Below are 57671 nucleotides of genomic sequence, written 5' to 3' on the forward strand. Positions count from 1 at the left end.
GTGATCCTGTCAAGTGCCCTGAAGAGAGAAGGACTCGACGAGATCGAAGAAGTGCTTCAGGGCAGGACAACTGTGGTTGCCGGCCCATCCGGCGTGGGAAAATCTTCTCTTACAAATTCCCTTCAGGAAGAAGTGGAGATGGAAACCGGTGAGATCAGCCGTAAGCTGAAACGGGGAAAACATACCACGCGCCATGCACAGATCATACCGGTGGCACAGAATACATTCCTTGTGGATACGCCGGGATTTTCCTCCTTATATATTGAAAATATGGAGGAGCAGGAACTGAAGGATTACTTTCCGGAGTTCCGAAGATATGAAGGACAGTGCCGCTTTCAGGGGTGCCGTCACATACATGAACCGGGCTGCGCTGTTAAGGAAGCCCTTGAGAACAATGAGATCAGCAGACTCCGATATGAAGATTATCTGGAGCTGCACCAGGAATTAAAAGAGAAAAGGAGATACTGAGTCATGGAATACCGATTGTGCCCGTCGATCTTATCAGCAGATTTTAACAGACTGGGAGAACAGATCAAAATTCTGGAAAAGGAAGGCGTTGAATATCTGCATATTGATGTTATGGATGGAGATTTTGTTCCCAGCATTTCTTTTGGAATGCCGGTGATCAAATCGATCCGGAAAGAATCCAACATGTTTTTCGACGTACATTTGATGGTAACAGAACCGGAAAGATATATCCGCGATTTTGTAGAATGTGGAGCAGATTCCATTACTGTACATGCGGAGGCATGTGAGGATCTGGAGCGTACACTGGAGCAGATCAGGGCAGCAGGGGTAAAGGCGGCAGTTTCGATCAAGCCATCCACACCGGTAAATGACATCAGCCATCTTCTTGAAGATGTGGATATGGTGCTGATAATGACTGTTCAGCCAGGATTTGGCGGACAGAAATACATGGACGAATGCACGGAGAAGATCCAGGAGCTTCGTGAGCTTATTGATGAAGAAGAGCTGGATGTTGATATCCAGGTAGATGGTGGTATCAATGATGATACACTGGAGACGGTTATGCGTGCCGGTGCAAACCTCATGGTCGCAGGTTCCTGGGTATTTAAGGGCGATGTGGCAGCCAATGTAAGACACATTACAGAAAAAATCCACAATATCAAAAAAGAGCTGGACTGAAAATGATCGATACAATAATAATCAGCGGGGGCAATATCCAGAATGGTTTTGCCCTCGATTTTTTAAAAAAAAGAATAGAAGAAAGCCGGGGAGAGAAAATCACTCTTGTTGCTGCAGATAAGGGGATGGAATGGTTTATGAAAAACCGGGAATTTATTCCGGATCTTGCAATTGGGGATTTTGACAGTCTTTCCGAAGAAGGCCAAAAATATATGGAAAGCCTGAAGGGACCGGAGATCATCAGGCTGAAGCCAGAGAAGGATGATTCGGATACACAGTCTGCGGTAAACCAGATGATCCGCAAGGGTGCAAAGGATATCCTGATCCTGGGAGCTACCGGCACAAGGCTGGATCATGTGCTGGCGAATCTGGGACTGCTTTCCATGGGTAAGGAACAGGGCGTTCGTATTGCGATCGCAGATCAGTGGAATTATATCACACTTGCAGAAAGCGGAACCATACTGCACAGAGAGGAGCAGTTTGGAAAATATGTTTCATTCTTTACTGTGGGAGGTGATGTGACAGGCCTCACTCTGAGGGGATTTAAGTATCCGCTGAACGGATATCATCTGACAGTAGAAGACAGTGGCCTGACCGCCAGCAATGAGATTTCGGAAGAAACCGCAGAGATCCTGTATGAAAGCGGGCAGCTTCTGATGATCATGTCCAGGGACTGACAGTAACAATAAATGCCTCACAGTTGCGATTTCAGGCTGTGTATGGTAATATGGGACAGGAATGGCCTGAAAAACGGAAAGGCCTGTTTAAAGAGTATCTGAAAAATACTGTAAATAAATATATCGAAAGGAAGTATATAGAGAGATGAAATTAGGAATCGTAGGTCTTCCTAACGTAGGAAAAAGTACATTATTCAATTCACTGACAAAAGCCGGAGCAGAATCCGCAAACTATCCGTTCTGTACTATCGACCCCAATGTGGGTGTTGTAACCGTTCCGGATGAGAGACTGAATCTTCTCGGAGATTTTTATAAATCAAAAAAAGTAACACCGGCAGTGATCGAATTCGTCGATATTGCAGGTCTTGTAAAAGGCGCATCTAAGGGAGAGGGACTTGGAAACCAGTTCCTTGCAAATATCCGTGAGGTAGATGCTATCGTTCACGTGGTACGTTGCTTTGAGGATTCCAATGTTGTTCATGTAGATGGAAGCATTGATCCGCTCCGCGATATCGAGACTATTAATCTGGAGCTTGTTTTCTCTGATCTTGAGATCCTCGAGAGAAGAATTGCCAAGGTTACCAAGACTGCACGTATGGATAAGGAAGCTGCCAAAGAGCTTACATTCCTTGAAAAAGTAAAGGCGCATCTGGAAGAGGGACAGCTTGCCATTACTCTGGAAACAGAGAACGAAGATGAGGATGCATGGCTTGCAACCTATAATCTTCTTACTGCAAAACCGGTGATCTATGCGGCTAACGTTGCAGAGGATGATATCGCAGATGATGGGGCGAACAATCAGTATGTACAGGCAGTACGTGAATACGCTGCCAAACAGAACAGCGAGGTATTTGTGATCTGTGCGCAGATCGAGGAGGAGATCTCCGAGCTGGATGAGGATGAGAGAAAGATGTTCCTTGAGGATCTGGGACTGACAGAATCCGGCCTTGAGAAGCTGGTGCGCGCAAGCTATCACCTTCTTGGACTTATGAGTTTCCTGACAGCAGGAGAGGATGAGACAAGAGCATGGACCATCAAGATCGGAACCAAGGCACCGCAGGCAGCAGGTAAGATCCACACAGACTTTGAACGTGGATTTATCAAAGCAGAGGTTGTGAATTATCAGGATCTTCTGGATTGCGGTTCCTATGCAGGTGCCAGAGAGAAGGGCCTTGTACGTATGGAAGGAAAAGAGTACGTTGTACAGGACGGAGATGTGATCTTATTCAGATTTAACGTGTGATCACCAACGTCTGTGAAATACCGGCTGTAAGCTAAAAAATTATAACAGGTGATTTTATGGATATGTCAATTCGGTTTCCCGGATTAAATCTGGTTTTGGATCATGTGCCGAGATCCTTTGAGATCTTTGGCTTTGAGATCACGATCTATGGCGTCCTGATCGCGATAGGAATGCTTCTGGGAATCTTTTTTGTGGTACTGGAAGCCAGAAGAAATCATGAAGATCCGGATGCATATCTGGATCTGGCCATCATAACGCTGCTTTCCGGTGTGGCAGGGGCAAGGCTGCTTTATGCGGCTTTTTCCTGGAGCCTTTATAAAAATGATCCGGGACAGCTTCTGAATATACGGTCCGGAGGACTTATGTTTTATGGCGGACTTCTGGGCGGTGTGCTGGGTGGTGCGGTCTACTGCAGGATCCGAAAGAAATCCTTCTGGCAGATGGCAGATCTTGCCTGCATGGGACTTCTGATCGGGCAGATAATAGGAAAGTGGGGAAGCTTTTTTAACAGAGAATCTTTCGGGGAATATGCAGACAACATTTTTTCCATGCAGCTGCCGCTGACTGCGGTACGGGCAGGAGAGGTCACCACGGCTATGCGTGAAAAGCTTCAAACTGTGGACGGTGGTACCTGGATTTTGGTACAGCCCTTGTTTTTCTACGAAAGTCTCTGGTGTCTGCTTGTGCTTTTGGTGCTTATGATGCTGCTTCGCAAAAAAGTATTTCAGGGAGAGATCTTTCTGAGATATCTGGCAGGCTATGGTCTTGGAAGAGCAGTGATCCAGTGGTTCCGCACAGATAAAATACTGTTTCCGGGAACCGGCGTGGATGTTTCACTGGTGATCTCGGTAATACTTTTTGTTCTTTGTACCGTGGTAGTTGCAGTGAAACGCGTGATGTCCAGAAAGCGGGCAAAAGTACGGATGAGAAGGATCGAGAAAGATCAGCAGGCAGAGAAAGAAGCGGAACAGCAACGGGAAAATGTAGCAGAGAATCTGGAAACAGAGACTGTACAGGGAGAAAAAAATGGATCAGAACGAGATACAGAAGAAAGAGGAAGCTCTTCGGAAAGCGTCACTTTTGCAGCAGCTGCAGGAGGAACGGAAGAAGCTGGACAGCCAGATCAGGAGCAGGAGCGATCTTCTGAAGAATCTGGAGGCCAGCCAAAGAGTTGACCGTATTCTGGAATTATATTACGGAAACTGAGATCAAACAGATATAGGATACAGATGCTTTTGTCTGATGGGTCAGAATATAGGACAGGATACCGGCATTTGGCTGATAAGAGCAGCAGAAAACTGCCCTGCAGGAAAACGTCTTCTACGACGTTTCCGGCAGGGCAGTTTTTGTGCTGTGCAGTAGGAATATATCAGTACATCTTTCGGAAATCCAGAGGAGTTGTGCCTGTGACTTTACGGAACATGGCGATAAAGTGGCTGGCATCGGAAAATCCGGAAGCGCCGGCAACATCCTGGATCTTCATATCCGGTCTGGAAAGCAGAAGCTCCCGGGCGCGGCTGATGCGGTACATGGTAACGTACTCGTAAACCGAGCAGCCCATAAAACGGCGGAACAGACGGGAAAGATACTGCGGAGAGACAAAAACGCTCCGGCTCAGCTGCACTGCAGTGATATCCTGCTGATAACCGGTTTCGATTTCTTTTATTACCGGGATCACATATCTCTGATAGAGAGGATTATCCTGTATCTTCGGAGAAGCTGCACAGTCTGTAAAATTCATAAGAAAATTATAGCAGTCGGAAGAAAGAGATTTCATATCCGGTGTGGGATGATGATATTTACGCAAGGTAGAAGAAATCATTTTCCGGATACTGGCCCCCTGTTCCTTTTCGATAAGGATCACTTCCTGGTTGTCTGTCATGGAAGGAATGCTGCCTGCCAGTGCTCCTGTGAAGGTGGCAAACATCGTGGTCCAGGAAGTAGACTCCCTGTGATAGGAATGAGGGACCCCGGGGGCAATGAGGATGCCTTCGTTGGCTCCGAGAGTATAAAATTTTCCACGGACTTCAATGCGTCCGGTACCCTTTTCAGTCTGGAGGTAATGATAATACGGATATCCGTCCGGACGGAAGATATTAACCTGATTCCAGTGGTTCCCAAGAGATTCAAACATGAAGGGAGCACTGACCGGAGTGTTTCTGAAATAGATCGACATGATATTCACCTGTTTCTAAATGTTATATATTTTGGCGAAACATATTATACCATAATCCGGTGGATTATACTATAATGATCATAGCATAAAAACGAAGGATCCGGCAGAAAAAACAGAATCTGCCGGTCAGGAGGAAAAAATGAAAAAATTTGATCATTCTCTGTTAAAAGATCCCCGGTATTTCAGCGACGGAAGAATGGATGCCCACTCAGATCATACATATTATCGCTGTGAGGAAGAGAGAGAAGATGGGAAAACTTCTTTCCGTCACAGTCTGAATGGTCTCTGGAAGTTCCATTATGCACGGAATTATGCATCTGCTATCCCAGGCTTTGAGGAAGAAGCATATTCCTGTAAGGACTGGGCGGACATTTATGTGCCGGCACATATCCAGATGGAAGGATATGATGCACCGCAGTATGCCAATGTCCAGTATCCGTGGGAAGGCCATGAAGAACTTCATCCGGGACAGATCCCGGAACGTTTTAACCCGGTGGCAAGCTATGTGAGATATTTCCATGTGCCGGAGAGCATGAAAGGAAAAAGAGTATTTGTTTCATTCCAGGGAGCAGAGAGCGGCCTGGCTCTGTGGCTCAATGGAAAATTTGTGGGATACAGTGAAGATTCTTTTACTCCGTCAGAATTCGAGCTTACGGAATATCTGAAGGACGGCGAGAACAAGCTGGCGGCACAGGTGTTTAAATGGACAGCCAGCAGCTGGTGCGAGGATCAGGATTTTTACCGTTTTTCCGGAATTTACAGAGATGTTTATCTGTTTACGGTACCGGATGTCCATGTATATGATCTCAGGATCCGTGCCATTCCGGATGAAACGCTCAAAAAAGCCGAGCTTGAGATCGTGACCAGTACCTGGGGAAAAGGAAAAATGAAGCTTACACTTTCCGGAAAGGGAGAGATCCTTTTGCAGGAGGAAAAATCTCTGAACGGAGAGGATACCTGTACCTGGGAGATTCAGGATCCCCTTCTCTGGAGTGCAGAAGAGCCGAATCTCTATGATCTGGAGCTGGAGATCAGTGATGAAAGCGGAAAGCTCCAGGAGATCATCCCGGAGAAAGTCGGTTTCCGCCGTTTTGAAATGAAGGATGGTATCATGACCCTTAACGGAAAACGTATCGTATTCAAGGGTGTGAACCGCCATGAGTTCAGCTCTGTCACAGGAAGACATGTATCCCGGGAGGAACTGCTCAAAGACATCGTGATCATGAAACAGAACAACATCAATGCGATCCGTACCTGTCATTATCCGGATGCATCTCCGATCTACCGTCTCTGTGATGAATATGGTATTTACATGATCGCAGAAAACAATCTGGAGTCTCACGGAACCTGGGATATAGCAGAATTTACCGGAGATCACACGGATATCGTTCCGCACAACAAACCGGAATGGCTGGGCATGATGCTGGACCGTGTAAATTCCATGTATCAGCGTGACAAGAACCACCCGGCGATCCTGATCTGGTCCTGTGGAAATGAATCCTTTGGTGGAAAAGATATCTTTGAGATGTCTGAGTTCTACCACAAGAATGATCCTACAAGACTGGTACATTATGAGGGGGTTTTCCATGACCGCAGCTACAATGCCACCAGTGACATGGAAAGCCAGATGTATCCTTCCGTAGAAGCGATCCGGGAGTTCCTTGCAAAGGATGACAGCAAGCCGTTTATTTGCTGTGAGTATACCCATGCAATGGGAAATTCCTGCGGTGCAATGCATAAATATACAGATCTTACAGATACAGAACCGAAATATCAGGGTGGCTTTATCTGGGATTACATTGATCAGTCTATTTACAAAAAAGACCGTTACGGTAAAGAATTCCAGGCATACGGAGGAGACTTCGGTGAACGTCCTACAGATTACAATTTCAGTGGAAACGGTATCGCATACGGCGGAGACAGAGATGCTTCACCAAAGATGCAGGAGGTAAAATTCAACTACCAGAATATCACTGCGCAGGTAAGTGAGGATTCTGTTAAGATCATCAACAAAAATCTTTTTGTAAATACGGACACATTCCGATGTGAAGTGACTCTTGCAAAGAACGGTCATGTTCTCCGCACAGAGACACTGGATACAGCGGTGGAGCCTTTAAGCCAGCAGACCTACAGACTTCCATTTGGAAAACAGCAGCGCCCGGGCGAATATACGGTAACCGTAGCCTTCCTTCTCAGAGAAAAAACACTTTGGGCAGAGGCAGGACATGAGGTTGCTTTCGGCCAGTATGTTTATCAGGTGGAAGGAACACCGGAAGCTCCTGCGTGTGGCGTGGAGCTTGTGAGAAGCCTTCATAACATCGGTGTCCGCGGGGAAAATTTTGAAGTGCTGTTTTCCGTTCTCAATGGTGGTCTGGTTTCGTATAAATATGCAGGAAGAGAAATGATCGAAGCGATTCCGAAGCCCAACTTCTGGAGAGCACCTACAGATAATGATTGCGGAAGTCTGATGCAGATGCGCTATGCACAGTGGAAGATCGCCAGCATGTACGCAAGTCATAAGGATTACCGAAAAGGCATGTATGGTCCGGCCAATGCTCCGGAGACAACGGTTCACGAAAACAGCGTGGAGGTTGCTTTTACCTACATCCTGCCAACTACACCTGCCAGTGAATGCCGTCTTGCCTATGAGGTAACCGGAAATGGAAGAGTAAAGACAACGCTGACCTATGATCCTGTAAAAGAGCTGGGCGATATGCCGGAGTTCGGAGTACTCTTTAAATTCAATGCGGATTATGATCATGTTCAGTGGTACGGCCTGGGACCGGCAGAGACTTATGCAGACCGGAAGCATGGCGCAAAGCTAGGCATTTATGAGAATCTCGTGACAGACAATATGGCACGCTATCTTGTGCCGCAGGAATGCGGAAACAAAGAGGAAGTACGCTGGGCAAAGATCACAGACAGAAAGGGCAGAGGAATGCTCTTTGAGATGGATAAAGAAAACGGCCCGATGATGTTCTCGGCACTTCCATATACTCCTCATGAAATGGAAAATGCCATGCATCCCTATGAGCTTCCGGCAATCCATTATACCGTTGTCCGTGCCGCAAAGGCGCAGATGGGTGTTGGAGGAGATGACAGCTGGGGTGCCCGCCCCCATCCGGAATACCTTCTGGATACCAATGGAAAGATGAAATTTTCCTTTGCGTTCAAAGGTCTTTAAAATGTCATAAAATAACAGAACATAAAGTCAGAAAAAAGCTTCCGGCGACTGTCCGGAAGCTTTTTCATTTCATAATAATGCACAGAAAATAAACAGGTTGAAAAAAAACCTGTGGATATTTCATGAAATGAAAAAAAACTTGGATATGCACTTGTTTTTTCATGGTAAATAGTTTAGAATGATTACATAAGTGGTAGAAAGTGGTGAATAGTGGTAGCGAATGGGGATGAGTGGCAGAACACACCATTTGCACCCTGGAAGCACGAAGGGGAGAATCGTGTTTCACGAGAGTAGGTGGGTTTCATGTTCATGGGCGAGTATAATCATACGATCGACGCGAAGGGGCGTCTGATCATCCCTTCCAGGTTCAGGGAACTCTTAGGGGAAGAGTTCGTACTGACAAGAGGGTTGGATGGTTGCCTTTCTATTTATCCGATGGATGAATGGGTTGCTTTTGAAGAGAAACTCCGAGCATTACCACTTACAAATAAAGACGCAAGAACCTTTTCACGTTTCTTTGTAGCCGGAGCTACAACATGTCAGCTGGATAAGCAGGGAAGAATCCTGGTGCCGCAGACGCTGCGCCAGTTCGCTGGTCTGGATAAGGATGTGGTGCTTACGGGTAATCTGAACCGGATCGAGGTTTGGAGCAAAGAGAAGTGGAGCGAGAACTGCAATTATGATGATATGGACAGCATTGCGGAAAGCATGCAGAACATAGGAATCGTCATTTGAGCATAACGCAGGTAGAAATCCCACAGGAGACGGATATGGAATTTAAGCATAAATCTGTATTACTCAATGAGACCATTGACGGCTTAAGGGTAAAGCCGGATGGAATCTATGTGGATGGCACTTTAGGAGGAGCGGGACACGCCACAGAGGTGTGTAAGAAACTTTCTGCCAAGGGGAGATTTATTGGCATAGATCAAGACCAGGATGCGATAATTGCTGCGAGTGAACGGCTGTCAGCCTTTAATCAGGTGACAATCATTCGCAGCAATTATTGTTACATGGCAGATGAGCTGAGATCCCGTGGCATTGAGAAGGTGGACGGGATCCTGCTGGATTTGGGAGTGTCATCTTATCAGCTGGATAATGAAGAGAGAGGTTTTTCCTATCGGTACGATTCTCCTCTGGACATGCGAATGGACAGAAGACAGAGCCGTACAGCCGGTGATATAGTCAACGGTTATGAGGAACGGGAGCTGTATCGGATTATCCGCGATTACGGCGAAGATAAATTTGCAAAAAATATAGCGAAACACATTGTGGCTGCCAGAGAGCAGGCACCGATCCGGACAACCGGAGAACTGACAGAGATCATACGGGGGGCGATCCCCATGAAAATACAGGCTACAGGAGGACATCCGGCCAAGAGGACTTTTCAGGCAATACGTATTGAGCTCAACCGGGAGCTTGACGTGCTCCGGGATTCCCTGGACGGCATGATCGATCTCCTGGATGACGGAGGAAGGATCTGTATCATTACATTCCATTCTCTGGAAGACAGGATCGTTAAGACCATTTTCCGAAAAAATGAAAATCCCTGTACCTGCCCGCCGGATTTTCCGGTCTGCGTATGCGGAAAGAAATCCAAGGGTAAGGTGATCACAAGGAAACCGATCTTACCGGGAAAAGAGGAAATGGAAGAGAATCCGAGATCCAAAAGTGCGAAGCTTCGTATTTTTGAACGGAAAATGTAGTTGAGAGATGGAAGGTAGGCAAATGGCGAAGACAGGAAGAGGGACTACAGCCAGAAGAAATCGAAATACCGTCAGGAACAGCAGAGAAATGTATGTTCAGGGAAATGCGGTAAAACGGCTGCAGGAGGTTCCTCAGAGGACTGATCTGCCCGAGATACAGGAAAGGCGACGGCTGGCTCAGAAAAGAAAACAGAAATCCGCAGTACCTATGACACCGGCAAAACAGGTGGTAAGCAGACAGGCACAGCGGAACCGGGAAAAGGCAATGGCCATGAACAAGGGGTTCGTTCTGTTTCTTACGGCAGTTTCCATCGCGGTACTTTTTACCTGTATCAATTATCTTCAGGTAAAATCCAAAATCACGGCGAGTATGAAAAATGTTGCAAATCTGGAATCTGAGCTTGCACAGCTGAAAGAAGATAACGATGCATATTACAGTCAGGTCACTTCTGCAGTGGATATCAGCGAGATCAAGAAAAAAGCTATCGGCGAGCTTGGAATGAAATATCCTTCGGAGGATCAGATACAGACCTATACCACGGAAGGAAACAGTTATGTGAGACAGTATCAGGATGTGGACACACACAAGTAACAGAAGTACAGTTTTTAAGCAGGTGATCGATTGAGTACAAGAAGGCGCAGGCCGGTAAAAAAAATAAATTACAGTATGAAGAAAAAGCTGGCAGTACTATTTTCCTTAGTGTTGCTGGCTTTAGTCGGTTTGGTGGCAAGAATTACCTATATCAATGCCACCAGCGGAAGCAAATATCGAAAGCAGGTGCTGAGTCAGGCTCAGCAGAAATATGAAAATCAGACACTTCCGGCAAAAAGAGGAGATATCTATGACCGGAACGGGAATATCCTGGCAACCAGCAACAAGGTCTATAATGTGATCCTTGACTGTCTGGAGGTCAATAAGGATCAGGATTTCGTGGAGCCTACCATAAAGGCTCTTGTGGAAGTCCTGGGATTGGATGAAGATGAGATGCGGAAGCTTCTCACCGACAGCAGTACAAAAAAAAGTCAGTATCAGATCGTAAAGAAACAGATCTCCATGGACGACAAAAAAGCTTTCGAAAAATACGAAGATCCGGGAGACGACAGTGAACTGACTGCCACGCAGCTGAAAGAACGTTCCAGGATCACAGGTGTATGGTTTGAGGAAGATTATCTCAGATCTTATCCGTTCAATGAGACTGCCTGTGATACCATTGGATTTACACTTTCCAGAGATGTGGCGGATGCCGGACTGGAAGGATATTACAATGCGACACTTACCGGTGTGGATGGAAGACAGTACGGATACATCAACAACAATTCCGACGTAGAACAGACGATCATCGAACCGACGGATGGCAAAAGCATTGAAACCTCGCTGGATCTGGGACTTCAGCAGATCGTGGAAAAATACGTAAATACCTTTGAAGAAAAGATGGGAGCCAAAAATGTAGGCGTGATCATCGAGGATCCGAAAACAGGAGAGATCCTGGCAATGGACGGCGGTGACCGTTATGACCTGAATAACCCGAGAGATCTTTCAAATGTGTATTCCCAGAGTGAGATCGCTGCCATGAACGATGAGGAAACCGTGAAAGCGCTGAACGGAATGTGGAGTAATTTCTGCGTGACAGATGCCTACGAGCCTGGATCGGTTGTAAAGCCTATCGTTATGGGCTCCGCACTTGAAATGGGAGCGATTTCCGAGAGCGATAATTTTGTCTGTGACGGCGGACAGTCTTTTGGAGCGGAAGGTGCGACTACTTTTATCAAATGTGCGGTATGGCCGGATGCTCACGGGACAGAAGCTCTTTCCGATGTCATTGCCAATTCCTGCAACGATGGTATGATGCAGATCGCAGCAAAGATGGGAAAAGATAATTTTCTTAAGACACAGAGCGTTTTCAATTTCGGAACAAGAACCGGTATCGATCTTCCCAATGAGGGAAGCGGTGTGATCCATACCAGCGATACCATGGGAGAAACGGAGCTTGCATGCTCTGCTTTCGGACAGGGCTATACACTGACCATGATACAGGAGATCAATGCAATGTGTTCTGTGATCAATGGAGGATACTACTATCAGCCTTATCTGGTGACGAAGATCAAGGACAGCAGCGGCGGAATCGTAAAAACGATCTCTCCGACACTGATGAAGCAGACGATTTCCGAGAAGATATCTGCAGATATCCGCTCCTACATGGCTGCCAGCGTAGACCATGGTACCAGCCGTACCTCCAAGGTGCAGGGCTACAGCTCCGGTGGTAAAACCGGTACTGCCGAGAAGCTTCCGCGAGGCAATGGCAAGTATCTGGTATCCTTTATCGGATTTGCACCGGTAGATGATCCGGCGCTTGTGATCTATGTAGTTGTGGATGAGCCTAAGGTAGATGATCAGGCAAGCAGTACGTACGCACAGTACATTGCACAGGGAATCCTTTCCGAAGCACTTCCGTATCTGAATGTACAGCCGGATGAGGCAGAGGATGGAGAAGTTCCGACTACAGAGCTGTGGGAACTTTTTAATGGAATCAGCGATTCTGCAACAGGAACCGGCGCGGACGGGCAGAAGGAGGCAATTTCCGATGAGAATGTACCAAGTCCGCCGGAAGATGAGTCGGAGGACAGTGATACCGAAGATAATAACGATATGCAGAGCGAAGGTCTTACCAACGAGGAGGCCGGTCTGGAATAGATAAAAAGAATACCCTCTCAGAGGAACGTCATATATTACAGTGACGACCTCTGAGAGGGATTTTTTTATGATCCGGACCATGGTTTATCACAGGAAAAAAATATGGATGGTGTTTCTGATCTGCATAATGCTTCTTCTGGGACTTGTGGGAAGACTCTGGTATCTTATGAACGTTCGGGCAGAATATTATTCAAAAAAGGCGGAGGATCTTCATGAGAGGGAACGTGACATAAAAGCAGCCAGGGGAAAGATCCTGGACATCAGGGGAAATATTCTGGCAGATAACCGGACAGTCTGCACAGTATCGGTGATACACAGCCAGATCAAAGATCCTGAAAAAGTGATCCGTGTACTGTCCGGAGCATTGTCTGTAAAAGAAGAGGAAATCCGAAAAAAAGTTGAAAAAATTTCTTCTATTGAAAGAATACAGACAAACGTGGAAAAAAGCATTGGAGACAGGATCCGGGAATATGACCTTGAGGGAGTGAAGGTAGATGAGGATTATCGGAGATATTATCCTTATGGATCTCTCGCTTCAAAAGTACTGGGATTTACCGGAGGCGATAATCAGGGGATCATTGGTCTTGAAGTGAAATACGATGAGATCCTGAAAGGAGAGCCCGGAAAGATCCTCACAGTTACAGATGCACGTGGTGTGGAGATCGATGGAACCGGAGAACGGAGGAAGGAACCGGTGTCAGGAAATACTCTGCGTACCAGTCTGGATGTTAATATCCAGGAATATGTGCAGCAGGCAGCCGGTAAAGTCATGGAAGAAAAACAGGCGGAGAGAGTTTCCATACTGCTTATGAACCCTCAGAACGGAGAAATCTATGCCTGTGTCAATGTACCTGAATTTGATCTGAACGATCCGTTTACTCTGAATACAGAAGAAACAGCAGCAGAGGGAGAAAAGAAGCAGGATCTTCTGAACCGGATGTGGAGAAACCCCTGCCTGAATGATACCTATGAACCTGGCTCGACTTTTAAGATCATCACTATGGCAGCAGGGCTGGAGGAAGGAGTGGTGTCAACAGAGGATCGTTTTTTCTGTCCGGGCTATAAGATGGTGGAGGACCGGCGGATCCACTGTGCAAAGAGAACAGGACATGGTGCGCAGAGCTTTGTAGAAGGTGCCCAGAACTCCTGCAACCCGGTATTTATTGAAGTGGGGCTGAGGCTTGGAGCAGACCGTTATTACAAATATTTTAAACAGTTCGGACTTTTGAAAAAAACAGGAATAGATCTTCCGGGAGAGGCAGGAACGATCATGCATAACCCCAAAAATATGGGAGAGGTGGAGCTTGCCACGGTATCCTTTGGCCAGTCGTTTCAGATTACACCGATCCAGCTTGCAACAACCGTCAGTGGGATCATCAATGGCGGAAACCGGATCACACCTCATTTTGGGATCAGCGTGGAAAGTGCGGACGGAACAAAGGTGCGGACACTGGAATATCCGGTGGAAAGCGGGATCGTGTCCGGTGAGACTTCCCGGACAGTACGTACGATCCTGGAAACTGTAGTTTCAGAAGGCTCCGGAAAAAATGCCGGGATCCAGGGGGTTTCCATTGGGGGAAAAACAGCGACCTCTCAGACACTGCCCAGAGGCTCCGGCAGATATATTTCTTCATTCCTGGGGTTTGCCCCGGCAGAGGCTCCGAAGGTCCTGGCTCTTTGTATCATCTATGCACCCCAGGGTATGTATTATGGTGGGATCATTGCCGCACCGGTGGTACGCAGTATTTTTGAAAATGTACTTCCCTATCTTGGGATCGAGAGGACAGTTACGGAAACTCCATCCGGGGAAAACCGGGCAGATGGGGTTGATTAATGAGGATAAAAGCCTTATACTGTTGAAGAAGTATAAAAAAACGAAAGAATTAGAGGTGTGAGGATGGAGTTTCATGTTGTGATCCCTGTGCTGATCTCATTTGCGATCAGCCTTGTATTAGGACCGATTGTTATCCCTTTTTTAAGAAGACTTAAAATGGGACAGACAGAGAGAGAGCTGGGTGTGCAGTCCCACCTGAAAAAGAACGGTACCCCTACTATGGGTGGGGTGATCTTTCTCATTGCAACAACTGTAACATCACTGTTTTATATCAGAGATTATCCGATGATCATCCCGGTACTTTTCCTGACACTGGGATTTGGACTGATCGGATTTCTGGATGATTATCTGAAGGTAGTTCTGAAGCGTTCTGACGGACTTCTGCCATGGCAGAAAATGGCACTGCAGATCGTTGTGACAGCTGTATTTGCTTTTTATCTTGTAAATTATTCCAACGTATCCCTGACTATGAAGATCCCGTTCTGGAGCGGACATTATCTGAACCTGGGATGGTTTGCGGTTCCGGTACTGTTCTTTGCGGTGATCGGTACAGTAAACGGAGTCAATTTTACGGATGGACTTGACGGACTGGCTTCCAGTGTCACCCTGATCGTGGCAGTATTCTTTACGGTGGTTTCCCTTGGAATGAACAGTGGTGTGGAACCGATCACCTGTGCAGTTGTGGGCAGTCTGATGGGATTCCTTCTGTTTAATGTATATCCTGCCAAGGTATTTATGGGAGACACCGGTTCTCTGGCATTGGGTGGCTTTGTGGCTGGTGTGGCTTATGCCATGCAGATGCCGCTGTTTATCATCCTGGTCGGACTGATCTACCTTGTGGAGGTATTGTCTGTTATGCTCCAGGTATCCTATTTCAAGGCAACACACGGAAAAAGAATTTTCAAGATGGCGCCTATCCACCATCATTTTGAGCTTTGTGGGTGGTCCGAGACACGAGTTGTTGCAGTGTTCTCTGTTGTAACTGCTATTATGTGCCTGATCGCTCTCCTGGCATTATAAGGAGGAACAGAAAAATGGATTTAAAAGGAAAAAAAGTTCTCGTTTTCGGAGCCGGAAAAAGCGGCATTGGAGCAGCTGATCTGCTTGGAAGTGCAGGAGCACAGCCGGTGATCTATGACGGAAACGCAGATCTTGATAAAGAGGCAGTTTTACATAAAACAAACGGAAAATACACCCCGGAGATCTGGGCCGGAGATTTTCCGGAGAGAGCGCTGGACAGTCTTGATCTTATAGTGCTAAGTCCGGGAGTTCCCACAGACCTGCCGCTGGTAAAGAGCTTCTATGAAAAGGGCCTTCCGGTATGGAGCGAGGTGGAGCTTGCCTACCGTACAGGCAAGGGAGAGGTTCTTGCGATCACAGGAACCAACGGTAAGACAACAACAACAGCACTTCTCGGAAAGATCATGGGAGATGCCCGTGAATCTGTATTTGTTGTAGGAAATATCGGAACTGCATATACATCCAAATCATTGGAGATGAGGGAGGATTCCGTAACTGTTGCGGAGATCAGCAGCTTTCAGCTGGAGACTATTGACCAGTTCCGCCCGAAGGTAAGTGCGATCCTCAACATCACAGAGGACCATCTGAACCGTCATCATACCATGGAGGAATACATCCGTGTAAAAGAGCTGATCACCAAAAATCAGGGACCGGAAGATGTATGTGTTCTGAATTACGAGGATGAGGTCCTTCGTAAATTCGGTGAAAATATCGTTCCGAAGGTGGTATATTTCTCAAGTCTTCGCAAACTGGATCGGGGAATCTATCTGGACGGAGACCAGATCATTCTCAAAACAGAAAAAGAAGAGATACCGATCGTAAAAACCGAAGAGCTTAAGATCCTGGGACGTCATAATCACGAGAATGTAATGGCAGCAGCCGCCATGGCATATTATGCAGGCGTTTCTGTGGAGAGTATCCGCAAGAGTGTCTGTGAGTTTGTGGCAGTTCCACACAGGATCGAGTATGTGACAGAGAAAAACGGTGTTGCATATTACAACGATTCCAAGGGAACCAATCCGGATGCGGCCATCAAGGGGATTCAGGCAATGAACCGTCCGACTCTTCTGATCGGCGGTGGCTATGACAAGGAATCCAGCTATGATGAGTGGATAGAATCCTTCGACGGAAAAGTCCGTTATCTTGTTCTCATCGGTCAGACGAAAGAGAAGATCAAAGCAGCAGCAGAACGTCTTGGATTTACAGATATCATCCTCTGCGAGGATCTGAAGGAAGCTGTCCGGGTCTGTGCGGAAAAAGCCAATCCCGGAGATGCAGTTCTGCTTTCACCGGCATGTGCGAGCTGGGGACAGTTTGATAATTATGAGCAGCGCGGTGACATGTTCAAGGAATACGTGAAAGCACTGTAATAATCCGAAAAATACATACATAAGCTGAAATAAAGACCACTGTGGAGGCCATGCATGAAGGCAGGACAGAAACAGACCGGAAAGACAGATACCGTTCTCTGGGTACTGGTTCTGATTCTGGTGGTATTGGGACTTGGGGCGCTTTTTTCGGCAAGTGAATATAATGGCAGAGTACGTTTCCACGACTCTGCCTATTATTTTAAGAAGCAGCTCTTTGCCACGGCACTGGGGCTGCTTGTTATGTATCTGGCATCACGGGTAGATTACCGGCTGTCTGTAAAGCTGGCGCCGGCTGCCTATATTTTTTCGCTTTTTCTGTCTGCTGCAGTCCTGCTTTTCGGACAGGAGATCAATGGATCGAAGAGGTGGCTGAACCTGGGGCCGCTTTCCTTTCAGCCGTCGGAGTTTTCCAAGGTGGCAGTGATATTGTTTCTGGTGTGGCAGATCAGCAATACAAAAAGCAAAACAACCGGATTCTGGTTTATCTGCAGGACTATGATGACTTTGCTTCCGGTAGCAGGTCTGGTGGGCTCCAATAACTTAAGCACAGCGGTGATCATTCTGGGGATCGGTGTGCTGCTGATCTTTGTGGCCAATCCCAGGTATCTGCAGTTTCTCGCACTTGGAGGTGCGGGGATAGGATTTATTGCGGTTTTTCTTGCCGCGGAGAGTTATCGTCTGGAACGCCTGGCAATCTGGCGGAATCCGGAAAAATATGAAAAAGGATTTCAGACCATACAGGGCCTGTATGCAATCGGAAGCGGAGGGATCTTCGGCAAGGGATTCGGGAACAGTCTGCAGAAGCTGGGATTTGTCCCGGAAGCCCAGAATGATATGATATTTTCTGTTGTGTGTGAGGAAACGGGGATACTGGGAGCCTTTCTGACACTTTTTCTGTTTGGTATTCTGATCTGGAGGCTTTGTATTCTGGCATTAAACTGCCGGGATCTGCAGGGAACGCTGCTGTGCGCCGGGATCATGGCACATATGGCGATCCAGGTAGTCCTGAATGTTGCAGTAGTAACGAACACGATTCCCAACACCGGGATCACTCTGCCCTTTGTAAGCTATGGCGGAACTTCTGTTGTTTTTCTTCTGGGGGAAATGGGGCTGGCCTTAAGTGTCAGCAGTCACAGACATGGAAGGATCACATAGAATAACAAGTAAGAGGCCCTTTTAGGAGTGGAATACTTGAATGAGATCGATGAGATCATCGTGACCGGAGGCAGACCGCTGCATGGAAGCGTCCGGATCCAGGGGTCAAAAAATGCGGCACTTCCGGTTATGGCAGCAGCACTCTTAAGCACCGGGACCAGTGTACTGCGGGGATGTCCGAGAATCAGTGATGTATATTTGATGGAAAAGATCCTGAAATATCTGGGGGCAGAAACCTGGTGGGAAGGTCAAGATCTTTATCTGGACTGCAGCCATGCGGACGGCACCATGATACCGGAGTGTTATTCCGGAAAAATGCGTTCTTCCGTGATCTTAATGGGAGCAATGCTGGGGCGGAGCAAAAAGGCACAGACAGGATATCCCGGAGGCTGTGTGATCGGGAAGCGGCCGGTGGATCTTCATATCCAGGTTTTGCGCCGCCTTGGGGCAGCTGTGGTGGAAAACGGCGGGATGATCCGGGCATCCTGTGGAAAACTCCGAGGCGCAGAGATGTTTTTTCAAAAAAGAAGTGTAGGCGCTACAGAACAGGGCATTCTGGCAGCGGTCCTTGCAGAGGGGAAAACAGTCCTTAACGGCTGCGCCTGTGAACCGGAAATTTATTGGCTTTGCCATTATCTTACCGGAATGGGGGCAAAGATCCGGATTCGTGAAAATGGCTGTATCTGTATTGAAGGGGTGAAGAAGCTTGAAGCTGGCGATGGCTGCATTCCACCAGACCGTATTGTCGCCGGAACCTATCTCATGGCAGCGGCGGCAACCAGAGGAGAGATCATCCTGGAAAATCCGCCTCTGGAGGAAATGGATGGAATCCTGGACGTATATCGGAAAATGGGTGGACAATGCCGCAGGGTAGGTGGTAAACTAATAGTCAACGGAAAAAATACAGGTTTTCCCCTGGAGCTTCTGGAAACAGAAGTTTATCCGGGATTTCCTACAGACCTGCAGTCTCCTGCGATGGCGGTACTGGCCACGATCCCGGGAGTGAGCAGGATCCGCGAGAAGATTTTTGAAGACAGATATAAAACAGCTTCAGGGCTCTGTAAAATGGGAGCACAGATCCAGATCCGGGATGGAGTTGCCGTGATATACGGAGGGCAGCCCCTGACCGGTTGTACTGTGGAAGCAGAGGAACTTCGCGGTGGTGCGGCACTTGTGATCGCAGCACTTGCCGCGCAGGGGATTACCAGGATCCGGGGCTGTTGTTTCATAGAAAGAGGCTATGAACATATCTGTGAGGATCTGACCGCACTGGGCGGTCTGTTGATAAAGGACAGAGGAACTTTATGAAAACATCAAAAAAAAAGCCACTGAAAGCAGTTGGCGGACTTCTTGTCCTGCTGCTGGCAGGAATTATTTTCTTTTTTACGTATTATCAGGTAGATGAAGTGCAGGTGATGGGCAGCAGCCATTATTCTGAAAAACAGATCAGGAAGATGGTGCTTAGGGGGCCGCTGGCATCCAATTCTGTTCTTGCACCGCTTCTTTATACTAAGCAGAACACAAAGGATGTTCCCTTTATAGAAGGCTATACCGTAACAAGGCTGAACCGGCACACCATCTGTGTCAGTGTGAAGGAGAAGGATATCGTTGGCTGTATCCCTTATCTGGACAGTTATATTTATTTTGACAGAAACGGTATTTTTGTGGAAGGATCCACGGAACGTAACGAAAAAATCCCGTTTTTTGACGGGATCAAAGTCAAAAAAGTGATCCGGAACGAGAAACTCCCCATCAAGGATGAAACGGTGATGAACACGGCAGTTGCTCTTTCTACTATTTTTGCAAAAAATGATAAGGTTCCGGATCACATTGAATTTAAAGACGACGGGCAGATCAGTCTTGTTTACGGGGATATCACAGTTAAACTTGGAAAGGATGAATATCTGGAAGACAAAATGACCAGAGTTCTGGCTATCCTTCCGATGATTTCCGGAAAAAAAGGAATTCTCCATGCAGAAAATGTAAATGATAATTCCAAGAACATTACCCTGGAGCAGGAACAGGATGAGAGCCAGACTTCCGCAGAAAACTGGACCGGAGGCTATGATGAGGAAGGAAATTACACCGGAGAAGGCGAATACGACGAAAATGGCAACTATGTAGGACCGAAACCGCAGACGGATCTGGAGTATGCGCAGGAAAACTGGGTAGGTGGCTATGATGAAGAGGGAGATTACACAGGCAGTGGTGAGTACGATGCCAACATGACCTATGTAGGCGAAGCCCCCACAGAAGAAACCATGGCAGAAAAAGGAAACTGGAAGGGCGGTTACCGGGAAGACGGAGGCTATGACGGAGTCAGTGAATATGACCGTGATGGCAATTACGTAGGCACTCTGGAGGATTATCAGGCTTCGGCAGAAAGCTCCGGAGACGGAACAGACTCCGAAAATCCAGATGCTCAGAGTACGGATACCGAAGATACAGAAAATGAAGAAGACTCTTCAGACAGCAGTACGGACAGCACCGAGGAAGAGGCTGATTACAGCAGTGATCAGGAAGAAGGAGCTGAGGATTATGATGAAAATTCGTACAGCGATTACAGTGATGAGTCCGATTATGAGTAAAGATAAAAAAGCTTTCTTAATATATAGTACCAGTATTTGGACATTTTGCCAGAGATTGTTTTGTAAATGTTCCGGTTAATAGAAACAGTGCCGAAATTTAGTGAAAAAAGTATAAAAAAACAAAATTAATGGTTGATTAATTACCGAAAAAAATATATGATATAACTATGTGTATATGTAGCTTGGAATAGATTATTACACTGAATCGGATATCAGGTAGAAATAAAGGAGGAAGTACATTGTTAGAGATAATGACGAATGAGGCTGAGTCTTCTGCGAAAATTATTGTAATTGGAGTAGGCGGCGCAGGTAATAATGCGGTAAACAGAATGGTGGAAGAGGCCATTGGCGGAGTTGAGTTTGTAGGTGTTAATACCGATAAACAGGCTCTGACACTGTGTAAAGCTCCGACTGTACTTCAGATTGGTGAGAAAATTACGAAAGGTCTCGGCGCCGGTGCGCAGCCGGAGGTTGGACAGAAGGCAGCTGAGGAGAGCATTGAGGAAGTTAAGAAGATCATCGAGGGAGCGGACATGGTTTTCGTTACCTGTGGTATGGGAGGCGGAACCGGAACCGGAGCTGCTCCTGTGATCGCCGGTGCGGCAAAAGAGATGGGTATCCTGACTGTCGGTGTTGTTACCAAGCCTTTCCGTTTTGAAGCAAAGACCCGTATGAACAATGCACTTGCGGGAATCGAAAATCTGAAGAAAGCAGTTGACACTTTGATTGTCATCCCCAATGACAAATTACTTGAGATCGTTGACAGAAGGACAACCATGCCGGAAGCACTGCGTAAGGCTGATGAGGTTCTTCAGCAGGCAGTACAGGGTATTACAGACCTGATCAATCTGCCGGCTCTGATCAACCTTGACTTTGCAGATGTGCAGACAGTCATGACAGACAAGGGAATCGCTCATATCGGTATCGGTGAGGCAAGAGGTGATGATAAGGCTATGGAGGCTGTACAGCAGGCGGTATCTTCTCCGCTTCTTGAGACAACCATCAAGGGCGCTACTCATGTGATCATCAACATTTCCGGAGATATTTCTCTTATGGATGCCAACGATGCTGCAAGCTATGTACAGGAGCTTACAGGTGAGGATGCAAACATCATCTTTGGTGCTATGTATGATGATTCTGTTGCAGATTATGCGAGAATTACAGTTATTGCTACAGGTCTTACAGACAATAACCTTCAGAACACACCATTTGGAAACAGAGCTTCCAATTCTGTATTCGGAAACACAAAAAAAACAAGCCAGTCACAGCCAGGCGGTATGAACCTTAACATGCCAAGCTTCAGCCTGCCGACTATGAATTCCACACAGTTTGGAACAAAGGCTCCTACAAGCACTGTTCAGAAAAAGGACATCCAGATCCCGGATTTTCTTAAGAACAGATAATAAATGAACATGATAAGATCCGGCAGAGACTCCATCTGGAATGCTGCCGGATCTTTTTGACTTTCTGATCAAAAGAAACAGGAATGTCTGCTCTGTATGGAAACAGGATTTCTGTTCAGGATATCAGCATTCGCAGCTGAAAGTATCACATTTTGTATCACAGCAGCGATGTGCATTGTCACCGGATACATTGATGGAAGCTGCGGTGCATTTGCAGTGCTCATTGTAGGTGCAGTTGTGTGCTTTGCAGTCGATGTTAACGGTCTCACACCCACAGCAGGAATCTGCGGAATTTTTTACAGCACACTCTTCCTGGTCACGGAAGCTTTCACAGGCGGTATCATCTGCATAACGGGCTTCTGCACCTTCGACATTGATGGCTCCCCTGGAGCAGAGAGAATTTTTGTTATAGCAGCAGTTGTGTGCGGAGCATTTAAGACTTGTCATAAAAGTGTCCTCCTGATAATTATGATTTTACCGGAAACCTTCAGCCTGCCGGAATGCGCCTCCTGTCTGATCGTCAGCACTGCGGTAAGGCTTGACAGATTCCGATGTTGCATAGTATGTCCGGAAGAAGAAAAATTTATACTCAAAAATAAATACATAATAATATAAAAAACAGTTGACAAATAGCAGACAACATGGTATCCTCTTAAAGTACGTAGAGAAAAGAAAGCAGAGTTCACTCTCACCTCAGCGCTGAAGACAAGCGACTCAGGTCAATATTGCACAGTACTGCGAACGGATCAACCATCAGTGCGCAGGTGTAATTATTTGAAGTGTGGACATCTGTCTGCGCTTTTTTTGTGCGGCTTAAGCTACATTAATGAGAAAGAAAAAAATAATTCTATCATGTTCATGGAGGTGTACAACAATTAGCGGTTTAATGATTAACGAACAGATCAGAGACAGAGAGGTACGCTTGATTGGTCCGGACGGAGCTCAGCTTGGAATCGTGTCCGCCAGAGAAGCGATGGCGAAAGCGCAGGAGGCAGGACTTGACCTTGTAAAGATTGCCCCACAGGCGAAACCGCCGGTATGCAAGATCATCGATTACGGTAAATACCGTTACGAGCTTGCAAGAAAAGAAAAAGAGGCCAGAAAAAAGCAGAAAACCATCGATGTCAAAGAAGTGCGTCTTTCCCCGAACATTGATACGAATGATTTGAAGACGAAGGTAAATGCAGCAAGAAAGTTCCTTAGCAAGGGCGACAGAGTTAAGGTTACACTTCGTTTCCGCGGAAGAGAGATGGCACATATGTCCAGCAGTAAGCATGTGCTTGATGACTTCGCAGATCTTCTGTCCGATATAGCGACTGTAGAGAAGGCTCCGAAGGTAGAAGGCAGAAGCATGACCATGTTTCTGACTGAGAAACGGTAGATATCTCAGTCTTCACGGCAACAGCCGGGCAGAACGGGATGCTATATAAAATTTAGAAGTACCAAATCAAGGAGGAATTCATAATGCCAAAAATTAAAACTTGCAGAGCAGCAGCAAAGCGCTTTAAAAAAACAGGTACAGGAAAATTAGTAAGAAATAAAGCCTACAAGAGCCATATCCTTACAAAGAAATCTCAGAAGAGAAAGAGAAATCTGAGAAAATCTACTGTTGTTGATTCTACTAATGTAAAGAGCATGAAGAAAGTATTACCATATTTATAAGATAGAGAAGACGAACAGGAGGAGAATTAAGAAATGGCAAGAATTAAAGGCGGATTAAACGCAAAGAAAAGACATAACCGTACATTAAAACTGGCAAAAGGCTACAGAGGAGCCCGTTCCAAACAGTATAGAGTAGCAAAACAGTCTGTAATGAGAGCTCTTACAAGCTCCTATGCAGGAAGAAAACAGAAGAAACGTCAGTTCAGACAGCTCTGGATCGCTCGTATCAACGCAGCAGCAAGAATGAACGGACTTTCCTACAGCAAAATGATGCACGGCCTTAAGGTTGCAAACATCGACATCAACAGAAAGATGCTTGCAGAGATGGCTGTTAACGATGCAGCAGGCTTCACAGCTCTTGCTGAGATCGCTAAGAAAGCAATCGCATAATCGAATAAGGATGTGACGAAGAAGTCCAGGGAGTTATCCCTGGCTTTTTCTGTTTGTGGAAAGTCCGGCGTTTTGCTGAAAAAATGCGCAGACTGTCCCGCGGACAAGTGTCCGCCTTGTGCAATCAGACGAAAAAATGCGAATAGATAAATTCAACCTTGCAATAAAAAAAGTGTGATGCTATAATTTTACCATTGATTAATTAGTAACGCGGTAAAGCGCAGGAGGAGAGATTATTATGAGAAATTGGAAGAAAGTACTTGGTGTTGTATCCGCAGCAGCAATGGCAGCTACAATGATGATGCCTGCATCCGTTTTTGCGGCAAAGGATGAGACATTTAAGATCGGTGTGATCGGACCGATGACAGGTGATTACGCACAGTACGGTACTAACGTATACAACGCAGCAAAGATCGCTGCAGATGAGATCAACGAGAACGGAGGATTCAACGGATATAAGGTTGAGATCCTTGATGCAGGTGATGATCAGGGAGATCCTGAGAAAGCAGTGAACGCATATAATGACCTTCTTGACAAGGGAATGCAGATGCTCTGCGGTACAGTAACCTCCGGTGCCTGCATCGCAGTAGGAGCTGAGGCAGCAGAGAGCACATTCCTCTTTACACCGTCAGCTACAGCACTTGATTGTATCACAGCAGGAACCAATGAATTCCGTATGTGCTTCACAGACCCGGCACAGGGAACAAAATCTGCTCAGTTTATTTCCGAGCACAAGCTTGCTACAAAGGTAGCTGTACTTTATGATTCCGCAGCTGACTACAACTCAGGTGTTCATGATGCTTTTGTTGAGGAAGCAGGAAATGTGGGACTTGATGTAGTTGCAGATGAGGCTTATACAACAGACAGCAACACAGATTATTCCGTACAGCTTGCAAAGATCAAGAAGAGCGGTGCTGAGCTTCTGTTCCTTCCGAACTACTATTCTGACAACGCTCTGATCCTTCAGCAGGCATCTGAGGCAGGACTTGATATTAAATTCTTCGGTGTAGACGGTATGGACGGTATCCTCAACGTAGAGAACTTCGACAAATCTCTTGCAGAGGGAGTTATGCTTCTGACACCATTCTCTGCAACAGCTACAGATGAGAAGAGCCAGAATTTCGTAAAAGCATACGGTGATGCCAACAACGGTGAGACACCGAACCAGTTTGCAGCAGATGCATACGATGTTATCTATGCTATGCAGCTTGCAGCAGATGATGCAAAGATCACACCTGACATGTCAAACGAGGATATCAGTGCAGCAATGAGCGCTTCCATGGTAAACATTGAGCTTGATGGACTTACCGGAAAAGCAAAATGGACAGAGGACGGCGAGTGTGATAAAGAGCCGAAAGCCTTCGAGATCAAAGACGGCGCTTATGTAGAGATGAAATAAGTAATTTCAGTGAACGTTAGGGGTCAGGGGGACGGTTGCCTTTAGTGGGAACCGCCCCCTTTTTTCCTTATCAATAAACTATTAAAAGAGGTGCGTTATGAGTTTTATTTCTTATTTGAAAGACGGCATCAGTCTTGGCAGTATCTATGCGATCATTGCACTTGGATATACCATGGTTTACGGTATTGCCAAGATGCTGAACTTCGCACACGGAGATGTTATCATGGTAGGAGCTTATATCATCCTTACCTGTATCACAAGAGGCGGCATGTCACCGATCCTTGCAGTGATCCTTTCCGTGGTGATCTGTACACTGCTTGGTGTTGTCATTGAGAAGGTAGCTTACAGTCCGCTTAGAAAAGCTTCCTCAAACCTGGCCGTTCTGATCACAGCTATCGGTGTCAGTTATCTGCTGCAGAACCTGGCACTCCTGATCTTTGGTGCAGACGCCAAGAGCTTCGTAGCAGTTATCAAGGTTCCGTCCATCACACTGTTTGACGGAGAGCTTACCATTAAGGGAATCACTATCGTGACCATTCTTGCCTGTATCATCATTATGGTGGGACTTTCCTTCTTTGTAAAAAAGACCAAACCTGGACGTGCCATGCAGGCAGTTTCCGAGGACAGAGATGCAGCACAGCTGATGGGAGTTAACGTTAATGCAACGATCTCCCTCACATTTGCCATCGGTTCCGGACTTGCGGCCATCGCAGGACTTCTGCTCTGCCAGACATATCCGACATTGACTCCATACACAGGAGCCATGCCTGGTATCAAGGCTTTCGTAGCTGCCGTATTCGGTGGGATCGGTTCTATCCCGGGAGCTATGGTAGGCGGTATCCTTCTGGGAATCATCGAGATCTTCGGAAAGGCTTATATTTCTTCTCAGGTTGCAGATGCGATCGTATTTGCTGTCCTGATCGTCGTGCTTCTTGTAAAACCTACCGGACTGTTCGGCAAGAACATCCAGGAGAAAGTGTAAGGTGGCCGATATGAAGAATATGAAAAACAAAACAACAAAAAATAACATGATCAACTACGGAATTGTCATTGTACTCTTTGTGATCGTGCAGGCGCTTTCCTCAACTGGAAATCTTTCCAGACTGCTTATGGGACTTCTGGTTCCTCTTTGCGTTTATACCATCGCATCCGTTTCGCTGAATCTGGTAGTTGGTTTTTCCGGTGAGCTGAGTCTTGGACATGCAGGCTTTATGTGCGTGGGAGCCTTTTCCAGCGCTCTGTTTTCTCAGGTGGCTGCAGATTCTATCCCGCAGGTTCCGCGCTTTATCCTTGCGCTCCTTGTAGGTGCGGCAGTTGCAGCACTGTTCGGTGTGATCATCGGTATTCCGGTACTTCGTCTCCGCGGTGACTACCTGGCTATTGTTACACTGGCTTTTGGTGAGATCATCAAGAACCTGATCAATGTACTTTACATTGGCGTGGATGACAAAGGACTTCACGTTGCAACAAGTGCAGCCGGTCTTCATCTGGAAGCCGGCGGAAAGCAGATTCTCAAAGGTGCCCTTGGTATTTCGGGAACAGCAACTCTTTATAAAGATATCAAGAATTACTTTTTCCTGATCGGCGTGATCCTGCTTCTTCTCACATTGTTTATTGTACAGAACCTTGTAAACTCCAGAAGCGGACGTGCTATTATGTCAACCAGGGACAACCGTATTGCAGCGGAGTCTGTAGGAATCAATATCACCAGATATAAGCTGCTGGCATTTACCATTTCTGCAGCCCTTGCAGGAGTTGCAGGTGTGCTGTATGCACATAACCTTTCTCTTCTTAAGGTTTCTGTATTTGATTACAATATGTCCATCCTGGTACTGGTATATGTGGTACTTGGCGGGATCGGAAATATCAGAGGATCGATCATCGCAACCATTATCCTTTATGCACTGCCTGAGCTTCTCCGCGGATTTGCAAACTACCGTATGCTGATCTATGCCATCGTGCTGATCATCATGATGCTCTTTAACTGGGCACCGGCAGCAAGAGACTGGAGAGCACGTATGGTAGAGAAATTCAAAGGCAAAAAAGAGAAAAAGGAGGTGGCCTGATCATGGCAATGCTGGAAGTAAATAATCTGTCTATCCAGTTCGGCGGTCTTCGTGCTGTTGACGGCTTTAATATGACCATTGAGAAGGGACAGCTCTATGGACTGATCGGACCTAACGGTGCCGGTAAGACAACAGTATTCAATCTTCTCACAGGCGTGTACAAGCCTACAGAGGGAATCATTAAACTGGATGGCCAGGATATCACAGGAAAAAGCACCATTGAGATCAACAAGGCCGGAATCGCAAGAACCTTCCAGAATATCCGTCTTTTCAAGGATATGCCGGTTCTTGACAATGTAAAAGTAGGACTTCACAATCATCATCCATATTCCACACTGACCGGGATCTTAAGACTGCCGAAATATTACAAGGTAGAAAAAGAGATGAATGAACGTGCCATGGAGATACTGAGGGTGTTTGATCTGGATAAGGAAGCAGACACTCTGGCAGGAAATCTGCCTTATGGTAAACAGCGTAAGCTGGAGATCGCCAGAGCTCTTGCCACAGAGCCGAAGCTTCTTCTCCTGGATGAGCCGGCGGCTGGTATGAACCCGAATGAGACACAGGAGCTGATGGATACTATCCGTTTTGTGCGGGAGCATTTTGATATGACTGTTCTTCTGATCGAGCACGACATGAAACTGGTGGGTGGTATCTGTGAGGAACTTACAGTTCTGAACTTCGGTCAGGTACTGATTCAGGGTGAGACATCTGCAGTGCTGAAAGACCCGACGGTTATCACTGCATATCTGGGAGAATAAGGAGGAACGGGACAATGGCAATGTTGGAAGTAAAGGACCTCCAGGTCTATTATGGTGTGATCCAGGCTCTGAAGGGAATTTCTTTTCATGTAAATCAGGGAGAGGTTATTGCGCTGATCGGTGCCAATGGCGCCGGAAAGACAACCACACTTCAGACACTTACCGGAATTCTTTCTCCGAAGTCCGGAAGCATTGTGTTTGAGGGAAAAGATCTCACCAGAACACCGGCGCATAAGATCGTAGAGATGGGTATGGCGCATGTTCCGGAGGGAAGACGTGTATTTGCGGATATGTCCGTTTATGAGAATCTGCTCCTTGGAGCCTATACAAGAAAGGACAAGGCAGAGATCGCAGAGAGTCTTGCAAGTGTATACAAGAGATTTCCGCGTCTGGAAGAACGTAAAGGACAGCGTGCCGGAACACTTTCCGGTGGTGAGCAGCAGATGCTTGCCATGGGACGTGCACTGATGAGCAGACCAAGGATCATTTTGATGGATGAGCCGTCCATGGGTCTGTCGCCGATTTTTGTAAATGAGATTTTTGACATTATCCGCGAGGTAAGTGAGAGCGGAACTACAGTGCTTCTGGTTGAGCAGAATGCGAAGAAGGCTCTTTCCATTGCGGACAGAGCGTACGTTCTGGAAACAGGAAGCATTACTATGGATGGAAAGGCAGAGGATCTTCTGAATGACGAGGCCGTTCAGAAGGCATATCTTGGAGAGTAGGGGGAAAGACATGGATAATTTCGTAATTACCATTGCAAGACAGTATGGAAGCGGCGGACGTACCATCGGAGAGGAGCTTGCAAAGAAATTAGGGATTTCTTACTATGACAAGGATATCATCCGCATGGCATCTGAGGAGAGCGGCATTCATGAGCAGCTTTTTGGAAGGGCAGATGAAAATGTCAGCACAAAGCAGAGATTTTTTGCAAAGTCCGGAATCTACAAGGGTGAGCTGATCCCGCCTCAGAGCAGGGATTTTACATCCGATGAGAACCTGTTTAATTATCAGGCAAAGGTGATCCGGCAGCTGGCAGAAACAGAGTCCTGTGTGATCATCGGACGTTGTGCAAATATGATCCTGAAGGATTATTCCAATGTTCTTCGTGTGTTTGTTTACGGAGACTGGGATTTCCGTATCCGTGAGGCAAGTAAGAAGCTCAGCGGAACTACAAAGGATATTGAGAAATTCATGCAGAAGGATGACAAACGCAAGGAAGATTTCTGCAAACGTTTCATGGGTGTTGACTGGGCAGACATGACGAAATACAATCTGTGCCTGGATAACGGTACCCTTGGTTATGAGAAATGCGTGGAGGAAATCGAGAGTGCACTTGAGATCCTGAAAAAATAAGACATATATCAGAGAATATTCCCCGGGAAAGAAAAGCCAAAAGTCTTTTCCCGGGGATTTTTTCATATATTGTGGAAAAGTATATTTGATCCGGCGGGAAATATGGATAAGCAAAAAAAATATTTTTGTGTAGTGGCAATGGTATTGATCCTGCTCAGCGGATATGGAAAAATCTCAGACAGTGCATTTCGGATGCGGGTGACCAGAATGATCGCCGGTGAGGGGATGCTCCGGCTGGTGGCGGCGCAGTACGGACAAAAGGCAGCAGAACCGGTGGCTGAGACAGCCTCTGACAGAAGCGAAAAAGAGGAGCATCCACGTGTGGCTCTTACCTTTGATGACGGACCGCATGCAACATATACACCGCTGCTTCTGGATGGTCTGCGGAAGCGTGGGATCCATGCCACATTTTTTCTTATGGGAAAAAATATCCGGGGAAATGAGGAGATCGTAACGCAGATGCAGAGAGACGGTCATCTCATCGGTAATCACACGTATGATCACGTGCAGCTTGATAAGATTCCCGGTGATCAGGCCTGTCAGCAGATCATAAAGACGAATAATGAGATCTACGAGATCACCGGAGAGTATCCCATGTATCTTCGCCCGCCCTACGGTGCCTGGCCGAAGGATCTGGAGCTCTGCGTGACCATGCTGCCGGTATTCTGGGATGTGGATACCCTGGACTGGAAATCAAAAAATGTCCGTTCTGTGGAAAATATCGTAAAAAGACAAGTGAAGGATGGCTCCATTATCCTGATGCATGACAGCTTTTCTACCTCTGTGGAAGCAGCCCTGGAGATCGCGGATATGCTTACGGAAGAAGGATATGACCTGGTAACTGCAGATCAGCTGCTTGTAATGTAACTGTGATCTGCCGAAAAGGCAGAAACGATTGCTTTTTTATGTGCAAACAGGTAAAATTATAAAAATAAGGAATCTGTCCGTATGCCGGAAACAAATGAAACGATCGTTGCCGGATACAGATCTATGAAAAGAATACGGATCGTGAATATCCGCTTTTTACAGAAAATACAGGAGTGAAAGCCATGGATTTATTTGAATACGCAAAGTCAAAAACGCTGGATCAGGAATCGCCCCTTGCATCCAGGCTGCGTCCGCGAACGCTGGATGAGGTGGTGGGGCAGCAGCACATTGTAGGAAAAGATAAATTGCTGTATCGTGCTATAAAGGCGGATAAGCTGACATCTGTTATCTTTTACGGCCCTCCGGGAACCGGAAAGACCACCCTGGCAAAAGTCATCGCCAATACCACAAGCGCCAGCTTTACGCAGATCAATGCAACCGTAGCAGGGAAGAAAGATATGGAAGCAGTTGTAAAGCAGGCACAGGACGATCTCGGCATGTATGGGAAAAAGACCATTCTGTTTATTGATGAGATCCACCGTTTCAATAAGGGACAGCAGGATTATCTTCTTCCCTTTGTGGAGGACGGAACCATCATTCTTATCGGGGCCACAACAGAGAATCCATATTTTGAGGTAAACGGAGCGCTTCTTTCAAGATCGATCATCTTTGAACTGAAGTCCCTGGAGATACCGGAGATAAAGGAACTGATCCTGCGTGCGGTTAACGATCCGGAACGTGGAATGGGAAGCTATGGGGCGGTGATCGAGGAGGATGCTCTGGAATTTCTGGCAGATATGGCAGGAGGAGACGCCAGAAGCGCCTTAAACGCCATAGAACTGGGAATCCTCACCACACCCCGTGATACAGACGGTAAGATCCATCTGACCCTTGAGGTGGCTTCTGAGTGTATCCAGAAGCGGGTGGTGCGCTACGATAAGAACGGGGACAATCATTATGATATCATTTCTGCCTTTATCAAGAGCATGCGAGGCTCCGACCCGGATGCGGCAGTCTATTATCTGGCAAAAATGCTCTATGCAGGAGAAGATGTGAAATTTATCGCAAGAAGGATCATGATCCTTGCTTCCGAAGATATCGGAAACGCAGATCCCCAGGCCCTCTGCGTGGCAACGGCAGCAGCACAGGCAGTGGAACGTGTGGGAATGCCGGAGTCCCAGATCATTCTTTCCCAGGCAGTTACATACATGGCCTGTGCACCCAAGAGCAATTCTGCAGTAAATGCCATACAGGAAGCCATGCGCTGCGTGAAGGCGAAGAAGACAACCGTTCCGGTGCATCTGCAGGATGCCCATTATGGTGGCCACGAAAGTCTGGGTCATGGTATCGGATATAAATATGCCCATGATTATCCGAACCATTATGTAAACCAGCAGTATCTGCCATCAGAGATCCAGGGGGAACATTTTTACGAGCTCAGTGATATGGGATATGAAAAGAAACTGAAAGAGCATATGAAGAAGATCCACGAAGAAGCGAAATAAATGAATATAAGTAAAACGGAGGAGCCTCTCAGAGAAGCTCCTCCATTATTTTGTCATAAACATTCTGGTATTTATAAGGCCAGCTTTCACATACAGACTGTGCAGCAGCAAGATTTGGCACATTGATGCTGAGATCAACGATGCTGACGCTGTTTTCGATGATCCGCAGACGTACCGAGTAGCTGCCCTCTTTGGTGGGATAGTAATCTGCAGGAGTCAGGAGATGTTCTTCAATCTTGCAGTGGAGGGAATTGAGATATTCTTCCACTTCTTTCTTGATGTCAGAGGAAAGTTCTTTGGAAAAATATTTCAGAGTGTTTTTTCCCTCGGAGGTCAGTCGATAGTAACTGCGGTTGGACTGTGAAGACATTTCCACCAGATCTGCTTCCACAAGTTCGGAAACTGCCTGCTGGAGCTGAAAATAATTGGTGTATTTCCGGTCCAGGATAAAATCGGTGATCTGGGAATTTGTGAGATCCCCATCGGAATTCTGCAGCATATATAAAATAATAAGCTTATAGGTTGTAAAAGGTGATGCCATAAGAATCCTCCTTTTTACTGGCTGCGGGAAAGGGCTTCGAGAGCTTTTCCCTGAAAACTTGCTCTTTCTTTCATCCGGTGATGAAGAAGGTTTAAAACTTCTCGTTTGCGGCTGGCCCATAAAGGTGCGATCAGCAGATCCTTCGGTCCGTCGCCGGTGACCCGGTGGATCACGATATCCGGTCTGAGATGTTCCAGACAGTCAATGACAAGGTTCAGATACTCGTCCCGTTCATAAGTGCGGAAAAGCCCGGCTTCATGATCAGCGGCAAGATCTGTACCACGCAGTACATGAAGAAGCTGCAGCTTGATCCCCTGGATATCCATGGCGTTCAGATAAGCCATTGTTTCCAGGATATCCTTCCGGCTTTCGCCGGGAAGCCCCAGGATGGTGTGGACGATTACTTCGATGCCGCCTGCGCGGAGATTTTTTACTGCGGTATCAAAACAGGACAGTGGATAGCCGCGCCGTATATATCTGGCGGTATCTTCATGGATAGTCTGGAGTCCCAGCTCCACCCACACCGGTTTGATCTGGTTCAGGGAATCAAGAAGCTCCAGTACATCATCTCCCAGACAGTCCGGTCTGGTACCAATGGACAGTGCCACGATATCCGGATGGGAGATGGCTTCTGTGAAGATCTTACGCAGGTGTTCCACAGGAGCGTATGTGTTTGTATATGCCTGAAAATAGGCGATATATTTATGGATCGGGCGTTTGGAAGAGAGACTTTTGATCTGTGTGTTGATCTGCTCTGTAATGGAAAGAGCGGCGTTTGCTGCAAAATCTCCGCTTCCGCCCTGGCTGCAGAAGATGCAGCCTTTTTTGCCCAGGGTGCCGTCACGGTTGGGACAGGACATGCCGCCGTTTAATGCAACCCGGTAGACCTTTTCGCCGTATCGCTCCCGGAGCATATAGTCCAGAGAATGATAAGGCTTGTCGTTCCAGCGCTTCATTATGCCTCTTTCAGTTCGTTTTTCTCTTCGCCGTTTTCGTCGTTTTCATCTTTCGGTATATAGTTATCGAAGGGGCTGTGAAAAAAGAATAGTCCCCCAAAAAAGAAAGACCAAGAGTTTATAATGAACTCAAGGTCTTTCTTTCTGTTATAATTAACTTGCAATGAAAATTAATAACATAATCTATTCTAACCCAAAACAGGCAGTTTTGCCAATGCTAATTCAAGATTATTTGGACATCTGTGATCCAGTGCTGACTTTTGATAGATTTATGGGAGAAATCGAACTGGAGAAATATCTGAAAAATATTCCTCAACATGATACAGGAAGACTCAGGTATGACCCGGTCAGCATGCTGAAAACAGTTTTGTTTGGATTTATGGCGAATGGCTATATATCATTGCGTGAACTGGAGGATCAGTGTAAAATCAATCTCCGTTTCATGTATCTTATGGATCATCAAGCACCTTCTTACCGTACTTTCGGCTACTTCATCAACGAAGTACTTGCTGATTCCATTGAAGAAATATTTCAAGATATAAACAAAAAAATCTTCGAGACAGAGCATGTGGATCTTCAACATCTATACATTGATGGATCCAAGTTTGAAGCAAATGCGAATAAATACTCCTGGGTATGGAAAAAAGCAACCGAAAAATCCAGATACCGTCTCTTTGGTAAGATCACTACACTCTTTGAAGAAATCAATGAGGAACTTTCATGTACAGGTATGAAACTTTGTATCAATAGTGAGTACGCACCAGAGTATCTGAAGGAAGCTGCTGAACAGTATGCAGAAGTCTGGCAGATTAATGAAGCAATGTTTGTTCATGGCAGGGGACATCGTAAAACTACACAACAACGTCATTATGAGAAACTCAAAGAGTATGCTGCTAAGTTGGAAGAATACGTGGAAAAAATCAAAATCTGTGGAGAAGATCGCAACAGCTACTCGAAAACAGATCATTCAGCCACTTTTATGCGAATCAAGACAGACTACATGGGAAATGACCAGTTGCTTCCAGCTTATAATGTACAGGTCGGTGTTGCAGATGAATATATTGCTGTTGTTGATGTAAATCAGTATCGCTCAGATATGGATTGTTTTATTCCATTAATGAACAAGTTTTATACTACATATGGCTTCTATCCAAAGTACCCAGTAGCAGATGCCGGATATGGTTCTTACAACAATTACATCTTCTGTGAGCAGCAAGGAATGGAAAAATATATGAAGTTTCCCATGTTCAAGAAAGAGACTACTGACAAGAAATACCATGAAGATCCATTTCGTGCAGTAAATTTTCCAATCGGGGAAGACGGAATCATGCGTTGCCCAAACGGGAAAAACTTTAATCTTCAGTATCGAAAAAACGTAAAAGGGAACAAGTATGGGCGACAGGAAGAAGTGTATCAGTGTGAAGACTGCTTCGGCTGTCCATACGCAGAACAATGTAAAAAGACAGACAAAAACCGTACTGTTCGAATCAACCGCGAACTTACAGCGATGCATCAGGAAGTGATAGAAAATCTCGAAAGTATCCAGGGAGCGCTTCTAAGGATGAACAGATCCATTCAGGCAGAAGGTACCTTTGGTATCATGAAAAACGACCGGTGGTACAAAAGAATTGTCCGAAGAGGAATAAAATCTGTATTGCTTGAAGTATTTCTCGTTTCTATCGGACACAATCTTTATAAATATCACAACAAACAGAAAAAAGTTGCAGCTGCCGCATAGGAGTTCATAATAGCATTCTTATGGGGTAAGGGGAACTATACCCTTTTTTATGCAATATAACTATTATCATAACCATAAGCAAAAGGACGCATGAAAAAACTCTCGTTTTTTCACACGCCCTTTGATTTCCAGTAGGCCAGCGTGGAAAATCCCATCAGAATAAAAAGCATGATCAGGATGGATGTAAACTGTGCGTAGCTCATATAAGCAAAAAGCCACATCAGTAGGAGCGGAGACGCAGAGATCACAAGCATCAAAAGTGTCAGCGGAAGATGGCGGACGGACATCAGGAATGCATTTACAAAGGTATTCTTGACGGAATTAAAAAATTTGGAAAGGATCGGATAAATGTACAGAAGGATCATCGCATAGATCAGTGCAAATGCAATGAACAGACTGAAAAGTCCTTTGTACATAGCTCCGCTTCCGGCTCTGGCGATCCGAAGATCGATAAACAGAACAGCAGCGGTGAGGAGCATGATGATATTGATGATGGTCGCCTGTTTGAAGTTCTGTTTGAATGAGCGGAAAAAGCTGCGGGCAATATAAGATTCTTCGTCTCTTGCCATCTTCAGTGTGACATAGTAGAGAGCTGTTATGGAGGCGCCTGCGGTGACGATCGGAATACAGCAGAGGATGCACAGAAAATTCAGAAGAAGCAGGTCTGCTACGCGTCCCATGAACACGAAGAATTTGTTGTCCATGTTGAAAAAACGATTCATTTGATAAGTCTCCTTTTCTTTTGGATATTATTTTAAGTATACCCAATCAAAGCAGAAAAAGCAAATCCCAAATGTTTTCCGGGGCAGTGGAAATGGGAAAATCATGTGTCCGCCATAGAAAGACAAAATAGCGAAATAGTTTATTAAATTTCCCTAAAAGGCTTGCTTATCACGATTTAGAGTGTTAAAATATCAGTATTGTATTAGACGAAATTTATGTATTTTAAAGGAGCGTAACAATGAGCAAAAAAATCAGGACGGAGGCTGTGGATCATCTTTTTGAAGCGATCCTGTGCCTGAAGGACAAGGAAGAGTGTTATACATTTTTTGAGGATGTGTGCACCATCAATGAGCTGCTTTCTTTATCTCAGCGCTTCGAGGTAGCCAAGATGCTTACTGATAAGCGTACATACCTTGATATTTCCGAGAAAACAGGAGCTTCCACAGCTACGATCAGCCGTGTGAACCGTTCCCTGAACTATGGAAATGATGGTTATGAGATGGTATTTGCACGTATGAAGAAGGAGAACGGGGAGCAGGGCGGCGAAGCAGAATAAGGCTTACGTCCATACCGTGATGATAACGGATAATGCTGTAACGAAAAAGAAACAGGCGATCGTGCGTCTGTCTCTTTTTTTTTCGGTGCGCCCGGCGACGCACGTTTATGACCGGATGTGAGCTCCGGATATTATTTGTCTTTTTTTGGGGAATCCGTATCTTTTGAGGAATTCATGTGGTCGATCATGTTTTCGATGATCATTTTTTTCATGTATACGTCGAAGCTAAGAAGACAGATAAAGGAAAACTGGTGAAGGAATTCCTTATCCTCCGGGTCGGCGTCCTCAAAAATTTCTCCGGCACTTTTGAAACGGCGCATAAGATCCTTTTCCAGGTAACGGATCTGTGACTGCTCCATACTGAAAACCTCCTGGTAGATGTAAGTCATGTCCTTTTCTGTAACGGACTTGAAGTATTTCTCGGTGATCGGTCCCAGAAGGGTCTGGATATCACTGATGGAGAGGATATTCTTAAAATAGTAGATAAAGATCAGCATCAGCAGATGCTCCCGGGAATAGCGCTTCTTTTCCGGTGGGGGAAGGAGCCTGTTCTTTGCGTAATTGTTGATCATGGTCTTGGTCAGGATCTTGTCATCATCATGACGCTTGGTGGAAGCGAGATTATCTTCCATAAAGGTTGTGACCTGATCCATGTAAAGAGCAATATTGGGAATTTCATCGGGTTTTATATAATCAAGCTCAGCAATTTTTGCAAAAATGCTGTTCATCATTTCTTTTTCGTTTTCTGTCATCGCATTATCACCTCTGCTCCTTATTATATAGTTTTAAATACTACTTGTAAAGAAACTTTTTTTCAGAGAGGTGGGTTTACCGGAAAGTAAAGTCATGATAGTATATAAAGATACTGTTCATATGGAAAAAGAAATGGAGATCAAAATGAGTATACATGATGCTTTGGACACATTGAATCCTATGCAGCGGGAAGCTGCCGTACATACAGAGGGACCACTTCTGATCCTCGCAGGAGCCGGTTCCGGAAAAACAAGAGTGCTGACCCACAGGATCGCCTATTTAATGGAAGAAAAGGGTGTAAACCCATGGAATATCCTGGCGATCACCTTTACCAACAAGGCAGCCAGTGAGATGCGGGAACGTGTGAATAAAATTGCGGGAATGGGTGCGGAGAGCGTATGGGTCTCCACCTTCCATTCCGCCTGCGTGAGGATCCTGCGCAGACATATTGAGGTGCTGGGCTTTGGCAGTAATTTTACCATTTATGATGCCGACGACCAGAAAACAGTCATGAAGGAAATCTTCCGGAAGTTTGATATCAATACCAAGATCTACAAGGAACGCGCTGTTCTTGCTGAGATTTCCCATGCCAAGGATGAACTGATCACACCGGAAGAGATGGAGCTGAATGCGGGCGGCGACCCGGACGCACGGAAGATTGCCGGTATGTATAAGGAATATCAGTCTATCCTCCGGGGAAACAATGCACTGGATTTTGATGACCTGATCGTGAAGACTGTGGAGCTTTTTCAGCATAATCCGGATATCCTGGACTATTATCAGGAACGTTTTAAATATATTATGGTGGATGAGTATCAGGATACCAATACTGCCCAGTTTAAATTTGTAAGTCTTCTTGCTGAGAAATACAAGAATCTCTGTGTGGTTGGTGATGATGACCAGTCCATCTATCGTTTCCGCGGTGCAAATATCGGGAATATCTTAGGCTTTGAGAAGGTTTTTCCTGAGGCTAAGGTGGTGCGCCTGGAACAGAATTACCGTTCTACCCAGAACATCCTCAATGCAGCCAATGAGGTGATCGTCAACAACACAGAGCGTAAGGAAAAACGCCTCTGGACAGAAAATGAAGAGGGAGATAAAGTACATTTCCGTCAGTTCAACAACGGATTTGAGGAAGCGGAGTATGTTGCAGGAGAGATCATCCAGGGGCGCCGCAACGGGAAATTCCAGTACAGGGACTGTGCAGTACTTTATCGGACCAATGCCCAGTCCCGTCTCTTTGAGGAGAAATTTCTCCTGGCAAATGTTCCTTATAAGATTGTTGGCGGCGTGAATTTTTATGCCCGCAAAGAGATCAAGGATCTGTTAAGCTATCTGAAGACCATTGACAATGCCAGTGATGATCTGGCTGTGCGAAGGATCTTAAATGTGCCAAAAAGAGGGATCGGACTCACCAGCATCGGCCGTGTCCAGGACTATGCGGATATGATGAACCTGAGCTTTTACGATGCGCTCCGCGTGGTGGAGGAAGTACCGTCCATTGGCAGGGCAGCAGGAAAGATCAATGATTTTGTATCCTTTATCCAGGGACTGAAAAGTAAGGCAGAGGCCTATACAGTCCGTGAAACCCTGGAAGAGGTCATTGAGCTTACCGGTTATGTGAAGGAACTGGAGGCAGAGAAAACGGAGGAGGCCCAGGCGAGGATCGAAAATATCGATGAGCTGATCTCCAAGACAGAATCCTTCCAGGAAGCCATGGAGGAGGCCGGACAGCCGGCAACACTTTCTGCATTTCTGGAGGAGATCGCACTGGTGGCAGATATCGATTCTGTTGATCCGGATCAGGATTATGTGCTGCTGATGACCCTTCACAGTGCCAAGGGACTGGAATTTCCAAATGTATTTATCGTGGGAATGGAGGACGGTGTTTTTCCGGGATATGCTTCCATCTGGTCCGGTGATCCGTCGGATATCGAGGAGGAGCGAAGGCTCTGTTATGTGGGGATCACCCGTGCCATGAAGGAGCTGACCTTAACCTGTGCAAAACAGCGGATGATCCGTGGGGAGACTCAGTATAACCGTGTGTCACGTTTTGTAAGGGAGGTTCCACGGGAGCTGGTAGATCTTGGACATACCATTCAGGAGAAAAAGCCCAGAGTAGATGATATCGTATCTCCGAAAAGCGCCTATGCCCAGATGAAAATGAATTTCCAGGCAAAAACCAGCCTTCAGAAGAAGGATTTCACCGTTACCAAGGCAGCGAAGCTGGATTACGGAGTGGGTGATACTGTGCGCCATGTGAAATTCGGAGTTGGTATCGTGAAGAATATTGCAGAAGGCGGCCGGGATTACGAGGTAACGGTAGACTTTGACAAAGTCGGCGTGAAAAAAATGTTCGCCGGTTTTGCCAAGCTGAAAAAGATCTGAGAGGGATCTCTCCGGGCAGACTATTTCTGCAAAAAACTGTAAAAATCCGGCCTCAAGGTTGTAATTGGAAAACCGGTATGTTAGAATCAGTATCAGCGTAATTGAATTGCTGTGAAGTGAACAGTATCACCGGCACATATGCTGCCGGATACTGTGAGAGGGAATCGGGTAAAAAGCCTGAGCGGTTGCGGCCACTGTATACAGAAGAAGGGATTTCACATGCCATTGCAGAAACTCATGTGAGAAGGCGAAATCCCGATGTCAGAGAGATTCTGGAGAAAATTCTGATACATCATTCATGATCGGCTAAAAGATGAATGGTGTATCAGTTTTTATTTTGCGGAGTTTTTTCTGAGTCTGTAAGTCAGGAAACCTGCTTGACAGTATGTAAGTGGGAGCTTCCGTACAAAGTGTTCCGTGCAGATTTTATGAAGCCCCATCTTTTCGGTTACCCATAGGCAACAGGAGATAAAACAGGCGAAAAGAGAGGAAATGAAATGAAAAACAAGTATGTATCCACAAGAATCATGGCAATGGTAATGGCAGCGGCAATGACCGTATCTGCAGCTCCGGCTGTTTATGCCGCAGAGAGAGCAGACTCCGAGGCCATCAAGGAAGACAACCAGCCGGCAGCAGAAGACAGTACAGAGTCTGCAGACACCGAAGATTCTTCCGCAGAGGCAACCAAGACAGAATATCCTCTGACCATCACAACCTATGATTACGATGGAAACGAAATCGAAACTACTTATGAAAAAGCACCGGAAAAAGTCCTTGCTGTATATCAGGGAAGCATTGAGACTATGCTCGCACTTGGTCTGGAAGACCACCTGGTAGCTACCGCAGGTCTTGATAATGAAGTTCCGGAAGATCTCAAAGAAGCATTCTCAAAAACAAATTATCTTGACGAATTTACCCCATCCCTTGAAACTGTAACAATGCTGGAGCCGGACATGATCTTATCCTGGAGCTCTCTTTTCTCTGATAAGAATCTGGGAAATGTAACAGACTGGATCGACAAAGGCTGCAGCACCTACTACAACACCAATACTCGTCCGGACGGCGACAGAACACTGGAAAATGAATTCACAGATATCTTAAATATCGGAAAGATCTTCGATGTACAGGACAAAGCACAGGCTATCGTTGATGATGCAAAAGCAGTGATCGACAAAACTCTTACTGCAACTGCAGATGTAAAAGACAAACCAAGCGTAATGGTATTGGAGCCTCTTGGAGATGACATCACAAACTATGGCGTAAAGAGCCTTGGCGGAGATATGGTAACACAGTTAGGCGCAACTCTTGCAAACCCGGATGCTTCCACCGTTGGAAAAGAGGATATCATCGCAGCCAACCCTGACGTGATCTTTGTGGTTTACATGCCATATGCAGGAGATGATCCGGAAACTGTTAAGAACAGCCAGCTTGCAGTGATCCAGGATGATGAGTCCCTGAAGAGCCTTGACGCAGTAAAGAACGGACGTGTTTACCCGATCATGCTCAGTGAGATGTATGCAAGTGCAACACGTACCCAGGACGGAATCGAAACTTTTGCAAAGGGATTATATCCGGACGTAAATCTTGACTGATCGGAGAAAATGCAGTGAAAGAAACAGCTTCACAGAGAAAAAAAGATAAGGTGCTCAGAACATCCATGTATGTGGCAGTTCTCATCGGACTTGCAGGATTCCTTATTTTTTCCATACTTGCAGCCATCACTTTTGGAAATGCGGATCTGTCACTGAAGGATGTATACAGCGTTATCGCTTATAAATTGTTTCATATAAAAAGTCTGTCCGCCTATGCGGAAGGTGCAGTTCATGATGTTGTGTGGCTGATCCGGCTGCCTAGAGTCCTTCTGGCTCTGGCAGTTGGAATGGCTCTTTCCGTGTGCGGCGTGGTGATGCAGGCTATCGTGCAGAACCCGCTGGCAGACCCGTATGTGCTGGGTATCTCATCTGGTGCATCTCTGGGTGCCACACTGGCCATCATGCTTGGAATCGGAAGCTTTCTTGGCGGAAACTCTGTGGGAATCACAGCTTTCATTGGCGCGATGATCACTTCTTTTGCGGTGATCGCCATTGCAAACATGGGTGGAAAGGCAACTTCCGCAAAACTGATCCTTGCGGGAATGGCGGTCAGCGCAGTCTGTTCTGCTTTTTCCAATTTTGTCATTTATATTACCAATGACAAAAATGCGGCAACAGAAGTTATGAAGTGGAGCATGGGAAGTCTTGCCGGAGCAAGCTGGACCAGAGTGGGTGTAATGCTTCCGGTCACGCTGGTGTGCGTGGCTGTTTTCTGGACGCAGTACCGGAACCTGAATCTGATGCTTCTGGGAGATGACGTATCCATTACCCTTGGAACAGATCTGCACAGACTGCGGACTTTTTATCTGATCGTTGCTTCTGTTATGATCGGATTTGCCGTGTACTGTGCCGGTGTGATCGGATTTGTGGGACTGGTGATCCCTCATGTGGTCCGGATCCTTTTTGGAACAGATCACAGAAAACTGCTCCCCTTAAGTGCGTTTCTTGGTGCATCGTTTCTGATCTGGTGCGATGTGGCATGTCGTGTGATCCTTAAAAATTCCGAGATGCCCATCGGTGTGCTGGTATCCATTATCGGTGCTCCCTGCTTTATTTATCTGCTTGTGCGGAAATCCTATGGATTCGGAGGTGCCCGGTAATGAAGATCACCACAGAAAATATTCAGGTTGGCTTTCACGCCAGACAGATCCTGAAGGGAATCTCCATGGAATCCCAGGATAAGGAACTGGTAGGAATCATCGGACCAAACGGAAGCGGAAAATCCACTTTGCTGAAATGCATTTACCGTATTCTGAAACCAGACGCAGGAGCCGTGTATCTGGACGGCGAGGAGCTTCATTCCATGAGTGTTCGAAGCTCTGCGAAAAAAATGGCCGTGGTGGCACAGCACAATTATTATAATTTTGATTTTACGGTCCGCGAGGTGGTTCTTATGGGGCGTGCGCCTCATAAAAAGACTCTGGAACGGGACAATGCAAAAGATTACCAGATCGTGGATGAAGCGCTGAAAACTGTACAGATGGAGGCGTTTGCAGACCGTACCTTTTCCACTCTTTCCGGAGGAGAGCAGCAGAGGGTGATCCTGGCAAGAGCACTTGCCCAGCAGACCTCTGCACTGATTCTGGATGAGCCTACCAATCATCTGGACATTACCCACCAGATCATGCTGATGGAGCTGGTGAAAAAACTTAATGTAACCGTGATCTCCGCTATTCACGATCTGAATATTGCAGCAGCATACTGTGATAAGATCTATGTACTGAAGGACGGAGTTCTGGAAGGTTACGGAACGCCGGAAGAAGTCCTGACCCCGGAGCTGATCCGCAGGATCTATAAAGTAGAAGCGGAGATCGTTTACGACAGCCGCGGAAAGATGCATATTTTGTTTTTATGATTCTGGCTGTGAGGCGGGATGCATAGAGGGAAAAAGATGAAAAAGATCGGGATTTTGACATGCCTTAATTCCAATGATGTGTGTACCAGGGCAGGATGTCTGTCTGCATTTCGGGAAAGAAGAGATTTTTTTTCCGGCTATCCGGAAGATATGATTCTGGCAGCTGTGATGACATGCAACGGATGCAAAGAAACCAATGCAAAAGAACCTGCTGAAGATGCGGGGATTTTGGAAAAGGCAGACCGGCTGGTCAGTGAAAAGATCAGCGTCATCCATGTCGGGGTATGCCGTCTGAATGAGGAAAAAAAGGAATGTCCGCGGATAACACAGATCTGCGGTCTGATAGAAGAACGCGGGATCAAAGTGATCCGAGGAACCCATAAAGAATAAGAGAAAACCGCCGTATCTTTCCGGAAATGCCGGAAATACGGCGATTTTTTTACAGAATGTTTCTGCGAAAATTTGTGTAAGTTCTGGTAAAACCAGACATATGGTGGTATAATAAGAACATTAAAAAAGGCTCGGGTGCAGCGACCTCAAAAAACGCTGCGCTGCAGATTTACTGACAGAAAGTACAGCCGAACAGAAAGAAAGGATGGTGCAGTGTTATGAATTTAAATACAACAAAACTTGAAGAACTGCTCGCAACACTGAAGAAAAAAGAAGAAGAGAAAGATAAGAACACAGTCCTTTGGGTACTGGCGATCATCGGTGCTGTTGCAGCTGTTGCCGGTATTGCGTTTGCAGTATACCGTTTCTTCGCTCCGGATTATCTGGAAGATTTTGAAGAAGATTTTGATGATGACTTCGATGATTATTTCGAGGATGAGGAAGAGTAAGAACTTTCGCCGCAGAGGCTGTTTTGAGCAGATCAGAATGGCTGTCTGTTATGTATGAATATGAGAAACGGATAATTGAAGCCCCGGCGCGATACCGGGGCTTGATTTTTGAAGACGGATCGTGAAACGCTGGCGTTCAGGAGCAGACAGTAAAGAGGATCCTGAATGTTCGAACTATTGTCTGCTGGTATAGTTATTTCGCTAGTTATAAAACAGAAAGAGGATTTATGAAAAAAGGTGAAATTTACGAAGGTATTATAGAAAAAGTGGAATTTCCAAACAAAGGTTTTGTTTGGGTTGATGACCAGAAAGTAATTGTAAAAAACGGAATCCCGGGACAGAAAGTCCGGTTTATGATCAATAAGAAACGTTCCGGCCGGGCGGAAGGACGTCTTCTGGAGGTCCTGGAGAAATCTCCCCTGGAAACAAGAGAACCTGCCTGTCAGGAGTTTCCGGCATGCGGAGGCTGCATGTACCAGACCATGAGCTATGAGGCACAGAAGGATATGAAGGAACATCAGGTGAGGGAACTTCTGGATGGGGCAGTAAGAGAGAGCCTGGCTAAGATCGGGAAGAACGGTGATGGGACAGAAGAAGCTGAGGCTGCAGATCGTTTATATCACTGGGATGGGATCTACGGCAGTCCCATTGAGTTCGGGTACCGCAATAAGATGGAGTTTTCCTTTGGGGATGAGTATAAGGATGGGCCGCTGTCCCTTGGACTTCACAAGAAGGGAAGCACTTACGATATCCTGAATACGGATGACTGTAAGCTTGTCCATCCGGATATGACGAAGATCCTGGTCTGCGTGCGGGAATTTTTCCTGGAGCGTAATGCCAGCTTCTATAAAAAGCTGCAGCATGTGGGGTATCTTCGACATCTTCTCCTTCGAAGAGGCGTCACAAGTGGTGAGATCCTGGTCCATGTGGTAACCACCACCCAGGAAGAATATGATCTGGAGCCTCTGAAAGAACAGCTTCTTGCACTTCCGCTGGAAGGGAAGATCGTGGGGATCATGCACATTTTAAATGATTCTTTATCCGACGTGGTACAGAGCGACGAGACGAAGATCCTTTATGGAAAGGATTATTTCTATGAAGAACTTCTTGGACTGAAATTTAAGATCAGCACATTTTCCTTTTTCCAGCCAAATTCCCTGGCTGCGGAGATTCTGTATTCCAAGGTACGGGAATATGTAGGAGATACCAGAGATAAGGTAGTGTTTGACCTTTACAGCGGAACCGGCACCATTGCCCAGCTTGCAGCGTCCGTTGCCAGCGAGGTGATCGGTGTGGAGATCGTGGAAGACGCGGTAAAAGCCGCCAGAGAAAACGCTGCACTTAACGGCATCAGTAACTGTCGTTTTATTGCCGGGGATGTGCTGAAGGTTCTGGATGATGTGCCGGAGAAACCGGATATGATCATCCTTGATCCGCCAAGAGATGGCGTTCACCCCAAAGCCCTTCCAAAGATCCTGGCTTACGGCGTAGACCAGATCGTATACATTTCCTGCAAGGTTACAAGTCTTGTGAGAGACCTCCCGGCATTTTATGAGGCAGGATATGAGATGACCCACGCCTGTGCAGTGGATCAGTTCTGCCAGGGCGTTCATGTTGAAACGGTTGTTCTTTTGTCCCAACATCGAGACAAGAGTACTTGTCTCGATGAACGCGGCAGTCGGCAAATCGAGATGCAAGCATCTCAGCTTGCCTCGTTGCTCGCGCAAAAACCAGATGACACGATAGAGATCGACTTAGACCTGGACGAGCTGGATGCCACCAGTGCCGAGTTGAAAGCAACCTATCAGGAAATCAAAGATTATGTGCTGAAAGAATTTGGCTTGAAGGTTTCAAGTTTATATATTTCTCAGATAAAACGCAAATGTGGAATTGAAGTGGGAGAAAACTATAATCTTCCAAAATCAGAAAATGCAAGAGTTCCACAATGCCCGAAAGAGAAAGAAGATGCTATCAAGGCTGCCCTGAAATATTATGCGATGATCTAAGGACATCGCTGATTTCAAGGAGGAATAACACATGAAAAGCACATTTGAAAAAATGGGTGGAACCTACACACTTGGTGCAGACGGAATTTACTATCCGAATCTTGTCAGTACAGATGAAGAACCGCATTATGGGAAATATGGAATGATGCGGAAAACGTATCTGAAAGAGCATCGTCCGGCAATGTATTCACTGTATATGTTGGAAGACAGATTGACAGAACATCTGAATACTGTGGACGATGAAGCACAGGAGAGAATGGATATTCTGGTGCGTCAGATGATGGAGAGGCAGGGCATTACGGAAGAATTGAAAGCTTGTGACCAGATGGAATGGGTCAGAGCGGTAAATGGTATTCGTAATATGGCAGAAGAGATTGTGTTAAAAGAATTGGTGTATATTTAAAGTGTGGAAAGCTCCTTCGGGAGCTTTTTGCTGTTTATAAGATAAATTCTGTCGGAGGTTTTGATTTAATGATTTGATTTATAAAACTGACAATGATACAATTAGCGTAATTTGTAAGAAAGCAGAGAAAATATGAGTGAAAAGTTACTGATTGTTGAAGATGACAAAAAATTAAATGATGGAATCCGTCTGGCTTTAAAGAATGATGCTTATTTCTTTTATCAGTGCAGAACTTTGCAGGAAGCTAGAGAAATCTTGAAAAAGGAAGATATCACATTGGTTTTATTAGATGTGAATTTGCCGGATGGGAATGGGATTGATTTTGTAAGAGAAGTAAGGAAAAACAGTCAGGTGCCGATTATTCTGCTTACAGTAAATAACATGGAAGTAGATATTGTAACAGGATTGGAAGCTGGGGCAAATGATTATATTACGAAACCGTTTAGTTTGATGGTTTTGCGTGCAAGAGTGTCTGTGCAGCTTAGAAATAAAGAGGCAGCAGCTAAAAATTCTATGGAGCTTGATGGCTTTGAGTTCTATTTCGATAAAATGGAATTTTTCAAAGATGGAGAACCTATTGAACTTAGTAAGACAGAACAAAAGCTCCTTAGAGTGCTGTGTGAAAACAGAGGAAAAGTATTGAAACGGGAATATCTGATTGACGAGGTATGGCAGGGAGATACAGAGTTTGTGGATGCTCATGCTCTGACTGTTGCAGTCAAACGCCTCAGAGACAAATTAGAAGATGATACGCAGAAGCCTGAATATATCAAGACGGTTTATGGAATTGGATATACATGGGCGGTGAATGGATGATAGAAACAATTATGTTGATTGTAGTTATATTTGTCCTGAGCGGAGTTTTTTGGTACAGCTTTTTTTATCAGAAAGAAAAAAAGCTTTTTAACCGGTTGCAGCAAATGCTGGATTGTGCAATAGATGGAGAACTGGAACGGACAGAAATATCAGAGGAAAAGTATTCTGCTCTTGAAAACAGCATGAAACAATATATAGACAGTAGTTTTCTGGCAAAAAGAAATCAACAGGAACAGAAAGAAGTGATACAAAAACTTATTTCAGATATTGCGCATCAGACACTGACTCCCATTTCAAATCTGAAAATTTATGGAGAAATACTCTCTGAAGTGAGTAATGAAAATCAGGAGGAGATATCTACCATTTTGGAGCAAACAGAGAAATTAGATTTTTTGATACAATCATTGGTCAAATTATCACGGATGGAGAGTGGAATTATCGCAGTACATTCGGAGGATACTACTATTAAGCAGATGCTTGAATCTATACAGCAGCAGTTTAACGTAAAAGTAAGGGAAAAGAATATTACTCTGAGCCTATGTGACACGGATTTGCATGTTCGATGTGATGCAAAATGGACCGTGGAGGCACTCGGAAATATTGTAGACAATGCGATTAAATACACAGCATGTGGGGGAAATGTTCAGATAAAAGTCGAGCAGTATTCTTTTTTTGTAAAGATTGATATCATTGATGATGGCATTGGAATAGAAAAAGAAGAAATACCAAAGATATTTGGAAGGTTTTATCGGAGTCTGTCAGTGGCAGACCAGCCAGGAGTAGGAATTGGCTTATTCCTTGCAAGAGAGATCATTCAGGCACAAAAGGGGTATATAAAAGTGACATCAAAGAGAGGAAAGGGTTCTACATTTTCTGTGTTTCTTCCGATAGCAAAGAAGGAATAGTATCAAAACTGTGACATTTCAGAAACCAGATGGAGACATTGTTATGATAAAGTCTGTATTGTAAAGATCAATACAGGCTTTTTTGATGGGAGGATGGCATGAATATATTAAAAGCAGTAAATTTACGAAAAATATATGGGCAGGGAGAAACAGAAGTCAGGGCTCTTGATGGTATAAACCTGGAAGTAGAAAAAGGGGAGTTTGTAGCGATTGTTGGAACCTCTGGAAGTGGAAAGTCTACATTGCTTCATATCATTGGTGGTTTGGATAATCCAACATCCGGTCAGGTCATTGTTGACGGACAGAATTTAAGCCATATGCCAGATGAAGAGCTTACTATTTTTAGGCGTAGAAATATTGGATTTGTATTTCAACAGTATAATCTGGTTCCGATGCTGAATGTATGGGAAAATATTGTTCTTCCTGTAAAACTGGATGGAAAAAAGATTGAAAAAGGTTATGTAAATGAAATCATAGATACACTGGGCATTCGGACAAAACTGGAAAATCTTCCAAGTGCACTGTCAGGGGGTCAGCAGCAAAGGGTGGCAATCGCAAGAGCATTAGCGGCAAAACCTGCTATTTTGCTGGCAGATGAACCGACAGGCAATCTGGACTCCAAAACGAGTCAGGATGTATTGGGACTTTTAAAAGTCACCAGTAAGCGTTTTCATCAAACGATTGTAATGATTACTCACAATGAGGAGATTGCCCAGATGGCTGACAGGATTTTACAGATTGAAGACGGAAAAATTGTTTCAGACAGTGGTTTGGTATAGTGAGGGCGATTATATGGTAAAAGTAGAGAATAAAGAAACGTTACGATTATTGACGAAACGTTTTATGAAAATGAACCGAGCAAGAAATATTATTGCTGTTATTGCAATCATGTTGACATCACTGTTATTTACAAGCCTCTTTGTGGGGAGCGTATCCATGATACTTTCCAAAAGAGCAACGGAAATTAAGCAATTTATGGATTCATCCCATGCTATTGCGCAGAATTTGTCAGAAGAAGATGCGGAGAGATTGCAAAAAACAATAGAACAAAGTGATGAGGTGGAACGATATGGAACAGGCATTTTTCTGGGAGCAGGAAGAGATAAACATTTTGGCTTTTCAGTAGAAGTTAGATATGCAGATAAAAATATGGCAGAAAGCTTTAATTGTCTGCCAACTACAGGAAGACTGCCAGAGAAGGAAAATGAGGTAGCAGTCAGCAGCTTGGTACTGAAAGCACTGGGAGTTACACCAAAGATTGGGGAAGAAGTCACGCTGACGTGGGAAGTAAATCCAATGCTGAAACAATACAAAACAGATACATTCCAGATATGTGGATTTTGGCAGGGTGATAAAGCTGTTTTAGGTCAGATGGTCTGGGTATCTGAAGCCTATGCGAAGGAGAATTGTTATCCTGTTACACAGAAAGAATTAGAAAATGGTATCTATAATGGGGGGAAGGAGTATTCTGTCTGGTACAAGAATCTTTGGAATCTGGAAAAGAAAACAGAAAATATATCTAAGACAGCAGGATTTACGAAAGCAGGGACAGGATTGGAGATCAATCCGGCATATAATCTTTTTGAAGAGGATTCATTTTCATTCACTTCCCTTATTGTAATGGTACTGTTTGTGATATTGGCTGGTTACTTAATTATTTATAATATTTTTAATATATCCGTGAAAACGGATATTAGAGCCTACGGATTATTGAAGAACGTGGGAACAACAGGAAAACAATTGAAAAAAATTGTACGTATGCAGGCATGGAAATTGTCAGCAGTGGGGATTCCAATCGGATTGATCTTCGGTTATCTTGCAGGTTTTTGTATGTCGCCGGCTCTGACAGCAGATGCCCAAATCAGTGCACAGGCAGGACAAACTACACAGACAGTAGTATCAGCTAATCCTTTGATTTTTTTTGCAGCAGCTCTTCTGACACTTTTAACGGTGTATTTATCCAGTCTACAGGCTTGTAAAATGGTGGAAAGAGTTTCGCCTGTGGAAGCCCTACATTTGGCAGAAGGAGAGCAGTCACATAGGAAAATAAAAAAGAATACTTCTGTAACCTGGTGGGGGATGGCAGTTCAAAATGTGTTACGAAATTGGAAAAAGGGATTGATTGTTATGCTTTCTATCGCTCTTTCTATGGTAGTGGTCAACTGTATTGTGATGTTGGTGCAGGGATATGATTTTGAGTCTTACCAGAATATATTTTTAGCATCTGATTTTCAACTGGATCAGATGACCGACACTTTATCGAATACAAATTTCAACGGTATTACACCTGAAATCAAAGAGATTCTGAATAAGTGTCCGGAAAGTGAGAAAACAGGATATGTGTATTATTCGGAAGAAAGACATAAGATGGAACCGGCACTTTTGAAAACGTGGGAGACATTGGCAGAAAAAAACAAAGAAAACTGGACAGATTATGAAAAGCAAATCTGGGAGGAAACAAAAGCGGATAATACTGTAAAGGTTCATTTCCTCGGAATTAGTGAAGCGGTGTTTGATATGTTAGAATGGAAAGGGGAAAAATGTTCCTGGGATACGTTTAAAAGTGGGGATTATGTGATTGTGGACTATAGTGATAAATATACAGAACAACCAGTTTCTTATTATCAGTCTGGCGAAACTTTTAAAATGGAGTACGGAAACGGAAAGCAGAAAGATTATGGGGTGATCGGAGAAGCTATGATGCCATATTCCCTGGATTATCCGTATGCAGATTCTGTTTATATTACAGTAATGGTCCCAGAAGAAGAGTATATCACTCAGACAGAAAATCAATCAGCAATGTATGCTACTATTGATGCCAAGAAGGGAGAGGATAAGCAAGTAAAAGAATACATTGATAAAAATGTTTTGAAAGAAAATGATATGATAAATGTTTTTTCTGTATTGGATATGAAGGCGAGCTTTAGGCGGTTTGTCAGTAAATATTATATGATCGGTAGTTTTCTTGTCGTTATTTTAGCATTTATTGGCATTATGAATTTCTTTAATACGACAGCAACTTCTGTAATCAGCAGGAAAAAGGAACTGGCGCTTTTGGAAATTGTTGGAATGACGAAAAAACAGATAGAGAAAATGCTAGTGGCTGAGGGATTCCTATATTTGGGAGGCGCATTTATGATTGCAGTATTGTTAGTTGTGGTTGGAGCAAAGCAGATTTTAATAAATACGCTCGGTACGGCATTTTTCTTCCGGCTGCATCTTACGATAGTGCCATGTGTGCTTATGATTCCAATTTTGGTTGGGATTGCGTATGTGATACCAAAGTATCAGTTTGAAAAGATGAGTCGGGAAAGTGTTGTTGAAAGAATTCGCAAGGAATAGAAACAAGGTATCAATTAGGCGTATGGATTTGCTGATCCATGCGCCTCTTTTTAAAGGAAATTATAATTCCATATCATGTGACATTGTTGTATTTATTCAGTATTGGATTAAAATGATTCATCCAGTCATATTGTGCTTACGTTCTTCATGTACTCTTGTTGTGATTTCATTGTTTTTTATCGTATAATATGGATACTGGAGGTGGTTTGGATGAAATACAAGATTTTAGTTGTTGATGATGATAAAGAATTGGTGAAAATGCTTTGTAGTTATTTTAATATGAAACAATATGAAACCATTACGGCTACAGATGGAATGGAAGCATTAAATAAAATAAAAATGAAACCGGATATTATTTTATTGGATATCAACATGCCACGTATGGATGGGATTGAAGTATGTCGTCTGATACGCAGTAAAGTGTTATGTCCGATTTTGTTTCTGACAGCAAGAGTTGATGAAGATGATAAAATTAATGGGTTGCTTTCAGGTGGGGATGATTATATTACGAAACCATTTAGTCTTCGGGAGTTGGAAGCAAGGATTGTCACAAACATAAAGAGAGAAGAAAGGCATCAACAAAAAACGGAATACCGTTTCATGGATGAAATGCTGATTGATTATTCTGAAAAAATAGTAGCTATAGCCGGACACAGGATGGAGTTCACAAAAATTGAATATCAGATTATTGAATTCTTATCCATGCATCCAGGGCAGGTGTTTGATAAAGAACGTATATATGCACAAGTCTGTGGATATGATGCGGAAGGGGACAGTAGAACGATAACGGAATTAGTACGGCGTATAAGGAAAAAAATAGCGGATTATTCAGAAAAAGAATACATAGAAACTGTATGGGGGATTGGATATCGATGGAAAAAATAAGAAACTTGTCACTGAAAAAAACAATTCTGCTTTATTTTGTGATCAGCTTAACGGCAGCATTTCTGTTATCTGGATTTACAGTTCATTTTGCAAGAAATATGCAGAATAAAATATGGGAAAAATATATTGATTATGCAGATTATACGGACGTGTTTCAGCAATATGGAAAGAAATATGAGATTGAGATATCAAGACCTAATCAATCGCAGATGAATCGTTTGGACTATCATCTTTCGGAAATGTGTGACTTTATGGAAACATATTCGGTACTGATTTTTTCGATTGTTGGGAGTGTTGCTGCGGTATTCTTTTTTTATAAAAATAAGTTAAAGACACCTCTACAGGAACTAAAAGATGCCTCACAAATGATTGCAGATAATGAACTGGATTTTCATGTGTCCTATGAAAATAAAGATGAGATGGGAACTTTGTGTAAAGAATTTGAAATGATGCGAAGTGATTTAGCAGATAACAACAGAAAGATGTGGCGAATGATTGATGACGAGAAGGCTTTGCGGAATGCAATTGCACATGACATACGTTCTCCACTTTCCATATTGCGTGGGTATCAGGAAATGCTCTTAGAGTTTGTTTCTGCTGAGAGTATAAAAACAGAGGATGTTATTGATATCTTGCAAACAGGCATGTATCAGATTGACCGTATAGAGCATTTCACGGAAAACATGAGAAAAATGTCCCATTTAGAACAGAGGGAACTGCAATGCTCAGAGATAGAATTATCGGAACTGGAAAAAAAGATTGAGGCAGAAGCTGCCATGCTGTCCAGGAAGGAAAGTAAATTATGTAAGGTAGAAAGAGTGCAGGAACAAAACATTGTGAAAGTGGATGAGGAACTTGTCATGGAAGTGACAGACAACTTACTGGAAAATGCGGTTCGATATGCACAAAAAAGTATTGCTTTGCAGATAAAGAAAAAGGATGGTTTTCTTATAATTTCTGTTGAAGATGATGGAATAGGATTTGTGGATACTGAGGAAAAAGTAACAGAACCATTTTATCATAAGAATCCACAAGATGATTTAAAGCATTTTGGCCTTGGTATGTATATTTCTCGTATTTTCTGTGAAAAGCATGGGGGAAATTTGAAAATATATAATGCCAGACAAGGCGGTGCTCATGTAGAAGCTCTTTTCAAAGCTGAATAAAAATACTTTATAAGGCTGAAATCACAAATAAAGTGGTTTTAGTCTTTTTTGTTGTGAATTTATTGAGAATTGATTTGTATGATGTTGTTAAAGAAATAAAGAAAGGAAGAGATACAATGAAAACAATCATAAAAAGAAGTATACTTGATTATTTAAAGAACCCTGTTTTGTGGATTGGCTTGATTATTATAGTTGCCAGTATGTATCAATGTCTGTCATCGTATTTGCAAATTCATTATATCAAACAGAATGAACAGATCACACAAAATGACGTAGCATTGGAAGATGCTGATGTCATGGATGGGTACATTCCCACATCTGATGATAAAGAAAGAAGAAGGGAGTGGGAAGATACGATCAAAGAGACGTTAATGGACACCTCCAAAAATGGTTTTGGATTTAGCAGGCAGGAAGCAGATCATGTAATGAAAGAAATTCAGAATATGGATGTAAAGACTGCTTCTGAGTTTTTGGAATCCCAATATGGCTATTATAATGCAATATATGCTTATGAGGACCTTGAAATTCATAAGGGGACAGCAGAAGAAATCAATCATTATATCGAGCGGAAATTATCCGAACATTCTTTTTCCTGGTACTTTGCCAAAAAATTTACGGATTTTGCAGGATTGCATATGGCCTTTTTTGCAACAGTCTTGCTATCATTTTTATTTATTCAGGATACACGAAAAAGTACCTATGAATTATTACATACAAAGCCTGTTACGGCAATCCAATATATATGTGGGAAAGTAATAAGCGGATTCATTAGTATGCTGGGAGTATTAGTGATTTTGAATGTTATATTCTTTATGCTGTGTTTGAAAACGTCTTTAGAATCGGGCTTTCCAGTAACACCAATTGATTTTTGCGTGAATTCTCTGATCTATATTGTTCCGAATCTTTTGATGATATGTTGTGTCTATACAATTACAGCAGTAATATTTAAAAATCCGCTTCCGGCAGCACCAATCTTGTTTTTACACATTATATATTCAAATATGCTGACCATGAAGAATGATATTTATTATATGAGACCGTTCTCTATTATGGTGCGATTCCCTGGCAGATTTTTTGAAACACATGTAGCTAAAATGTCAAACATAAATCAGATTATTCTTGTAATTTCATCAGTTATATTAGTATGTATTTCTGTTACAATCTGGAAAAGGAGGAGGGTTCATTGAAAACGGAACTAAAAAACTGCTTGTCGTTATACAAGATTTTTTATTCATGTGCATTTATACTGATATTGTGTGTTATTCATCCGATTATATACTATGAAGAAATCGGTTCAGCAATTCAGTCTCCAATAGCATTTTTAACAATTATTTTTTGTAGTGACACATATTTGATGGAAGTAAAAAGTAAGCGTGCCGATGTATTTCATTTGTATGATCAAAAAAAGCAGTTAAAAGTAATATCGCAGAGAGTGGGCGTTCAAATATTATATTTATTAATACTTTCTTGTGTTGGATATGTTTTGTTTTTCTGGCAAAAACCGGGCAGTGTAAACGAAGGCATTTCGGGTATTCAGATATTTCTTTTATATTTCATTGCAATGTTTGGAACTATCTGGCTTTGGAGTATATGCTCTGTGATTTTGTGTACATTGCTTCGAAATATGTGGGCAGGTATTGGATGTTTATTTGGAATTGTCATTGGACTTATATCAAAAGCGGGAAGTTCATTTTTCGGAAATCTGGGATTGTTTTCTTTCAGCTTTTGTGAACCTACTCAATTAATGTCCGAGAGTTGGATTTATGGAACGCTTGTGTCTTTTATAGCGGGGCTGTTTTTATTTGCAGTATTACCAATGGCTTTAAAGAAAAGAGGATAGATTATGAGTATTAGAATAAATGATTTAACAGTTAGATTTAAAAATGGTGTAGTTGCAGTAAATAAGGCATCTCTTGAAATACCTAAGGGAATTTATGGACTTTTGGGTGAGAATGGTGCTGGAAAAACCACTTTGATGAGGGTTCTTACAACCGTTTTAAAACAAACGGAAGGAATGGTTTCCCTTGATGGAATTCTGTATAACGAGGGAAATTATGAGAAAATACAGAAAAAGATTGGTTATCTTCCACAGGAAATCGACTTATACCCGAATCTTACGGTGAAAGAATGTCTTGTATATATGGGGGGACTGTCAGGAGTAGCCAGAAATGACCTCGAACAAAGAATTACCTATTATCTGGAAAAGACTTCTCTTACAGAGCATCAGAATAAAAAAATGCGGCAATTATCTGGTGGTATGAAGAGACGTGTCGGACTCATACAGGCACTTCTTAATAATCCGGATTTTTTGATTATTGATGAACCAACAACTGGGTTAGATCCGGAAGAAAGAATCAGGATCCGCAATCTTCTGGTTGATTTTTCAAAGGATAGAACTGTGCTGTTTTCCACTCATGTAGTAGAAGATTTAGCAGCAACCTGTACACAGCTTGCCATTATGAAAAAAGGGAATTTTTTATATTCCGGAAGCGTGAGTGGATTGCTGGAAAATGCAAAGGGCTGTGTTTGGAATTGTACGGTACAAAATGCAGAAGAAGCCCGTTTGTTAGAAGCCAATTATTCTATTTCATCTAAGCAGTATGTAGAAAATGGAATTCATATGAAAATATTAAGCAAAGGAAAGCCAAATGAGAAGTGTGTCCCGGATAATGATATCACTTTGGAAGATGCGTATATTTATTTGACGAATAGTTGAATATAACGGCGGGCAAGTTGCCCGCCGTAAATTGTACTTATTTTGTTAAAAGACCGGATAGATTTTTTCCAATGCAAAATCCAATCTGTGGATATAACTCCTGAATTTCCTGATATTTTGCTTCAATCATTTCTGGTTTATCAGCCCAGATCTTTTCATATATTTTGAAAGCTCTTTTAAAATGTGTTTTGGCTTGCGGAAGATTGGCAGTCATCAGATAAATGGTTCCAAGGGTTTCCTGCACTTTGGCATAATCCAGACAGTCATCGGAATGGTATTCCTTGATGATGCCGGATAATTTTTGCAATTCAGAGATGCCTCTTTCGGGTTCCTGCTGTTCTGTCAGGAACATTGCATAATTGGCAATCTGAGGTATGCTGTCATTTATATGAAGCAGGTTAAATTGGTCAAGCAGTGAGATACTTTTTTCCATGTGTTCTCTTGCAAGATCGGGATGACCGTTCATGCGGTAAAGTCCACCGAGATTGGCATGAAGGTTGGAAACAAGGCGAGCATTGTCAGCAGTGATAGTTTCTATCTGGGCAAGTGCATCCTTTTCCAGTTTTATCGCTTTTTCAGGTTTGGTTTCAAGAGTTGCCTGAAAATCCAGTAATAATGCCCGGTCAGAGTCGGTTCCAATGTTTTTTGTCTTTAACAGCCCCGTTAGTTCCTGAATGATTCCATTCATACCTTTGTGGTAGTTATAGTTATCCATGTATGGAAATGCATTTTTCAGAAAAAGCAGATACTTTGGTATATCATCCTTTTCAATCAATTCTATGATATTTCCGATTGTTTGAAATAGCTTTTTGTAATAAGCTACTTCCATTCCATGCATTAAACATATGTGCTGTAAAGAATCCAGTAATATGTGGCAACGAGTTACAGATGGTTTTGTCTCTGAAAGGGTGATTTCCTGAATCATCGGATGCAGAGAGATAGTGCGACGTTTTGTTGTTTGGACAAAACCAGTCTCAATTAAATCGTTGATCTCATTTAGTGTGGGCAATTCCAGCCATTTGGCAAATATACGGGCAGAAATACCGGTGGAAGGAAGAAAGCACATATTACACATGATATCCTGCTGTTTAAGAGATAAAGTGTATAACGAAAACAGCGTATGGATATGACTGTAATAGGTGGCTTTGCTGCTTTGTCCATCTTTGATTATTTTAATTTTATCTTCGTTATGGAAAGATGCTTTTTCCACCTGAAGTCTTGTTAATAACTGGTCTGGAGTTGAGATTCCATTTTCCAGAAGTTTTGCTGCCAGTTCCACGGCAAAAGTATG

The 57671-nt window shown here is 44.3% G+C and carries 54 protein-coding genes and 1 riboswitch (2 of these 55 cut by a window edge); of the genes, 47 read left to right on the plus strand and 7 right to left on the minus strand.

The features are described 5' to 3' along the window. The 5 genes from rsgA to lgt form a co-directional block, all read left to right on the plus strand. A protein-coding gene (rsgA, locus tag V9W66_RS12605) for a ribosome small subunit-dependent GTPase A (RefSeq protein WP_144093739.1) crosses the window boundary here: on the plus strand, positions 1–468 show its 3' portion. The gene continues 411 nt to the left of window position 1, outside the view; only the last 468 of its 879 coding nucleotides appear in the window; the start codon falls outside the window, past its left edge; the stop codon is at positions 466–468. Between the two features lie 3 nt (positions 469–471). Beyond that, complete coding sequence (rpe, locus tag V9W66_RS12610) at positions 472–1146, plus strand: ribulose-phosphate 3-epimerase (RefSeq protein ID WP_015526113.1); 675 nt, start codon at positions 472–474, stop codon at positions 1144–1146. A gap of 2 nt (positions 1147–1148) precedes the next feature. Next, positions 1149–1823, plus strand: a complete 675-nt coding sequence (locus V9W66_RS12615; protein ID WP_144093740.1) for a thiamine diphosphokinase — start codon at positions 1149–1151, stop codon at positions 1821–1823. 145 nt (positions 1824–1968) lie between these two features. Continuing rightward, complete coding sequence (ychF, locus tag V9W66_RS12620; RefSeq protein ID WP_022426886.1) at positions 1969–3066, plus strand: redox-regulated ATPase YchF; 1098 nt, start codon at positions 1969–1971, stop codon at positions 3064–3066. 56 nt (positions 3067–3122) lie between these two features. Beyond that, positions 3123–4241, plus strand: coding sequence for a prolipoprotein diacylglyceryl transferase (gene lgt / locus V9W66_RS12625; protein ID WP_144093741.1), 1119 nt, complete (start codon positions 3123–3125; stop codon positions 4239–4241). Between the two features lie 194 nt (positions 4242–4435). Here the strand turns inward: lgt and V9W66_RS12630 are convergent, their stop codons facing one another. Next, a complete protein-coding gene (locus tag V9W66_RS12630) occupies positions 4436–5242 on the minus strand; it encodes a helix-turn-helix domain-containing protein (RefSeq protein ID WP_144093742.1) in 807 nt (268 codons plus the stop codon). Positions 5243–5381: 139 nt separating this feature from the next. On the opposite strand from V9W66_RS12630, the gene V9W66_RS12635 reads away from it, so the two are divergent. The 12 genes from V9W66_RS12635 (at position 5382) to ftsZ (ending at position 22194) form a co-directional block, all read left to right on the plus strand. After that, complete coding sequence (locus tag V9W66_RS12635; protein ID WP_144093743.1) at positions 5382–8426, plus strand: glycoside hydrolase family 2 TIM barrel-domain containing protein; 3045 nt, start codon at positions 5382–5384, stop codon at positions 8424–8426. Positions 8427–8729: 303 nt separating this feature from the next. Further along, the gene (gene mraZ, locus V9W66_RS12640; RefSeq protein ID WP_021651636.1) at positions 8730–9161 is read left to right on the plus strand and encodes a division/cell wall cluster transcriptional repressor MraZ; all 432 of its coding nucleotides are present in this window, start codon (positions 8730–8732) and stop codon (positions 9159–9161) included. A 35-nt stretch (positions 9162–9196) separates the two neighbouring features. Next, positions 9197–10132 (plus strand): 16S rRNA (cytosine(1402)-N(4))-methyltransferase RsmH, encoded by a 936-nt coding sequence (gene rsmH, locus V9W66_RS12645; RefSeq protein WP_015526106.1) that lies wholly within the window; start codon positions 9197–9199, stop codon positions 10130–10132. Positions 10133–10154: 22 nt separating this feature from the next. After that, positions 10155–10724, plus strand: coding sequence for a hypothetical protein (locus tag V9W66_RS12650; protein ID WP_144093744.1), 570 nt, complete (start codon positions 10155–10157; stop codon positions 10722–10724). Positions 10725–10754: 30 nt separating this feature from the next. Continuing rightward, positions 10755–12824, plus strand: coding sequence for a peptidoglycan D,D-transpeptidase FtsI family protein (locus tag V9W66_RS12655; protein WP_243121649.1), 2070 nt, complete (start codon positions 10755–10757; stop codon positions 12822–12824). 67 nt (positions 12825–12891) lie between these two features. After that, positions 12892–14658 (plus strand): peptidoglycan D,D-transpeptidase FtsI family protein, encoded by a 1767-nt coding sequence (locus tag V9W66_RS12660; protein WP_186290035.1) that lies wholly within the window; start codon positions 12892–12894, stop codon positions 14656–14658. Positions 14659–14721: 63 nt separating this feature from the next. Then, entirely contained in the window at positions 14722–15678 is a 957-nt protein-coding gene (mraY, locus tag V9W66_RS12665; RefSeq protein WP_015526100.1) for a phospho-N-acetylmuramoyl-pentapeptide-transferase, read from the plus strand. A gap of 14 nt (positions 15679–15692) precedes the next feature. Next, the gene (gene murD / locus V9W66_RS12670; protein ID WP_144093745.1) at positions 15693–17048 is read left to right on the plus strand and encodes a UDP-N-acetylmuramoyl-L-alanine--D-glutamate ligase; all 1356 of its coding nucleotides are present in this window, start codon (positions 15693–15695) and stop codon (positions 17046–17048) included. Positions 17049–17102: 54 nt separating this feature from the next. Continuing rightward, positions 17103–18203, plus strand: coding sequence for an FtsW/RodA/SpoVE family cell cycle protein (locus V9W66_RS12675; protein ID WP_144093746.1), 1101 nt, complete (start codon positions 17103–17105; stop codon positions 18201–18203). Between the two features lie 27 nt (positions 18204–18230). After that, positions 18231–19511, plus strand: a complete 1281-nt coding sequence (gene murA / locus V9W66_RS12680; RefSeq protein ID WP_243121650.1) for a UDP-N-acetylglucosamine 1-carboxyvinyltransferase — start codon at positions 18231–18233, stop codon at positions 19509–19511. Continuing rightward, on the plus strand, positions 19508–20791 hold the full coding sequence (locus V9W66_RS12685) for a cell division protein FtsQ/DivIB (protein ID WP_144093747.1): 1284 nt from the start codon (positions 19508–19510) through the stop codon (positions 20789–20791). The genes murA and V9W66_RS12685 overlap by 4 nt, the downstream gene beginning before the upstream one ends. 251 nt (positions 20792–21042) lie before the next feature. After that, positions 21043–22194: a cell division protein FtsZ gene (gene ftsZ, locus V9W66_RS12690; protein ID WP_015526094.1), complete on the plus strand. Its 1152-nt coding sequence runs from the start codon at positions 21043–21045 to the stop codon at positions 22192–22194. 123 nt (positions 22195–22317) lie between these two features. Here the strand turns inward: ftsZ and V9W66_RS12695 are convergent, their stop codons facing one another. Then, the gene (locus V9W66_RS12695; protein ID WP_144093748.1) at positions 22318–22641 is read right to left on the minus strand and encodes a DUF1540 domain-containing protein; all 324 of its coding nucleotides are present in this window, start codon (positions 22639–22641) and stop codon (positions 22318–22320) included. Between the two features lie 439 nt (positions 22642–23080). On the opposite strand from V9W66_RS12695, the gene infC reads away from it, so the two are divergent. From infC to V9W66_RS12750, 11 genes are all read left to right on the plus strand, one after another. Further along, positions 23081–23575 (plus strand): translation initiation factor IF-3, encoded by a 495-nt coding sequence (infC, locus tag V9W66_RS12700; RefSeq protein WP_021977873.1) that lies wholly within the window; start codon positions 23081–23083, stop codon positions 23573–23575. Positions 23576–23658: 83 nt separating this feature from the next. Further along, positions 23659–23856: a 50S ribosomal protein L35 gene (gene rpmI, locus V9W66_RS12705; protein ID WP_021651646.1), complete on the plus strand. Its 198-nt coding sequence runs from the start codon at positions 23659–23661 to the stop codon at positions 23854–23856. A gap of 33 nt (positions 23857–23889) precedes the next feature. Beyond that, positions 23890–24246 carry a 50S ribosomal protein L20 gene (gene rplT / locus V9W66_RS12710; RefSeq protein ID WP_015526090.1) on the plus strand — a complete coding sequence of 119 codons (357 nt, stop codon included), beginning with the start codon at positions 23890–23892 and terminating at the stop codon, positions 24244–24246. A 238-nt stretch (positions 24247–24484) separates the two neighbouring features. Continuing rightward, a complete protein-coding gene (locus tag V9W66_RS12715) occupies positions 24485–25645 on the plus strand; it encodes an ABC transporter substrate-binding protein (protein WP_144093749.1) in 1161 nt (386 codons plus the stop codon). A 97-nt stretch (positions 25646–25742) separates the two neighbouring features. After that, complete coding sequence (locus V9W66_RS12720) at positions 25743–26627, plus strand: branched-chain amino acid ABC transporter permease (RefSeq protein WP_144093750.1); 885 nt, start codon at positions 25743–25745, stop codon at positions 26625–26627. Between the two features lie 10 nt (positions 26628–26637). Then, positions 26638–27711 carry a branched-chain amino acid ABC transporter permease gene (locus V9W66_RS12725; protein ID WP_186290036.1) on the plus strand — a complete coding sequence of 358 codons (1074 nt, stop codon included), beginning with the start codon at positions 26638–26640 and terminating at the stop codon, positions 27709–27711. A gap of 2 nt (positions 27712–27713) precedes the next feature. Next, positions 27714–28472 carry an ABC transporter ATP-binding protein gene (locus V9W66_RS12730; RefSeq protein WP_021651650.1) on the plus strand — a complete coding sequence of 253 codons (759 nt, stop codon included), beginning with the start codon at positions 27714–27716 and terminating at the stop codon, positions 28470–28472. A gap of 14 nt (positions 28473–28486) precedes the next feature. Next, positions 28487–29197, plus strand: a complete 711-nt coding sequence (locus V9W66_RS12735) for an ABC transporter ATP-binding protein (RefSeq protein ID WP_092071187.1) — start codon at positions 28487–28489, stop codon at positions 29195–29197. A gap of 10 nt (positions 29198–29207) precedes the next feature. Next, positions 29208–29828, plus strand: a complete 621-nt coding sequence (locus V9W66_RS12740; protein ID WP_144093752.1) for an AAA family ATPase — start codon at positions 29208–29210, stop codon at positions 29826–29828. Positions 29829–29930: 102 nt separating this feature from the next. Then, positions 29931–30695: a polysaccharide deacetylase family protein gene (locus V9W66_RS12745; protein WP_144093753.1), complete on the plus strand. Its 765-nt coding sequence runs from the start codon at positions 29931–29933 to the stop codon at positions 30693–30695. A gap of 182 nt (positions 30696–30877) precedes the next feature. After that, positions 30878–32200 (plus strand): replication-associated recombination protein A, encoded by a 1323-nt coding sequence (locus V9W66_RS12750; protein WP_118752759.1) that lies wholly within the window; start codon positions 30878–30880, stop codon positions 32198–32200. Positions 32201–32228: 28 nt separating this feature from the next. On the opposite strand, the gene V9W66_RS12755 is transcribed toward V9W66_RS12750, so the two are convergent. Both V9W66_RS12755 and V9W66_RS12760 read right to left on the minus strand, forming a co-directional pair. Next, positions 32229–32741, minus strand: a complete 513-nt coding sequence (locus V9W66_RS12755) for a DUF4364 family protein (RefSeq protein WP_144093754.1) — start codon at positions 32739–32741, stop codon at positions 32229–32231. A 14-nt stretch (positions 32742–32755) separates the two neighbouring features. Then, complete coding sequence (locus V9W66_RS12760) at positions 32756–33697, minus strand: TIGR01212 family radical SAM protein (RefSeq protein WP_144093755.1); 942 nt, start codon at positions 33695–33697, stop codon at positions 32756–32758. Between the two features lie 163 nt (positions 33698–33860). Between V9W66_RS12760 and V9W66_RS12765 the strand changes: the two genes are divergently transcribed. Further along, on the plus strand, positions 33861–35435 hold the full coding sequence (locus tag V9W66_RS12765) for an IS1182 family transposase (protein WP_144094053.1): 1575 nt from the start codon (positions 33861–33863) through the stop codon (positions 35433–35435). A gap of 110 nt (positions 35436–35545) precedes the next feature. Here the strand turns inward: V9W66_RS12765 and V9W66_RS12770 are convergent, their stop codons facing one another. Next, on the minus strand, positions 35546–36157 hold the full coding sequence (locus V9W66_RS12770; protein WP_243121838.1) for a YesL family protein: 612 nt from the start codon (positions 36155–36157) through the stop codon (positions 35546–35548). A gap of 239 nt (positions 36158–36396) precedes the next feature. Here V9W66_RS12770 and V9W66_RS12775 point away from each other — a divergent pair, with 239 nt between their 5' ends. Continuing rightward, on the plus strand, positions 36397–36714 hold the full coding sequence (locus V9W66_RS12775; RefSeq protein ID WP_144095950.1) for a YerC/YecD family TrpR-related protein: 318 nt from the start codon (positions 36397–36399) through the stop codon (positions 36712–36714). Between the two features lie 131 nt (positions 36715–36845). Here the strand turns inward: V9W66_RS12775 and V9W66_RS12780 are convergent, their stop codons facing one another. Then, entirely contained in the window at positions 36846–37466 is a 621-nt protein-coding gene (locus V9W66_RS12780; RefSeq protein ID WP_144095948.1) for a DUF1836 domain-containing protein, read from the minus strand. A gap of 145 nt (positions 37467–37611) precedes the next feature. Here V9W66_RS12780 and pcrA point away from each other — a divergent pair, with 145 nt between their 5' ends. From pcrA to V9W66_RS12865, 17 genes are all read left to right on the plus strand, one after another. Continuing rightward, positions 37612–39855 (plus strand): DNA helicase PcrA, encoded by a 2244-nt coding sequence (pcrA, locus tag V9W66_RS12785; RefSeq protein ID WP_144095954.1) that lies wholly within the window; start codon positions 37612–37614, stop codon positions 39853–39855. A 101-nt stretch (positions 39856–39956) separates the two neighbouring features. Then, positions 39957–40246: riboswitch (cobalamin riboswitch) on the plus strand. Positions 40247–40352: 106 nt separating this feature from the next. Continuing rightward, positions 40353–41447: an ABC transporter substrate-binding protein gene (locus V9W66_RS12790; protein ID WP_144095946.1), complete on the plus strand. Its 1095-nt coding sequence runs from the start codon at positions 40353–40355 to the stop codon at positions 41445–41447. Between the two features lie 14 nt (positions 41448–41461). Continuing rightward, complete coding sequence (locus tag V9W66_RS12795; RefSeq protein WP_243121837.1) at positions 41462–42547, plus strand: FecCD family ABC transporter permease; 1086 nt, start codon at positions 41462–41464, stop codon at positions 42545–42547. After that, complete coding sequence (locus V9W66_RS12800; protein ID WP_021651662.1) at positions 42547–43302, plus strand: ABC transporter ATP-binding protein; 756 nt, start codon at positions 42547–42549, stop codon at positions 43300–43302. Before V9W66_RS12795 ends, V9W66_RS12800 begins: the two co-directional genes overlap by 1 nt. Positions 43303–43338: 36 nt before the next feature. Then, positions 43339–43692, plus strand: a complete 354-nt coding sequence (locus tag V9W66_RS12805) for a CGGC domain-containing protein (protein WP_144095945.1) — start codon at positions 43339–43341, stop codon at positions 43690–43692. Between the two features lie 218 nt (positions 43693–43910). Then, a complete protein-coding gene (locus tag V9W66_RS12810) occupies positions 43911–44141 on the plus strand; it encodes a hypothetical protein (RefSeq protein ID WP_015526073.1) in 231 nt (76 codons plus the stop codon). Between the two features lie 227 nt (positions 44142–44368). After that, the gene (gene rlmD, locus V9W66_RS12815) at positions 44369–46147 is read left to right on the plus strand and encodes a 23S rRNA (uracil(1939)-C(5))-methyltransferase RlmD (RefSeq protein WP_144095943.1); all 1779 of its coding nucleotides are present in this window, start codon (positions 44369–44371) and stop codon (positions 46145–46147) included. A gap of 31 nt (positions 46148–46178) precedes the next feature. Beyond that, positions 46179–46550, plus strand: coding sequence for a TnpV protein (locus V9W66_RS12820; protein ID WP_144095941.1), 372 nt, complete (start codon positions 46179–46181; stop codon positions 46548–46550). Positions 46551–46682: 132 nt separating this feature from the next. Next, entirely contained in the window at positions 46683–47366 is a 684-nt protein-coding gene (locus tag V9W66_RS12825) for a response regulator transcription factor (RefSeq protein ID WP_144095938.1), read from the plus strand. Next, the gene (locus V9W66_RS12830) at positions 47348–48271 is read left to right on the plus strand and encodes a sensor histidine kinase (RefSeq protein WP_439362783.1); all 924 of its coding nucleotides are present in this window, start codon (positions 47348–47350) and stop codon (positions 48269–48271) included. Before V9W66_RS12825 ends, V9W66_RS12830 begins: the two co-directional genes overlap by 19 nt. Before the next feature lie 98 nt (positions 48272–48369). Beyond that, the gene (locus V9W66_RS12835; RefSeq protein ID WP_005339636.1) at positions 48370–49050 is read left to right on the plus strand and encodes an ABC transporter ATP-binding protein; all 681 of its coding nucleotides are present in this window, start codon (positions 48370–48372) and stop codon (positions 49048–49050) included. 13 nt (positions 49051–49063) lie between these two features. Next, on the plus strand, positions 49064–51613 hold the full coding sequence (locus V9W66_RS12840) for an ABC transporter permease (protein ID WP_144095934.1): 2550 nt from the start codon (positions 49064–49066) through the stop codon (positions 51611–51613). 210 nt (positions 51614–51823) lie between these two features. Beyond that, positions 51824–52498, plus strand: coding sequence for a response regulator transcription factor (locus tag V9W66_RS12845; RefSeq protein ID WP_014080778.1), 675 nt, complete (start codon positions 51824–51826; stop codon positions 52496–52498). Next, a complete protein-coding gene (locus V9W66_RS12850; protein ID WP_144095932.1) occupies positions 52486–53664 on the plus strand; it encodes a sensor histidine kinase in 1179 nt (392 codons plus the stop codon). Before V9W66_RS12845 ends, V9W66_RS12850 begins: the two co-directional genes overlap by 13 nt. Before the next feature lie 116 nt (positions 53665–53780). Beyond that, on the plus strand, positions 53781–54851 hold the full coding sequence (locus tag V9W66_RS12855) for an ABC transporter permease subunit (RefSeq protein WP_144095930.1): 1071 nt from the start codon (positions 53781–53783) through the stop codon (positions 54849–54851). Further along, complete coding sequence (locus V9W66_RS12860; RefSeq protein ID WP_005339624.1) at positions 54848–55504, plus strand: hypothetical protein; 657 nt, start codon at positions 54848–54850, stop codon at positions 55502–55504. Before V9W66_RS12855 ends, V9W66_RS12860 begins: the two co-directional genes overlap by 4 nt. Positions 55505–55507: 3 nt before the next feature. Continuing rightward, complete coding sequence (locus V9W66_RS12865) at positions 55508–56380, plus strand: ATP-binding cassette domain-containing protein (RefSeq protein ID WP_005339623.1); 873 nt, start codon at positions 55508–55510, stop codon at positions 56378–56380. 37 nt (positions 56381–56417) lie between these two features. Here V9W66_RS12865 and V9W66_RS12870 read toward each other — a convergent pair whose 3' ends face one another. Then, positions 56418–57671, minus strand: the 3' portion of a protein-coding gene (locus V9W66_RS12870; RefSeq protein ID WP_144095926.1) for a tetratricopeptide repeat protein. The gene runs 993 nt beyond the window's last position; 1254 of the gene's 2247 nt are visible here — the last part of the coding sequence; the start codon falls outside the window, past its right edge — the gene reads right to left on this strand; its stop codon occupies positions 56418–56420.

Origin of the sequence: Blautia massiliensis (ex Durand et al. 2017) (assembly GCF_051861785.1) — a bacterium.
Lineage (GTDB): Bacteria > Bacillota > Clostridia > Lachnospirales > Lachnospiraceae > Blautia_A > Blautia_A luti_A.

Excerpts from the sequence above, each read along its gene's own strand:
- V9W66_RS12720 (WP_144093750.1), top strand. The coding sequence starts at position 25,743 with ATGAGTTTTATTTCTTATTTGAAAGACGGCATCAGTCTTGGCAGTATC.
- V9W66_RS12660 (WP_186290035.1), top strand. The coding sequence starts at position 12,892 with ATGATCCGGACCATGGTTTATCACAGGAAAAAAATATGGATGGTGTTT.
- V9W66_RS12805 (WP_144095945.1), top strand. The coding sequence starts at position 43,339 with ATGAAAAAGATCGGGATTTTGACATGCCTTAATTCCAATGATGTGTGT.
- rpe (WP_015526113.1), top strand. The coding sequence starts at position 472 with ATGGAATACCGATTGTGCCCGTCGATCTTATCAGCAGATTTTAACAGA.
- V9W66_RS12825 (WP_144095938.1), top strand. The coding sequence starts at position 46,683 with ATGAGTGAAAAGTTACTGATTGTTGAAGATGACAAAAAATTAAATGAT.
- V9W66_RS12755 (WP_144093754.1), bottom strand. The coding sequence starts at position 32,741 with ATGGCATCACCTTTTACAACCTATAAGCTTATTATTTTATATATGCTG.
- infC (WP_021977873.1), top strand. The coding sequence starts at position 23,081 with ATGATTAACGAACAGATCAGAGACAGAGAGGTACGCTTGATTGGTCCG.
- V9W66_RS12635 (WP_144093743.1), top strand. The coding sequence starts at position 5,382 with ATGAAAAAATTTGATCATTCTCTGTTAAAAGATCCCCGGTATTTCAGC.
- V9W66_RS12845 (WP_014080778.1), top strand. The coding sequence starts at position 51,824 with ATGAAATACAAGATTTTAGTTGTTGATGATGATAAAGAATTGGTGAAA.
- V9W66_RS12820 (WP_144095941.1), top strand. The coding sequence starts at position 46,179 with ATGAAAAGCACATTTGAAAAAATGGGTGGAACCTACACACTTGGTGCA.
- mraY (WP_015526100.1), top strand. The coding sequence starts at position 14,722 with ATGGAGTTTCATGTTGTGATCCCTGTGCTGATCTCATTTGCGATCAGC.
- V9W66_RS12695 (WP_144093748.1), bottom strand. The coding sequence starts at position 22,641 with ATGACAAGTCTTAAATGCTCCGCACACAACTGCTGCTATAACAAAAAT.
- V9W66_RS12615 (WP_144093740.1), top strand. The coding sequence starts at position 1,149 with ATGATCGATACAATAATAATCAGCGGGGGCAATATCCAGAATGGTTTT.
- V9W66_RS12740 (WP_144093752.1), top strand. The coding sequence starts at position 29,208 with ATGGATAATTTCGTAATTACCATTGCAAGACAGTATGGAAGCGGCGGA.
- V9W66_RS12835 (WP_005339636.1), top strand. The coding sequence starts at position 48,370 with ATGAATATATTAAAAGCAGTAAATTTACGAAAAATATATGGGCAGGGA.
- ychF (WP_022426886.1), top strand. The coding sequence starts at position 1,969 with ATGAAATTAGGAATCGTAGGTCTTCCTAACGTAGGAAAAAGTACATTA.
- V9W66_RS12725 (WP_186290036.1), top strand. The coding sequence starts at position 26,638 with ATGAAGAATATGAAAAACAAAACAACAAAAAATAACATGATCAACTAC.
- V9W66_RS12750 (WP_118752759.1), top strand. The coding sequence starts at position 30,878 with ATGGATTTATTTGAATACGCAAAGTCAAAAACGCTGGATCAGGAATCG.
- rlmD (WP_144095943.1), top strand. The coding sequence starts at position 44,369 with ATGAAAAAAGGTGAAATTTACGAAGGTATTATAGAAAAAGTGGAATTT.
- V9W66_RS12715 (WP_144093749.1), top strand. The coding sequence starts at position 24,485 with ATGAGAAATTGGAAGAAAGTACTTGGTGTTGTATCCGCAGCAGCAATG.
- ftsZ (WP_015526094.1), top strand. The coding sequence starts at position 21,043 with ATGACGAATGAGGCTGAGTCTTCTGCGAAAATTATTGTAATTGGAGTA.
- V9W66_RS12840 (WP_144095934.1), top strand. The coding sequence starts at position 49,064 with ATGGTAAAAGTAGAGAATAAAGAAACGTTACGATTATTGACGAAACGT.
- V9W66_RS12730 (WP_021651650.1), top strand. The coding sequence starts at position 27,714 with ATGGCAATGCTGGAAGTAAATAATCTGTCTATCCAGTTCGGCGGTCTT.
- V9W66_RS12790 (WP_144095946.1), top strand. The coding sequence starts at position 40,353 with ATGAAAAACAAGTATGTATCCACAAGAATCATGGCAATGGTAATGGCA.
- V9W66_RS12830 (WP_439362783.1), top strand. The coding sequence starts at position 47,348 with ATGGGCGGTGAATGGATGATAGAAACAATTATGTTGATTGTAGTTATA.
- V9W66_RS12800 (WP_021651662.1), top strand. The coding sequence starts at position 42,547 with ATGAAGATCACCACAGAAAATATTCAGGTTGGCTTTCACGCCAGACAG.
- V9W66_RS12810 (WP_015526073.1), top strand. The coding sequence starts at position 43,911 with ATGAATTTAAATACAACAAAACTTGAAGAACTGCTCGCAACACTGAAG.
- V9W66_RS12775 (WP_144095950.1), top strand. The coding sequence starts at position 36,397 with ATGAGCAAAAAAATCAGGACGGAGGCTGTGGATCATCTTTTTGAAGCG.
- V9W66_RS12760 (WP_144093755.1), bottom strand. The coding sequence starts at position 33,697 with ATGAAGCGCTGGAACGACAAGCCTTATCATTCTCTGGACTATATGCTC.
- V9W66_RS12650 (WP_144093744.1), top strand. The coding sequence starts at position 10,155 with ATGGCGAAGACAGGAAGAGGGACTACAGCCAGAAGAAATCGAAATACC.
- rplT (WP_015526090.1), top strand. The coding sequence starts at position 23,890 with ATGGCAAGAATTAAAGGCGGATTAAACGCAAAGAAAAGACATAACCGT.
- V9W66_RS12855 (WP_144095930.1), top strand. The coding sequence starts at position 53,781 with ATGAAAACAATCATAAAAAGAAGTATACTTGATTATTTAAAGAACCCT.
- mraZ (WP_021651636.1), top strand. The coding sequence starts at position 8,730 with ATGTTCATGGGCGAGTATAATCATACGATCGACGCGAAGGGGCGTCTG.
- V9W66_RS12735 (WP_092071187.1), top strand. The coding sequence starts at position 28,487 with ATGGCAATGTTGGAAGTAAAGGACCTCCAGGTCTATTATGGTGTGATC.
- V9W66_RS12780 (WP_144095948.1), bottom strand. The coding sequence starts at position 37,466 with ATGACAGAAAACGAAAAAGAAATGATGAACAGCATTTTTGCAAAAATT.
- V9W66_RS12765 (WP_144094053.1), top strand. The coding sequence starts at position 33,861 with ATGAAAATTAATAACATAATCTATTCTAACCCAAAACAGGCAGTTTTG.
- V9W66_RS12630 (WP_144093742.1), bottom strand. The coding sequence starts at position 5,242 with ATGTCGATCTATTTCAGAAACACTCCGGTCAGTGCTCCCTTCATGTTT.
- V9W66_RS12770 (WP_243121838.1), bottom strand. The coding sequence starts at position 36,157 with ATGAATCGTTTTTTCAACATGGACAACAAATTCTTCGTGTTCATGGGA.
- rpmI (WP_021651646.1), top strand. The coding sequence starts at position 23,659 with ATGCCAAAAATTAAAACTTGCAGAGCAGCAGCAAAGCGCTTTAAAAAA.
- V9W66_RS12850 (WP_144095932.1), top strand. The coding sequence starts at position 52,486 with ATGGAAAAAATAAGAAACTTGTCACTGAAAAAAACAATTCTGCTTTAT.
- V9W66_RS12745 (WP_144093753.1), top strand. The coding sequence starts at position 29,931 with ATGGATAAGCAAAAAAAATATTTTTGTGTAGTGGCAATGGTATTGATC.
- rsmH (WP_015526106.1), top strand. The coding sequence starts at position 9,197 with ATGGAATTTAAGCATAAATCTGTATTACTCAATGAGACCATTGACGGC.
- murD (WP_144093745.1), top strand. The coding sequence starts at position 15,693 with ATGGATTTAAAAGGAAAAAAAGTTCTCGTTTTCGGAGCCGGAAAAAGC.
- V9W66_RS12865 (WP_005339623.1), top strand. The coding sequence starts at position 55,508 with ATGAGTATTAGAATAAATGATTTAACAGTTAGATTTAAAAATGGTGTA.
- lgt (WP_144093741.1), top strand. The coding sequence starts at position 3,123 with ATGGATATGTCAATTCGGTTTCCCGGATTAAATCTGGTTTTGGATCAT.
- V9W66_RS12675 (WP_144093746.1), top strand. The coding sequence starts at position 17,103 with ATGAAGGCAGGACAGAAACAGACCGGAAAGACAGATACCGTTCTCTGG.
- V9W66_RS12685 (WP_144093747.1), top strand. The coding sequence starts at position 19,508 with ATGAAAACATCAAAAAAAAAGCCACTGAAAGCAGTTGGCGGACTTCTT.
- pcrA (WP_144095954.1), top strand. The coding sequence starts at position 37,612 with ATGAGTATACATGATGCTTTGGACACATTGAATCCTATGCAGCGGGAA.